Genomic DNA, 57,219 nt, shown 5'->3' on the forward strand with positions numbered 1-57,219 from the left:
GCGGGGTTTGCTCCCCCGCTCCGCGGGAGCGCTAGCTGACCGCTGCGCGGTCAGCGCACCCGGGTTGCTGCGCAACCCGGGTGACGCTCCGTCCGCTGCGCTCCCGGAGCGGAGCGGGGGCTACGCCCCCGCACGCGGTGCCCTGCGCTGCGCTCCGGTCACCGGGTGGCGCTTCGCGCCATATAGCCCAGCCCCGCTGCGCGGGGCCGGGTCAACGGGCCTGCGGCCCGAGCGGCAGCAAGGGTGGGTGGTGGCTGTCTCTCCGGCTGGCCTCTGCGGACTTCTGGGGGCTTGACGCCGGGTCAGCGTCTACGGGACCAAGTGCTCCCGATTCCCGCAACGTGCAGGGCCAGTGCGGTCAGCCCCAGGAGCATGACGTTGACTGACGAGAACGTGTGATTGGTGCTGATCTCGGCCGCGTTGATGAGGAACGCGATGAAGAACAGCACTGCCGCGACTATGCCAAGCATGACGAGCCCCTCTCATAGAACGTGAAGCCCGTATGCCCGGCCACCGCCCCCGCAGACATGGGCGGCGCCTCTGATGGGTCCTCAGGCGTGGGCGTGGCGGGTACGTGCCGCCTTGCGCGAGGCGGCGTGATGCGCGGGCCGGCCTGTCGGGGGGACCGCGAGACGCCGCAAGGACAGGTCGGCGGCGGCGAGGAGTCCGGTGAAGACGGCCAGGAGGAGGACGGACACCCACATCTGCCGACTCCCGGGCGCCTGCCAGCCGGTCCAGACGGCGGAGCCCGCCCACAACAGGACACCTGCAGCGTAGAAGGAACGGACCCGGTGCAGCTGCCGCACGGCCCGCAGGAACTGGATACGTTCGGTCTTCGGTGCCATGCGGGGCCGTGTACCCCAGGGCGCGCTGTTCAGCAGTCGGGGTTTTTCGCTTCTGCCGTACTGCTCACCCTTATTTTTGCTGCTGAGTGCGCCCTTCGAAGTCGCGGCGTACTGCTGCACCTTGGTCTTCGGTCAGCCCCGCGCTGTCAGGGAGGTCCAGGACGGCGCCGCAGTGCTTGCAGAGTTTCCCATCTTCGGCCGGCGTGCCGCAGGCCTTGCAGAACCGGTTGCCTTTGTTGTCATCAGTCTTCTGTGCCATGGCTCTCCCCGGCAGGCTGGGCTGTGATTGGACAGTGCTGAATGCGGAGTACCCGCGGCTTCCGTGTCGATTCTCCAGGACATCTGCTTCATTTTTTAGTCTGCGATAGACTCTGGAATCAGACAGCTCCAGAGGTTCTGGGAATCTGTGACCCGCTGCACGGGGGTCATCTTGTCCCGCATCGGAGGTGTGGATCCGGTGTCTCGGTGGGCAATGTGGACGAATATCCGTTGCCAACAGGCTAGTTGCTCGCGCCTTGGTGTGTGAGAGCTGTCGTCCGGCTCGCAGGAGAGAGTAGAGCGAATGGCTGTGAAGGTACTTCGTCCTCATCAGCGAGAAGCCGTGGACGCAGTGCTCCGGGCGCTCGAATTCCCTGCAAGATCTACTGTGCCTGAGCGGGGGCTCCGCACTCAGGTGATCATGGCAACCGGAACGGGCAAGACGCTCGTGGCGACCCGCAGCGCTGAGGAGCTCCGTGCGGGGCGCGTGCTGGTGCTCGTTCCCTCCCTGGATCTGCTTGCCCAGACCGAGGCCGCGTGGCGCGAGGGAGGCCGCACGGGCCCGATGGTCGGGGTGTCCTCGCTGCGGGGTCAGGAGGTGTCCTTCCCCAACACCACGGACGTGGGCGAGCTGGTCGACTGGGTGCGGCCGTTCGACAAGGTCACGGTGTTCGCCACGTACGCCTCGCTGGGGCTGGGCACGCTGGAGCGGGCCCACAAGGCCGGCCTACCGGGCTGGGACCTGATCGTGGTCGATGAGGCGCACCGGTGTTCGGGCCGGATCGGGAAGCCGTGGGCGGTCGTCCACGACAACACCCGCATCCCGTCCCTGCGCCGCCTGTACATGACGGCCACGCCCCGCCTGTGGCAGTTGGACGGGGACTCCGAGCAGGGCGCGCCGGGCGAGCTGGTGGCGAGCATGGAGGACGACCCGGACGGGCCGTTCGGCGCCAGGTGCTACACGCTGACGCTCTCGGATGCCATCGACAGGGGAATCTGTGCCCCCTACCAGGTGGTGTGCGTGGACATCACCGACACCCAGCTCCAGGCCGCCCAGCTTCTGGGGGCTGAGGGCCGGTCGGATGAGGTGCGTGGGGCGCGGCTCGCGGCGCTGCAGACGGCGCTGGTGAAGGCGTCCTCGGAGGAGAACTTCCGGCGCACGCTGGTCTTCCACCACGTCGTCAAGGAGGCCGAGGCGTTCGCGACCGGCCTTCCTCACGTCGCCGCGCAACTGCACGCGGGCGACCCGGAGCTGTACCCGAAGACGATCTGGGCCAACTGGCTGTGCGGCGAGCACAAGCCCCTCCACCGCCGCCGCGTCCTGGACGAGTTCGCCGACCAGATCGCCACCGACGGCACCGTCGTAGAGAAGAGCTACCTCGGGTCCGTGAAGGTCCTCGGAGAAGGCATTGATACGTCCCACTGTGACTCCGTGTACTTCGCGGACGTCCGCGGCTCCATGCCCGACCTCGTCCAAGCCGTCGGCCGCGCCCTACGCATCCGCCCCGGTGAGGGCAAGGTCGCTTCGCTGGTCGTCCCTGTCCTGCTCGGGCCCGGAGAGACGGCGGACAACATGCTCACCAGCAGGGCATTCGCTGGCCTGGCCAGGCTCTTGGAAGCTCTCCGCGCACACGACGCCCGCGTCGTGGAGGCACTGGCCGAGCCCCAAGCGCGCAGCCGTGTCACAGGCGTACAGAGCCGCTCATGGGGCGAGGAAGACGAGGCTGCCGAGGGTGACCGAAGCAACCGGCTGTCGGTGCCGGCCCGGGAGCTACTGAAGTTCAGCACACCTCGTGACCCCGCGCAGCTGGCGGCGTTCATCAACCTGCGGGTCCTCAACCCCGAGCACCAGCACTGGCGGCGCGGCATCGAAGCCGCCACCCTGTACCAACGGCTCCACGGAGACCTGAAGGTGCCGTTCACCTACCGCGTGCCCGCCAAGGACGACCAGGAGGCGGAAGCCGAGGGGTGGCCGGCCACGCTCGCCGCCTTCCCGCTGGGGCAATGGATCGCCGACGCTCGCCGCGTCTACGCCCGCGGCGGTCTGGACGCCGACCGCATCGCGCAGCTGGAGAAGCTGGGCATGGTCTGGTCACACTTCGACGTCGCATGGGAAGAAGGCCTGGCCGCCGCCCGCGGATGGGCCGCCGAGGCGGGCCACCTCCTGGCCCCACTGGACGCCACCTACAAGGGCTACAAAGTGGGCATCTGGCTGAAGAACGCCCGCGCCGCGGCCCGGAAGGCTGCCGAGATCGAGCAGCGGCGTGCCCAGGGGCTGCCGGTTCAGTCGGTGGTCGGCGCCTTGTCGGAGGAGCGGCGCGAACAGCTCGAGGACATCGACCCCTCATGGTGCCCCGCCTGGCCGGTGGAATGGCAGCGCGCCTTCCACCTCGTCCGGCAGCACCTGGAGGCCGGCGGCACCCTGCCCATGTCGCCGGGCGTCGTCGTGCACCAGGGCGAGGACCTGGGCCGGTGGGTGCGCTCAGTCCGGCTCGGCTGGGACAACCTCACGACCGTGCAGCAGTGGATGTGTGAGCACATCCTCGGGATCGAGCCAGCGGCCGAGGACGAGAAGCCCCGGCCGCGCCGTACGCAGGCAGACAAGTGGGCGATGAACTATGCGGCCGCCAAGCAGTTCTACCAGCGTGAGGGGCACCTGCGGGTGCCGAGGAAGCACATCGAGACGATCCTCGGCGAGGACCAGGAGGAGCGGCAGCTCCGGCTTGGTGCATGGATCGGGAACCAGCGCAGCAGAGCCGCCACGCTGTCACCGGAACGCCTAGAGCAGCTGTCCGCGATCGGAATGCGCTGGTCGTAGGCACAGGCGCGGCAGTGGGCCGGGCAGATGTCGGCCCGGCCCACTGCCGTTTGGTCTCAGCGGCGAGTCGTGTAAATGTGCAGGATGTCGCCCATGGGCTCTTCCGTACCGTCCGGGTTCTTCCGGACGCCGGGGGCCGTGTTGAAGCGCAGCGTGGGCCCTCGCTTGCTCAGCTGGACCCTGTCGAGCGCGGCGTGCCGGTCCGGGTGCCCGATGACGACCTGCTCGCAGGCATCCGCGAGGTCCTGGTTGCAACTGACCACTCGGCTGAGCTTGACCTCTTCCGCGGATGTGCCTTGGCCGGGGATGAGTACGAGCTGAGCCGTGGGGCTGACCGGGAACCTGATCTCGTGAGCACCCTCCAGGCCGAACCCTCGGTAGGCGTCACTCGGAGTTTCCGGGCGCCAGAGTACGAGGGGTGCGTCGGAGGTGAGGAAGATCGGCTTGCGGCTGGTCTCGAGTCGCCAGTGCCGAGCACGATACTGCGGGATACACGCTTGGACAGAGCTGAGCGGCACGGCGACCGCTTCGTCATGGGTGGGGTCGTTGCCGCCATTCATCGCTCGGGTGCCGTGGTAGTAGTCCCAGGCACCCTGGGCTTCGGCTGCCCGCGGCGGGTGACCGAGATGCTTACGGGTGAGGTACTCGGTCATCAGCTCCTGGTCGACCTCGCGGCCGTCCGCGTAGGCGGTGACGTCGCGCCCGAAGAGCAGCGTCGTGCGCTGCCTGGGCGTCCTGGCCATCTGCACAGCCAGGTAGAGGCAGAGCAGCTCGCGGTCGTCGGTACCGACGGCCGGCGGCATTCCCGTCTCGTCTATTCGGCGCAGGGCGGCAAGCCCCTGCCCCTCCAGACCGCTGAGCTCCTGCTCGATGGCCGTGGATGGCATGCCGTTGTCGTCCGTGATCGTGTAGAAGCCGGTCTCGGACGCGACGTTCTTGACGTTGGCGAGGTGCGTCTTCGGCGGGCACCGGCGCCTCACCCTGACCATGCCCTCTCGCCCGAATCGTGCCAGGTAGCTCTGAGGCACATAGTGGTGAAGTTTCGGTGCAGACACGTCGCCCAGCGTAAGCGGCCCGGCGGTGAGCAACGACAGAGTTTCCCCGGGCTACGTGGAAGGCATAGCCGCATGACATGGTCCTTGCCCGAGCCGATGCTCACTGTGGCCGTGGGAAGCCCTGACTTGCCCGCTGGGTGGGCCGCGGAGCCGAAGTGGGACGGCTACCGTGCCCAGCTCGCCGTGTATGCGGACGGGCGGGTGCTGCTGCGCTCCCGGCAGGGAACGGACATGACCGACTCGTTCCCTGAGATCCGGGACACGGCCCTCGCGCAGTTGCCGGCGGACACCGGGCTGGACGGCGAGCTGGTGGTGTGGGAGTCCAACCGGCTGGCGTTCGAGCGGCTCCAGCAGCGCCTCGCCCGGCGTGGGGCCGCTGCAACCGAGGCGGCGCGCCGGTGGCCGGCGCACTACGTGGCCTTCGATCTGGTGCACGCGGGCGACGACCTGACCGGCTGGCCGTATGAGCGGCGGCGTGCCGCCCTGGAAGCGCTGTTCGCGGACCGCAGTCTGAAGGCGCCGCTGACGCTGTGCCCGTCGACGACTGACCCGGAACAGGCGGAACAGTGGTTGGGGTGGTCGGCGGCCGGGCTGGAGGGGCTGTGCTTCAAGCGGCTGGACGAGCCCTACCGGCCGGTGCGGTCGTGGCGGAAGTACAAGGTGCGGGTCACCACCGAGGCCATCGTCGGCGCCGTCACCGGCTCTGTCGCGGCGCCCCGGACGGTGCTGTTGGGCCGCTACGACGCCGCGGGCCATCTGCAGTACACCGGCCGGAGCACCATGCTGTCCCAGGCCGCCGTCCGCGCGCTGGCTGGCCTGCTGACCCCTCCCTCGGGTGTCCATCCCTGGACCGGGTGGACCTTCAGTGCGGGGTGGGGAACACAGCAGACGCTCGATGTGCACCTGGTGCAGCCCAACATCGTGATGGAGGTCGCTGTCGATGTCGCCCGGGACAGCGCCGGACGGTGGCGGCACTCTGCCCGTCCACACCGCGTGCGCACGGACGTTGACGTGGCGCAGGTACCCCTGTTAGGCGAGTGACCCGGACCGGCCGACGCCGCGGTCAAGGCGAGGTCGTGCTCAGCAGCGGGCTGGGCTGGTTGCCCCTGCCCGGCCCACTAGTGTTCTAGAGCAGGTCAGGATCGGTTCGCTTGTCGCCGATCGGCGACAAGCGAACCGATCCTGGGTCACGGCGTCGGCGGGGGCTGAGGTGTCGTTACGACGGGATCGGGACCTTCTTTGGGCGTAGCGGATCCGTCGCCCACGCCGAAAAGGAAGCTCAACACGACCACGCAGGTGGCGACGACGGTAATCGCCATCGCCAAGTCCCCCCTGGTAGCTGGGTTGTCACGTGCCTTGTTGCGGCGGTAGACGACGCAGCCCACGATGACGCTGACAACAAAGATGAAGCCGTTTACTGCGGGTATTTGCAGGCTGATCACGGTGGACCCTTTGGCTCGTGGGCCCACGAGATCGCTGGAAGGATCTGCTGGGGCCCGAGATGATCAGGGAGCCCCCACGGTCGACCTTCTGTTCCGGATGTCGATTTAACTAAATCACGGGGGCTTTTTTCTTTGGGACCCGTAGGTCCCTCCCCACGCATGCAAAGGCTCCAAGCAACATACCCCCACCGTAGGTCGCTTGAACTTCCGCGTACGTGACCGCATGGGCAGGGCGCGGTACCCCACCTGAGACTGGTCGTGGTCACAGATGACGACCCCAAACCGTGGCGTGCCGGGCGCGGTGGGTCGGTCGGCTTCAGGGAGCGGCTGGCCACCTGTCACCTGACCTGCTCGAGTGTGGTTAGTAGAAGTCGGCAGTTGGTGACGGCCTCGTAACTGCTGCCTAGGGGTTGATAGCGATAGGAATGGTGGTGGGCTGACCACAGGCCCTTCCATGCGGCGTACGGCCGCATCGCGTCCGTCCACGTGCACTGCCTCAGCCAGTCCCGGGCTCGCGCTGTACTGCGAAAGTACCGGTGCAGCTCCCGCTCCAGGACGGCGCGGTCAAAGGCCGCGTTGTAGGTGAGGCAGCGGCGGCGGTGCAGGAGCTGAGCAAGGCGCGGAACGAACAGGGCGAAGGGCGGTGCGGTCGCAGCTTGCTGCGGCGTAATGCCGTGTAGCGCTGTTGCTGCGGGGGTGATGTCGGCAAGCGGGTTGAGGTGTTCGTTGAAGAGCACGTTGCCGTGGCGGTCTGTTAGGCCGACCTGTACTGCCCATGGATCGGTGAGCGTGGTGGTTTGCACGTCGAGTACGACCAGGTGGGGATCAGTGAGGATGCCGCTGGCCCACTGTCGGACGCGTTCGTGGTGTGCCCGCCAGGAGGCGGGTCGGCGCATCGCGCGGATGGCGTCGTCCAGGCGGACGCGCTGCTCTCGGAGAGACTGCACGTGCCAGTGTCGGCCGGTGTCGAACTGGGCGTGGACGGTGTCGAGGTAGCGGGTGTCTTCGTAGACCGCCCAGGTCGGCCGGTCGGTGTCGGCGGGCCGTACGAAGTGGACGGCTCTGGTGTCGACGGTGCGCGTGAAGAGATGGCCCAGGTGGGGTGGGATGTCAGGCGACGGCATGGTCAGGGGCCTCGGAGATGAAAGGGGTGAGAGGGAGGCCGTGCGCCATCCAGTTGTGGAAGGCCTCCGCGGTGTAGAGGACACCGCTGCCCGAAAGGCGGCCGGGCTGCTTCGGATGGCACCGGTTGATCCGCAGGACCAGGTGCAGGCCGCCGGCCTGGTCGGATTCCCCGAGGTCCAGGTGGACCGGGCGGCGGCAGACGTCGAGGGTCTCGCGGGGCCTGCTCCAGGCGAAGTTGACGTGCGGCCGCCCGGGGACCAAGCCCAGCCGCAGGCGTCCGCTGCGGTGGGCGTCGCAGGCGTAGAAGAGCCAGACCATCGTGCCGTAGACCCGCTCACGAAATTCGATGTTGACGCGAGACAGGGGCCCGTACTGCAACTCCACGATGTGCCCGCACGGAGTCAGAACGTCGCCTTCCAGCTCACCCCGTGGCACGAACTGCTGCTTGCTGCTCAGTCTTCTGCGCCACCCCTGGTTCCAGGGCCCCTCACCGCGAACGCGGGAGGGGCCGAGGTCTGCCCCGCACTTGGGACATCTGGTGAGCGTGGGCACTAAACCGCCTTGAGCTGGGTGTCCAGCCAGGTCACCGTGTCCTTGGTGAGACCGAGGTCCTCCGGCGCCCGGCCGGCGGCGCGCAGCACGCCGGCGATGCTCGTCTCGGTGCGGTGCGTGTTGATCAGATCCTCCAGAACGGGGTCAGCTGCCTCAGCCCGGTCGAGGAAGTCCAGCTCGTCGTTTTGGACGCGGATCTGCCGAGCCACATCTGACTGGATGTCGTAGAGGCGCCGGTGCTCGGTCTGGGCCTTCTTGCGGCGTGCGGGGATGCTGGCCCTGAAGTTGGACCAGTGGATGATGAAGAGAGTCCCCTGGTGGCCGATGCCGGTGTTCTGGTCGTCCTGTGTGGTGCGGTCGCCGCCGCAGCCTCCAGTGACCGTCACGGTCGGTCCGGTGTTTCCCGTCGTGCCGGCACCGGGTCCGGGATCACTCGTCCCCGCCCTGTCCTGGCCCTCTGCGCCGGGGGTCGTGCCGTCCCGTGCACCGGTCGTGCCCGTGTGGCCTTCGGTGGTGTCTGGTCCCGTCTCGATCACCGCGGAGCGGGCCTGGTCGTATTTCAGGTACTGCATTTCGAGGTACTTGGCAGCGGGGGCGTTCGCGACGATGACCTGTTCGGCCACCCGGAAGGCATGTGTGATGCCGTCGCGCAGGTTCATGACGATCAGCTCGCACATGGTCTTGCGGAACTCATAGGGGCTGTCGCCCGCCTTCGCGTTGGCCTCGTCACAGATGCCAGCCAGCCAGTGAGCGGTGTCGGGCGGGTAGCGGTTGAAGAAGAACGGCGCGTTGTCGCCGGGGGCGTCGTTGTTCATGCGGTCGTGCTCTCTACGAGGCGCAGGCCGCCGGGCTTGCGCGCGTTGGTGATGGTGGCAGCCCACTGGGCTACGTCGTCGGCGAGATAGGTGACGAGTCGGAGTAGGTCGTCGTCGGCGTTGGCGGCGACCTTGTCGGCGGGGTACCAGTCAGCGACGAAGGCGGTGAAGCGACCGACGGCCCGGGCGAAGTCCTGCCGCCACTCGGCCAGCAGCAGTTCGTCACTGGGCCGGTTGCCTCCGAGAACTTGCACGAGCTCGCGGAAGACGATCTCGCCGGGCTCAGCGTCCGGCGCTTCGGCACCCGGGTCGTGCAGGGCGGCTTCCTGCGCAACCGCCTGGATCAGGTCGGGGTCCTCGCGCAGCACGGCGCGGGCCAGAGCGGGTCGCTGCACGAGGTAGGAGGCGGCAACGGCGCGGGTGGCGTCTTCATCGGCCTTCACCGCGCCCACGATTGCCTCGCGTACCTCGGGCTGATGGGCTTCGAACTGGTGGACTGCGGTGACGACCGCCCTGCGCTCGGACTGGGACCCGGGACGGCGGCTGGGTGGGATCGCCTTGCGGACGGCCTTGAGGTAGTCGGTTTCGGTGACTTCGAGGATGTCGTGCTGCTCGGCGAGGGTCATCAGGCCGAGCAGGACGCCGACCTTCTCCTCAAACTGCTCCTGGTCGAAATCGCCCGGGCTGCTGCTGAGGGCGACCTGATACATCGTGGTGAACGAGACGTACACCGGGGAGTCCAGGACGGGCTGGCGCTGCTGCGGCTTCCACCGGTAGGCGAGCAGACGGCACTTGCGCAGGGTGTGGGGCGACAGCTTGAGTCGTGCGGTGAGGACGTCGAGCTGCGCTTCCGTGGCATAGCGGGATCCGGGCTTTGCCGGCGGCCCGAACTTTGCCAGGAGCCAGTCTCCGACCGCGAAGCGCGTGGCTCGGAACTCCCGGCCCGTGGTCGACCCACGAGCGACAATTCGTTCGATCTCCTCGAACTCCGAGGGTGTGCAGCCGGCTTCGTCTGCGGCTTGTGGTTCGGTCCAAAACGATGTGGACGGCGTGGTCATCCTCATGCACTCCGGGTGGGAAAGTCGCCCGCATCGAGCGACCGGGCACGGAGAGTAACTTCGCTTGCGCATTGCCTACTTTGAGTGATGATCTTCTTGGGGTGCGGTGAGAGCAGCGTCCTGCGCACGAGGCATCAACCCGACGTATGGGAAGACCACCGCATCGGGTGAACCGGGGCGTCGGTACCGCCGTCCACAGCGCGCCGCGCATAATCGCAAGCCGTCGCCCACAGCCAGCGCAGGACCAACGGATGCGAGGCCGCGGCTGCGGCCTCCGCGTTCGCCGCGGCGTAGCCCCACCGCTCTCGCCGTAGTCCCGAGCACTGCTGCTCAACGGCGCGGAGGTACCCGGTGAGTTCCCGGATGCGCTCGCGCGGCGGGCAGGGCCCACCGAGGGAGAAGGGTGGAGAGCAAGAGGTCAGGCTGGTGTATGTCCCTGTGATCAGCAGTTCGGTTGCGAAGTCCGTAGCGGATGCGGGCGAGATGAGCTGAGTGGTCATGAGGGGACCGTAGGAACGGGCAGTGACAGGGAGTCCTGCGTCTGGAGTAACCCGATTCACCCTCTGGCGTCCTTTCACCCGAACAGGCCTGCCAGCCAACGAAATCCCCCGCACGTCAGCGCTGGCAGGGTCGAGCAGCAGGCCGTCCCGCTACGGGCCGCGTCGGCCAGAAGCTGGAGCCGGTCCAGCACGAGACTCCTGCACGGCGGTTCCGGGGAGTTCAGCCGAACGGCAGCAGTTCGGCCTTCGCCGTCTGCGTCTTCCGCGGGCGCCGGAGCTGCGGCTTGAGCATCAGCAGGTCCACGAACCGCTTCGGTGGCGGGTAGCCGCCTGCCTTGGCGATGAGGAACTCGCCGAGGAGCAGGATCCGTGCGCTCACCGTGGTCGCGTCGGCGAGGACGTTCTGCTGGACGATCTCGTCGGCCAGGGCCTCAAGCTCCCGCTCGTAGCCCGCGTAGATACGGCGGGACGCTTCCTCGACAAGCTCGATGGCCCGGCTCGTGGCCCAGCGGACGACGCGCTGGTGTTCGTGAACTTCCTCGTCGTCGGCCCCGGCCGGCGGCGGGTAGGCGGAGCTAGCGATGCCGTGGTGGTGGGTTCGCTTCGTTGCCGCCCGGAACTCCGGATTGTCAGCGAGCTCGACCGCGATCCGCTCAGCCTCGGCGTCGGCCCGCTGACGGGCGTCCTGGGTGCGTTCCTGTGCGGAGAGGCGGTTCTGCGTAGTGAACTCCGTCCAGGCATCCTGCAGGTTGGCGTGCCAGGCTGCTTCCTCAGTCCAGTAGTGCGGCAGGCCCTCGGCCACGAAGCACATCCCCACGGCTGTGATCTCCCCGTCGCGCGTGCGCGCGGCGCGGCGCAGCCGTTTCAGCTCGTCTTGAGCCTCGGCGCTCAGCTGGTCCTCGACACCGGCTTCGGGCTCGAGCCCGTCGTCGTCCAAGACGCCGAACTCCTCCGCGGCGAACACGTCGCTGTCGAAGTACAGCACCCGCGCGCCGCATGCGTGGGCGAGGTCGATGAAGTCTGCCGCGTTGACCGCATCGCCCGTCAGCAGCACGTGCCGGCCCTCTCCCCCTGGTAGGGCAGTCAAGGGCTTCAGTCCCTTCGACTGAGCCCATGCGGGGATCTGATCGACAAGTTTCTGCAGATCAGCACTAATGGTGCGCTGAACCGGAACCGGCACGGGACACTCCCTCCACCTGATCGCCACCCTTCGTAGCGAACAAGTAACTGAGAGTAGAGGTCGGGTCTGACAACCGGCCGTGCGCACCCCACCCGGTGAGCATCGTGCATCCGGTGCGCAGCCCGATGCGCACCACCGTCCGCCGATGCGCATCCACTCGGTGCGGTGGTGACCGGTGCCGGGCTGGCGGTGCGGGAGTGGCGCGCACCCAGTGTGTTCGATTCGGTGACCGGGCTGGTTGAGGCGACGCGATTCTCCTTTGACCTGGGCTCGGCATTGGGTGCACTCAGCGGTCGAACTCCCAGCCGTGGTGCGGTCCGGGCTGCTGCGGGTGGTGCGCCTGCTGGTCGTCCTGTCGCACCTGGTGCGCTGGGTCGGCATCGTCCTGTTCGGCGTAGCGGTCCGCGCGGGCGCGGGAGGCGTCGGCCGCCTTGGCGAACGCGTCCTGGAGGTGGCGCAGCCGCTCGGCCGTGAGATCGAGGGCTTCCACGTCGGTGCGGGACTCCCGCAGGGCCCGCAGCGCCGTCATGTCGATCGCCTCCCGGCGGCCGGGCTCCTGCTCCTGGTCGCCGTGCTCGGGGTCGGCGGCCGGGGGCGCGAGCAGCTGCTCGGGCATCGCCGCCTGCTGGTGCGCGACGACGTCGTACGCCCGGCCCCGCGTGGCGGTGACGGTGGTGCGCAGCTTCTCGCGGACCACCGCGCCGGCGAGGACGGCCCGCTCGTACTGCAACGGGACGCGGGGTATCTTCCACTCCCCCGGCTGGGCCGCGGGCTGCCGGTCCAGGGCAGTGGTCGGCGGGCGCCGGGCAGGTTCGAGGTCGGCCAGCGACCAGCGGGCGGTGTAGAGGCGGTAGGCCGGCATCAGGCCGCGCAGCGTCTTCGGCTCGCTGATGTCCACGCAGTACGTGGCGAGCGCGGCGTCCACGATCTGTTCGTCCAGGCCCGGTTCGCGGCGGCGGCCGCGCAGGACGAGAGCGAGGTGACGGCGGGCCTCGGCGAGCAGGTGCCGGCGGTGGAACCGGCCGCCGCCGTTCATCACGAACACCGTCGCGGCGACGTCGACGGCCGCCAGGGCGACGTCGACCACGGCGGCGACCCGGGCTCGGATGGCGGCGGCTGCGGCGCGGGCGTGCTCGAGGAGGGAGTTGATGACGTCGGCGGCGACACCGGAGGTGCGGATCGCGCTCGCCTTCCACCACGCGCGCAGCTGCGCGAGCGGGCGGGCCTTCTGCTTCGGCGGGCGCGTCATCTTCGCGGCCATCAGGTTCAGCTTGGTGCGGGCGCGCTCGGAGACCACGGGCAGGAACCGCGGCTCGCCGTCGTCGTCGACGGCGGTGACGTACTCGTGTTCCAGGTCCTCAAGGCAGGCGGCGATCTGGTCGCTGCGCCGGGATGTCCAGCGGATCAGCTCGTGCGGCACCCCGGCGACGTCCATCACCGGGCGGCGCCCGGCGGTGACGGTCCGCGGCTCGGAGGCCAGCCCCAGCGCCTCGCAGGCCTCGGCCATCACGACTTCGTTGTAGAGCGCGGAGGCGGCCACCGCGTGCTCGTACAGGGCCGTGGAGTGCACCGAGCCCCAGATGCCTTCCCCGTTCCTGTCCTTGTGCGGGCGCTGGGCTTTGACGGACAGAAGGAGATGGTCGTGCAGGAGCGGCATCCCGGAGCGCGCCTCGTAGTGGCGGAACCGCGCGGCGACCAGGCCATGCACCGGGCGGACCTGATAGACCCCCTTCGCGCCGAAGCGGAGGATCGCGGCCTCGTCCTCGATCCAGGCGAGCACGGCGGCAATCGCCCGCTCGTGTGCGGCTTCGATCACCTGCCGCGTCTCCTCATCCCCGAGCGCCCACAGCAGGGTGAGGGTCGGCTGGGGGCGGAAGACCAGATCGAAGCCGGTGACCTTCACCCGCCGGCCGAGCGCCCCGGCCCGGCGCGCGGCCGCGGGCTTCTTCCCGGCGGCGAGCTGGTCGGCCTCGATCCGGTCGGCGTGTGGGTGCTGGCCCTCGCCGAAGAGGTTGCGCAGCTGCGCTTCGGTGACGACGTCGCCCGCCGCCAGGCCGAGGACGGCAAGGCCCCGTCCCATCCATCGCCCGGCCGGGACCCCGGCCTCTTCCTGGGCCTGAGCGAGTGGCGTGCGGACCGGGCGGCGGCCGTCGCCGACGACGACCTGGCGCAGGTAGTAGCGGTACATCTGCCCGGCGGTGATCAGCTGGATATCCATCATGGAGACCACGCCACACGGCCCTGACCTGCGATGAATGGCCGATCAAGCTTACGTCCCGCCAGGCGGGAGCAGCGCCGGAACTTTTTTCTCAGGTGCCCGCCAGACGGGAAGCGGCTCCGGCTAGTAAGCCAGTGTCATCGCTCTCCGGCAACACCCGGACAACCACCCGACCGACACTAACGAGCACCACACACCGGCCTATACGGACGACCATCCAGCACCGTCTTCGAAGCACCGTCTTCGCCAATCACGCTGCGTTCTCCGCCGCAGCGGCGTGTGCCGCGGTGTCCTTCGTGATCCTGACGAGCGCGTAGCCACTCCGGCCATGTGCGCCTGACCGCCCGCTTCCAGCAGAGCCGGAGCCGTCTGCGCTTACCTGCCCCGGTGACCGGGTCGGCCTCTTGCGCCGGGTGGCGGCGCAAGACTCATGAGTACGGCAGCCGCGGCTGTGCGGTGTTCCAGTGGTGATGGAGCGGTTGGGTCCGGGCGTGCGCTAGATGAGAACTCGCGTAGCTATGGCCGTGACCGTCCCCGTCCCAACACGTCCACCTCATGCCCACCGGTGAAGGGCTCAGACGGCTGCCAGCTGCCGGAATGTGTGCTCGGCGAGCGGGAAGCGGGATGAGAGAACTGCGGATTGCACGTCTCCCGTGAGGGCGGCGACGAGGAACTCGGTGCAGTTCATCGGGTAGTGCTCCCAGCGGTCGCCGCGGGCCTCGTTGACCATGACCGTCCACTCGTCTGGATCCTGGCCTGCCCGGATGAGCCAGTAGAGGCATTCACCGTTGTCGGTGGTGGCCCAGGGGATGACCCGGCTGTCGGCATCGGCGAGTTCGTCCGGCTTTTTCTCGAACTCCCAGAGCCCTTCCAGCGCTTCGGTCTGCTGGTCTTCCCACTCGATGAGGTCGTAGTTGTCGTTCGGGCAGCCCGGCTCGAGGAGGTAGAGATAGTCGTCCCAGTTGCTGCCCCCGTAGGTGCGGATCAGTTCCTTGTAGTCGCTGGGGAGGACAACGCCGAGTTGTCCCTCCGCCGAGTCCCAGTCCGTGTTCCTGGGTTCGGGCGGCGGGGGGATCAGCTGTGTCAGGCGGGCGAGCGCGGCGTTCATGGAAGCTCCCTCCGTGGTTCTGCCTGTCCTGATTTATCACGTGCGCGTGACGAGCATGGCGCGGGTCATGTTCGGCGCTTCTTGTTGGGGATGAAGGCCGAGTTCGTGGGATCGGTGTTGCCGGTGCTCTTGTGCTCGGTGAACTGGAACCCGTTGTTGCCGTAGGCCTCGACCCTCACCCCGAGCGGGATCTTGTTCGCGCCGTCGTAGACCGGTGTCACGCTGTACTGGATGATCTCTCCCTTCTCGACGGCGGCGCGCACCTGGTTCTCGATGTGCCGCATGACCGGGGAGTTCGCGTACGCGTGCATGGTGACGAAGTTGCGGGGGTCATAGTTCGAGCCGCCGAGCTGCGCCCCGAGCAGGTGTGCCCGGTTGTAGCCCTTGTCCTTCTCCCAGCCGGGCGGGTCCCCGTGTGGGTCGGTGGGGTTGGCGCCCATCATGTCCTTGCCGAGTGTGGCGTGCATGGCGCCGGGGCGGCCCCCGTCGCGGCTGTAGACGACCCGGCCGCCCCAGGTGGGATCCTCGGGTTCGTTCTTGCGGCACGACTGGGGAGCAAGCCCCCAGGGGTCGATCCACGTGAGCGGATTGGCCACGTAGGCGAACGGGTTGGGGGCCGGGGCCAGGCCGAGGGGGTCCGGGGTGACGTAGCGGGCGACTTCCGGGTCGTAGTGGCGGAAGTAGTTGTAGTGCAGCTGCGTCTCGGGGTCGAAGTACTGGCCGGGGAAGCGCAGCGGGGTGTAGGCGGTGGCCCCGCTGGCCCAGCCGGTGATCCCCCACAGCGTGCTGCGGGCTCGCCAGGCGGTGTGGCCCTCGTCGTCGACGAGTTCGGTTGGAGTACCGACGACGTCGGTGATGATCGCGAAGAAGCGCTGGTCCACGACGTGCTGCGGGGCGTCGGCGTGGAGTTTGCGCTCGGTCTGGGAGACCGGGGTCAGCCCGTCATGCTCCCAGGTCAGGCATATCGCCTCTTCGGCACCGGGTATGTGGGTGGTCTGTTCGACCAGGGTGGTGCCGTCCCAGGTGAACCGGGTCTCCTCGGCGACTGTTGTGCCGTCGGCCGCTATCCGCTGTTTGGCCAGGCGCCGGCCGAGCGGGTCGTAGAGGTAGCGCCACAGGGTGCCGTCGGGGGTGGTGACGGAGGTGAGACGGTCCTCCGCGTCCCAGGTGTAACGCCAGGTGTCGGGTTTGCGCGACAGACGGGTCTTCTGACGCAGCACGACGCGGCCCGCGTTGTCGTACTCGTAGCGGACGCCGCCGGCGTGGGTGACGCGCAGGCCTTGGTACTCGCGGCCGCCTTCTGCCTCCTGGCGGTGGCCGATGCCCTGCCAGTGGGCGGCAGTCTGGTTGCCCGCCTCGTCGTAGGCGTAGGTCTCACTCCAGGTCGCCGCCGTCAGGGAGGTGACCCGGCCGACGGCGTCGAGATCCAGGCGGAGCCGTCCGTCGCGGGCGTCATCGATCGCGGTGACGTGACCGTCGGCGCGGTAGGTGTAGGCGCGTTGCCAGAGCTGCTCGCCGCCGCTGGCGTGCAGAGACTGGGTGGCGATGCGGCCGAGGTCGTCGTAGGCGATGCCGAGGGCGAGGTGGGGGCCGATATGCCGCGCGGTCTCCCGTCCCACAGCGTCGTAGGAGGAAGTGAGGGTGCGGCCTGATGTGGAGAGGGAGCTGCGGTTGCCCGCTGCGTCGTAGGTGTACTGGCTGACGGCGCCGGTGGGCGTGGTGCGGCGGATGCGGCGGCCGAGGGCGTCGTATTCGGAGGCGAGCGTGCGGCCGTCGACCGACTCGGCGACGATGCGGCCTGCGGCGTCGCGCTGGAAGGTGACGGTGCAGTCGCCTGTGGCTGCCTGGGCGAGCTCGCCCAGGGTGTCATAGGCGTAGGTGATGCTGCGGCCGTCGACGTCCTTGCGGACGGTGCGGCCCAGGATGTCGCGTTCGTAGCGGACGACGGCGCCGGAGGGCAGGGCGCGGGCGGTGAGCTGCCCCGCGGCGTCCAGGGTGTAGGACAGGGTGTGCCCGTCGAAGTCGGTCTCGGCCGTCAGCCGCCCCGCCGCGTCGTACTGGTAGGTCCAGCTCAGCCCCTGAGGGTTGGTGACCTTACTCAGCCGCAGTTCCGCGTCGTACTCGAAGGCATAGCGCACTCCGTCCGGGCCGGTGCGGGCCGACATCACGTCGAAGTGGGTGTACTCGAAGCGGGAGGTGCCGCCGGCCGGGTCGGTGTGGCTGGTGCAGTTGCCCTCGCCGTCGTACGTCCAGGACTCCGTGCTGCCGTCCGGGTACGCGCGGCTGAGCAGCTTGCCCTCAGGGCTCCACTGCAGACGAGTGGTCTGCCCGTCGGGTCCCGCGACCGCGACGGGCCGGCCGAAGGCGTCCCGTTCGTAGTGCGTGGTGGCGCCCAGCGGGTCGGTGAGATCCACCGGGAGCCCGGCGCGGTCGCAGCGGATCGTGACCGTCTCGCCGAGGGCGTTTGTCACCGCCGTGACGCCGCCGGACTCGTCGTAGGCATAGTGCATGCCGAGGCCGGCCGGGTTGGTGACGGCTGTGCGGTTGCCCCGTTCGTCATAGGCGTACTCCAGGCGCGCCCCGCCCGGTTCGACGATGGTGACAGGCTGGTGGAGTTCGTTGTACGTGATCTGGGTGCGGCGGCCGTCGACGTGCTCGACCGTAACGAGGTTGCCGTGCTCGTCCCACTCGAAGGAGGTCGTACGGCCGAGCGGATCGGTGCGTGAGAGCAACTGATCGTGTTGATCGAAGTGTTGGAGCGTGGTGTTCCCGAGCGGGTCCGTCTCGGCGATGATCTGGCCTCGTGCGCTCAGCCGGAACTCGGTGACCGCGCCCAGGGCGTCGGTCCAGCGGGTCGTCCGATTGTCGGTGTCGTAAGAGAACGTGCTGGACTGGAAGCCGTCGGGACCGATGGTCTGCACGACGCGGCCGGCCGTGTCATAGGCGTAGCGGTACGTGGAGTCGTTGCGGTCGGTCCAGGAGGTGATGCGGCTGTCCGCGTCGTAGATGAACCTCAGGGCCGTCCCGGATGAGTTGACGACCTCGGTGAGGTCGCCTTGGCTGTCGTAGCCGAACTCGACGACGGGGAAGGCAGGAGCGGCTTCGTTGCCGTTGCGTAGGGCGTAAGCGGTGACGCGTCCGAGGTCGGGGTCGGCGGTGACCTTGACGTCGTAGCCGCCGCTGTGGCTGATGGACAGCGGCCGCCCGGTGCCGTCACGGTGGATGTCGATCTGGTTCCCGTTGCGGTCTTCTATCGTCGTGAGCCACAGCTGCCAGCCCTGTGCGCGTGGCTTGGTGAAGTAGCGTGTCCAGCCCGTCCGCGGATCGGTGGCCGCGAACTCCATGTGCTGGGCGCCCATCTCGGAGACTCGGCGCAGGGGGATGCGCGGGCCTTCCAGAGGCAGGATCTCGGGCGCCTGCGGGCTGGGCAGCCGGTCGTAGACGAGGACCGTGCCGTCCTCGCGCGCCCACATCGCCTGGTTACGGACGTCGACCTCGATGCGCTCGTCCAGGGTCGAGGCCCACGAGCGGCCGAACCACGTGCCGTAGGAGTAGTCGGACAAGTGGGTGCGCTTGAGGACGAGCGGCAGTACACCTGGAAGGTCCAGGTCCGTCTGTTGCAGCAGCATCTGGCCGCTGGCCACGTCGACTGGGTCGGTGCGGCAAACGCGCTTGTCCGGTTCGACACCGTGGTGGCGCGGGTCCTTGCGCGCGCTGTTGAGCAGGTCCGGTTTCTTTCCGTTCTGCCCGCCGTTCTTGCGGACGCCGGGTAGGTGGGGTCCGTCCGATTCACCCTTGGTGAGCGCTTTGAGCTTGTCAGAGAGGTCACTGTCGTTGCGGCGGTGGTTGCGGGACGTGGTGCGCAATCCGCCAGGCACGTTCTCCGTGAGGTGCTTGCCGACCTTTTTCAAGGCCTTCTCCGTGCCGGTGAGGGCGCCGTGCAGGACGGAGTCGAAGGCCTGGGTGAAGGGATCACGGCCTTTGGTGCGGCCGAAAGCGCCTTTGGCGCGGTCCAGGGAGCCGAGAGAGTTGGTGTTCAGGTCCTCGCCGTGGCGGGACAACTTGCTCGCGCCGTTCTCGTACTCGTCATGGTCGATGAAGAGGCGACCGCTGCCTCCACCGCCGCCTCCAGAACCCGAGGGGCCGTCGGCGGAGTCGAGATTCATGCCGCCGCTCTTGCCGCCTCCGTGGCTCCCGCCACCCCCACCCCCGGCACCGGCACCGGCACCGGCACCGGGCGGGAGTTTGATGAGGTCGTCGGCGATGTCCAGGACGGCGTCCTCAACCATTTTCTCGAGCTTGCCCGTGACCGGCTCTGTCACCCGGGCAAGGAGCTCCTGAACGATGCGGTCGGCTGCCTCGTCGATGATGCGCTTGATCAGCTGGCGCATGGCCGCGGTTTCAGCGGCGCCGACGAGTGCGGACAGGCCGCCCGTGGCGACCGCGAGGCCCATGCTGATGCCGAGGGAGGCAGCCATGACGCCGAGTTCGACCTCGGCCTTGGTCTTCATCCCCCAGATGATCTCCGCGACGACGTCGCAGGCGTCCGCGAAGAGGCGTGCGATCTCCGGCACCTTCTCCAGGTGCCCGGACTTCACCATGGCCCAGTGTTCTTGGAGGGTGTCCACCGCAGCGCCCTCGCTGGAGGCCAGGATGCGGCTGACCGCCGCGTGCGCTTCCGCGCCATGCCCTTCGAACTTGTCGGCGAACTCCCGCATGGCGTCGGCCATTTCACGGTAGTCGTCCTCGTCCACGTTCGGCCAGTTGATCCCGATGAAGTCCAGGATCTCGTCCATCCAGCCAGGCAGGACGTAGCCCATCCCCCGTGAACTCCTCCCCTACTACGGCCACTTCACGCGTACACCAGCTCGATACACGCGTCGCCATCACCCTAACGGCAGACAGCCATCCACAAGCCCACGAGGCACAGCCAACCCGTTTCCGAAGCAGGTCCAGCATCTTGTTGAACTCGTCCTGCGGCATCCTATTGATCAGGTAGTAAGCGGCGGACTCACCGTCCCCGTAGGGGAACTTCATCAAACACAGGGACAGTCAGGTTGTCGCTGCCGGTTAAGCCCGTGCCCGAGCCCGGAGGGCCGGCTTCCCAGCTTTGGGAACGCCAGGGTGAGGTACTGCTGCCCGAGGCGGATCTCCGCGACGCGGTCCCGGCCGGTCACCAGGTCCGAGCCCGGCCGCCACTGCCACAACGGCAGGATCTCCGGGCCGAAGAAGCGGCGGACCAGCAGCAGATCGCCCAGGCCCGCCGTCGTGCCCGAGTTCGGTCTCTTGGACGTGCGAGAGCCGCTTCAGGAACGGCTCCAGGCGGTACGGGGAGTCGGCGAACAGGACCTCGTTGAAGCCCTCCGCCCGCAGCGACTGGTGGGAGTGGACCATCGCCCTGTGCTGCGCGCGGACGGTGTCCTCCGGGACGGTGCGGTTGGCCGGGCGCGGTCCCTGCCGTGCGACACAGACCGACAGTTCTCTGGACGTCGCCGAACCTGAGGCGGACTCGCGACGGAGTCCCCGCAGCTCAGTGGCTATGGGTGAGCACTATATTGATCGCAACACCTGTGGCGCAAGGCATGTCATCCGTTTGCTCTCCTGGTTCGGAAGTTCCTTGTCGGGGTTCGCCAGTTGGCTGCCTCGATGGCTCAGACCTCGACATTCGGGTGTGATACTGGTGAGCTCGCGTATTCAACTGTCGCGAGTTCTCGGATGAGGCCGGGGCAGGGTCACCATACGTGGTCGTCGGGCTGGCCACGGCGGCCGCGGCCAGCCCTTCCTCCTCGCTGACGCGATGGGCACGCTCATGCCCTGAGGTGCAGGCTGCTCCGCCGGCTGTCAACGGCGGCCTGTTCAATGTCCGCCATGAATGTTCACGAGCTCGTGTCCGTGCTGGCCGATCCCGACGTCCTGCGTGCCCGTTGTCGGGCGCTGGCGCTGCTCGACGTTGTGCTCGGCGGTTCCGCTCCGAGGCACGACTACTTCCCGGGCTGGCGTGCGGGCGTGGACTTGGCCACGATGGAGAACGGCTCCGGTGATCTGTACGGGGTCGTCTTCGATCCGGCCGGGGTCTTTCTCTACGGTTTCGACCATGAATGCGATGCCACGCCGTGGCGTGAGTGGCCCAGGGCGCACTGGCCTGGGCTGCTGGAGGGTCTGCCTGCTGCGCTGGCGCACTATCCGGCCGATCCGGAGCTGCAGTTCGAGGGGTTCTTTGACGCGACGGTGTGCGTGTGGCGCGAGGCGGATGCGGCTTCGTGGCGATGCGGTCCGGTGGTGTTCGCGCCGGGGGAGTCGGATGGGGCCGGTTGGCTTTTCAGGGTGCTGACCGACGGCAGTGCCGAGACCGTCTGCAGTGACGCTGAGGACTACTACGAACGGCCGGTGAACCGGCAGGCTGTTGCCGCGATCCTGTCGGGCGCCCCACTGGACCGTCGGACGGTCAGTGTGCTCAATCCGGTGGCGGGCTTCGAGGCGGTAGCCGATCGTGCCCGCTTGCTCGGCTACGTGGTGGCGGATGCCTGAACGTGGCGAGGGGTCTCACACGGGCGGTCTACTGGTGTGCTCTCGTATTCAACTGTCGCCGGTTCACCGACGATCCCAACCTGTTGGTGACCATGTGTAGTCGCCAGCGGCGTGTCGGCTCCATGCCGACCCCGGTGCCCTTACTCAGACACCAGCCGCGAGGCAGGAAGCGGGTAGCGTGATGTCTTTTTGGTGTGGAGAGGCCCGCTGACGGAACGGGCCTGGCGGTGGAGCTTCCGGAGAGTGAGAGTCCACTCCGCCTGTCTCACGTACTGTTGCTTCGCATGACCGACTCCGAGATCGAGATCACCGCAGAGTTGGTGCACGATCTTCTCAAGGACCAGCATCCGGACCTGGCAGGGCTGCCCATCCGCGAGGTAGCGGGCGGCTGGGGCAACCAGATGTGGCGCCTTGGTGACGAGTTGGCCGTGCGCATGCCGCGCATGGAAGGTGCCGCAGATCTCCTGCGCAAGGAGTGCCGGTGGCTTCCTGTCCTGGCCCCGCGTCTTCCGCTCCCGGTTCCGACGCCTGTGCGGATCGGCGAACCGTCCGCGCGCTTTCCGAGGCCCTGGAGCGTTATGACGTGGGTTCGCGGCGAGCCACTGGACCACACCTCGATCAGTCGCGGCGACCACGCGGCCGACACTCTGGCGGGCTTCCTCGGGGCGCTCCATGTGGAGGCGCCCGCCGATGCGCCGGCCAGTTCGGACCGCGGCGCTCACCCCAAGAAGTGCACGGACGGTTTCGAGAAGTTCTTGGAAGCCATCGCCCCCGGCGGCTTTGCCGCTGGCGTCCAGGCCGTCTGGGACGTCTGGGACGACGCTGTTGCGGCCCCCGAGTGGGAGGGCCCGCCGGTATGGCTGCACGGTGACCTCCATCCCGCAAACGTCGTCGTCGCGGACGGGACGCTCTCGGGCGTGATTGATTTCGATGCCATGTTCGCTGGCGATCCGGCGTGGGACCTGGCGGCCGCGTGGGTGCTGCTTCCCGCGGGCGCGGGCTCACGGTTCTTCGAGGTGTACGCGCATGCGGACGAGGCGACGATCCGGCGCGCCCGAGTTGGCTGCCATGAAGAGCCTCTTCCTCATCCTTATGGGCCAGAACGGGGAGCAGGGCCTTCCGGGCGGCAAGCCGACCTGGGGACCCGCAGGCCGGGCAGCGCTCGATCGTGTTCTGACATCCAGTTTGGGCTGCCCCTCTCCTGCATAGGCCCCGCCCCCGTCTCCGGCCGTGATACTGGTGGGCTCGCGTCAACTGTCACCACTTCTCCGAGGGGTCCAGCCTGGTGGTGACCGCCAGTGGTCTCCGGAGGCGTATCGACTCCAGGTGCCTCCGGCCTCGGAAGCCAGCTTGGCCGTGGTAACCCGGTGATAGCTCAGAGCCTCCGCGACGACCGGGGCGGGCATCTCCAGCACGTGCTGCCGGATCGCGGCGGTGCGGCCGGCGGTGGTGGGCCCTGCGGTTCATGATCCCCCTGGGTCTGTGGCATGCGTGTGAAGGACACGTGCAAGACACGGCGTCAACGTCACATAGCCAGACGACACGATGGCCCGCCCTGTCCTGGCCAAAGACGCGTCTGTCCACCGCCGAGGCCCGGCGCGAGATCCTTGCGGCAGTAGGGCATTGCAGCGGGGCCATGCCCACTCCAGCTGGCCCGGCGTTGCTCCCACAGGGCGGTCAATGTTCGAGGCGCCACACTCGCTGGCGGAGCGACAGTCGCCAGTAGGCAATGCCCAAGCCCACCGTTCACTGGCGCCGCTCCTCCATTAGCTGCCGGGCCGGGCGATGGCCCAACCCAGCAGGGGCTGTTTACGCGACCGGTTTACCCGCGCGAGAGCCTCGCGAGCCTGCTCTGCACCGTCGCGGTTGCCATACCCGTTCCAACCGCCAACCCGGCGAGCCTTCCCGGTCGCAGCGCCAGACCGTGGCCGGCAGCGGCGTGTGGGGTGGGGTGACAGCGATTCCGCCGTCCCCCCACCCCTGACGCCGTTTAGCGCCGAGTACGCACTGTCGCCGCGTTCAGCGGCAACCGGGCACAGCCCTCTTGCCGGTCAGCGGTGGCGGTGGCCGCCCCAGGAGACGGAGTCGACGAACTGGTGGTGGCCGTTGCGCAGGGTGGCGGTGTCGGAGGTGTTGTTCCAGACGTAGGCACGACGGTCCTGGTAGACGTCATGGCGGGAGTCGCGGCCGATGCCGGTGTGGACGCGGACGGTGGAACGGCCGTCCAGGCGGTAATGGTGGAAGGTGTAGGTGTGGCCCGCCCGGTCCGACAGCGTCCAGCCGTCCAGGTTCACCGTCCGGCGGGTGTTGTTGGTGATGTCCACCCACTCCTGGTTCAGGGACCGGATCGAGCGGTCATCACGTCCCGGGGAGTCGTACTGCACTCGGCTGATCTGAACACTGGCGCGGAGCGCGCGGTGGTCGGCCGCTGAGGCCGGCACGGCAATCGCCGCGGTGGCGGCCGCAGCAATCAGCGCGGCAGCGGTCAGACGGCGAGCAGTCACGGAAACGGTCACAGGTCCCCCTGCATGGTGCGGGCACACCCCCACCGGCAGCCCATAGGCCGGGAGTCGAGGTATGCAGTGTGCGGGTGGCGGCCGGCTGGCCGCGCACCCACACACTGCCCACCACACGAGATGAATGCGGACGAGACGCGAACTGTGTTACAGATCGCCCATACCACCGTGACTCTTACCTGCAACACCCACCTGGGCGGGAGAAGCGCCATGTTGACGCCTCCTGAGGTAGACAACCGGTGCGGGGGCTGAGCTGGGACCCGATGCGCCACACCACGCCACCCCGGGAACGTCTGCGCCTTCACCCGAAAGTGAGTAACAACCACCCGGCGGCCCTGTTCGGACGCGACTCCCCAGGCCCGAGCCGTGGTGGTGCCCCGAGGCGTGGATGACGAGGAGTGCGCGGTGCCGAGGACCGGTACCAGCCCCCACCCGTCGTCATGCCACCACCGCCTGCTCCGCCTGTCCGTCCGGCTCCGAAGTGGGCGCGGAAACGGTACGTGCTGCCCGCGGTCGGCTTCGCCTTCTTCCTCGGAATCGGCGCCGGCGGACAGAACAACAACAGCGTCAAGAACGCGGCCAGTGAGCCGCGGCCGACCGCAACCGTCACCGCAACGGCCACAGCGACAGCCACCGCGAAGCCTGCAGCGGCGCCGACTGTGACCAAGACGGTCCAGGTGAAGGTGACCGTCACCGCGCAGGCAGCCACCGACAGCAACTCCGGCTCCGGCAGCAACGACAGCGGTAGCGGTGGTCAGAGTGCATCAGGCACCGCTCGATCGTCTCCAACGCGGGCAACTGCTACTCCGTCGGCGAGTTCTGCCGCAACAGCGACCACGGAGCATCCACAACAGACGCCAGCGGTACGAGCATTACCTGCGCACCCAGCGGAAGCAGGTGGCGCTGGACCTACTCCTGACCACGCCGGCGGTCGTCTGTCCGGAGGCCGTGGTGCTCGCCGAGGCCATGTGGGCCTGGGAGCAGCGTCGGCACCGCCCTTGCGTCGACTCGCGGGGCTGGCTCGAGCAGGTTGCCGAGCAACTCCAGGTGCCCGGACTCGCCCGGACGCTTGGGCCTCGGGCGAGGGCGTGCCGCTCGCCCGCTTGCCTGCCCAGCAGCCTGCTGTCGCGCGGGGGCCGCGGCCCCCGCGTGGGGCCAGTACAGGAAGTGTGCCGAGGACCGCTGGGGGTCCCCGCCGGTCACCGCCGCCCTGCCGGACCGGGCCTTATCCAGGCCAGGTCCTGCCTGGGGAACGGGAGACCCTCCGACCTCGGTGGATGTCTGGGCAGACGGTGGGACCCATAGATTTTAGGAGTCGTAGGTGATGTCGAGATCGCTGGAGTACTCGCCGCCTTCGGCGCCGGGTTCGCCATCGGTCGGAGCGATCCTGCTGATTCCGTCGAACAGGGAGTAGTTGAAGCTGAAGCCCAGGTTTGCGGTTCCGGTGCGGCCGCCTACCTTGACTCGGAAGGTGCAGTTTCCGTACAGCGTGTAGTCCTTGTTGCGCCGGTTGCCGGGTACGGCGGAGTGCCACCAGTACGTGACTGCCACGTTGGAGTGGTTGTCGTGGTACGGCAGTTGCATGTGCCCGGCCGAGCATGTCATGTTCCCGGTGGCGATGGCCTGCACGGCCGGCGAGGTGCGGAACGACCACTGCATGGGTGCCGACCTGCCGACGGTGGAAGCCATGTCCACCTGCCCCGTGAAGGTGCCATTGCCGTCAGTCTTCTTGTAGTACTCGTCAGACACCTTGAACGTGTGGCTGCCCCTGCTGACGCCTGCCTGCGCAGGTGCAGCAACCCCTAGAGCGAGGACCGCGGCGAGAGCAGCGGATCCGAAAGCAGCCCTTTTGGCCGATATGAAAGACACGGAAATCCTGTCTGAATTGCGCAAGCAGAGGAGAGACCAGCTCATCGCTACGCGTGAGTGAATACGACACCGGTCATCTTCAGAGTGCGATCAGGAATCAAAGGTGATGTCCAGGCTGGAGTTGTAGCCCGGACCGTCTTCCCTTTTCGGCCGGTGGCGTGATACGCCTTCTGGCCAGATGTGCACCGCGCGCCAGGAATACTCGTCCTGTTGAGCCTCTTCGGCCGTAAAGGTGATGTGCTGGCCGGCAGTCAGCTCACGGTAGCCTTCGGCTTCGATGGCTGAGAAGTGTGCCCACACCGGAGCTGCGAGGGCCTCAGTTACGAGGACTCCCCAGCCCGCCTCGCTGTGCCACTCACGGACATGGCCAGTCAGAACCTCTCCGGGCGCGGTATCCGACATCTCTTCGTTTCCCCCTGTCATCGTCACCAGGCTTGCACTGTGGTCAGCAGCGCTCGACCGGGTGATCGTGACATTATCAAGTCCTGAAGCCGGGTGCCATGCGCTATCTCACTGGAACCTTCACGCCCGTTTCATCGTTCGCCTGCAATTCCCAGAGACTGCGCACTCCGGCGCGGGGCCGCCCTTGAAGTAATTTCACTGCTCAACAATTCCGAAGGACCCTTGCCGCCAGGCACAGTGGGCAGGCCGCATGAATGCCGGGTCAGGCCGGGCTGCTGACGGGTGCGGCTCGCTGGCGACGGGGCGCTGAGCGGCTCGGGTCAGTCTCCTTCGCCACCGTGCGTGTAACTGTATGTGGCGGTGTACTGCTCCACGCAGGCCACACAGACGCAACTCCCCAATCCTGACCCGATCGGAGAACAACTCACCGACCAACGGACGTCGCCCTCTCCGCTCAGCTGCTCGACCAGACCAGGGGCCCGGCCAGCACCCAGACCACGCCCTGCGCGTTTCACCTGCTGAACGAAGCCTGGCCCATCACCACGGGGGGAGTGACGGGCCAGGCTCGCGTCCACGGTGCCATATCCCCCGCAGGCGCGCAGTCTCTTCAGAAAGCGGCCGGATCGACGCGCTGGATTCGGCTCGGCTCGACAGACGGCATCCCGGAGCGGGCACCGACGACCGCGGAGGCGTCCGTGCCGGTACCCGCCCCGGCGGCTCAGTTCAGGCCCAGTTTGGCCAGGGCGGTGGTCCAGTCGCTGGCGATGGCCTGCTGGGCGGCAGAGAGGGTGACCTTGCCGTCGCAGACTGCGGTGTGCAGCTTCGTCTCCACCGGATCCTTCTTGTTGTTGATGCCGCCGCCGGACTTGTGGCCAGGATCGGCGGGTTCGACCCACAGGTTGCGCTCGTCGTTGGGGTCGCCCCCGAGCTGGAGGCTGATGAGGTGGTCGTACTCGGCGTCTGCCATGCGGCCGGTGTAGCCGTAGGAGGCGGCGTTCAGCTTCTTCTCCCGGCTGGTGACCGAGACGGGCGGCCGGATTCCCTTCGTGTAGCCGCCCTTGCGGCAGATCGTCGACTTCAGCGTCGCCTGGGTGACAGCAGGAGAGATCGCACCAGGCGTGCACTTGGGATCCGGGAGGGGCTCCCCACCCTCGGTGCGGTAGTGGCAGCTGCCCGCCGGGGGCTGCTGCTGCACGGTGTACGTCGACTGCGGGCCGGCCCCGACCGGGATCGTCTGCACCGACGCGTCGCTCGCCGACGCCGCCGCCGAGGCGCCAGCCGCCGGGCTCCCGCCTCCAGACGAGCCCGAGCCACTGCCCAATGAGGCAGAAGAGCAGCCAGCCAGCAACACACAAGCGAACAGAGCAGACGGCGCGGCGTAGCGCATGGAACGCATGACGACCTCTCACGAGCAGGCGGTAGCTGAGCAGATACTCCCCTACCTGACTGCGGTCCTACCGCGCAGGGTCAGGCGCGAAGGCGCACGCCGCTGTCAGCGCTGCGCCGTCGGCGCACCAGCCGCGTACTTACACCGTGTCCTACATGGTCAGTTTGCCGAGGCGTTTGTAGCAGCAGAGGGCGGCGGCGAGTCCGAGAAAGGCTAGGTAGTTGCGGGGATGCCGCTCGTAGCGGGGTGATAGGCGGCGGTAGCCGGTCAGCCAGGACAGGGTGCGCTCGATGACCCACCGTCGGCGGCCCAACCGTTCGCTTGAGTCGATTCCCTTGCGGGCGATGCGGACGCCGATGTGCTGGCTGTGCAGCCATTGCCGCAGGTCAGGAACATCGTAGGCTTTGTCGGCATGCAGTCGCTGGGGCTTGGAATGGTCGCTGTGGGATTCGTGTCCTATGTGGAAATGGGCGACCATCGGTTTCAGCCCGAGGCTGTCATGTGTGTTCGCTGCGGAGAGGCCGACGCGTAGGGGCAGTCCGTTTGCGTCGGACAGGACGTGCATCTTGGAACCCGGCTTGCCCCGGTCCACGGGGCTCGGACCTGTGTGTTCGCCCCCTTTTTAGCCCTGACGTGGGCGGAGTCCAGTACCGCCCGGGACAGGTCGACCAGGCCCTGGCCGGCGAGCATCTCGAGCACCCTCTGGTGCAGCCGTCCCCAGACGCTCGCCCGCGACCAGATCAGGAACCGACGGTGCACCGTCGACTTCGACGCTCCGAAACACGGTGGTAGAGCCCGCCAGGCACAACCGCTGACCAGCACGTAGACGATCGCCGCGAACACCGCCTCGTCATCGATGTTGGCCACCCCGCCGCCCTGCGGACGTACTCGCGCCGGCGGCAGCAAAGGCCTGGCGATCTCCCACAACCCCTCCGGCACGATCCATCCCCACCGCCCACTCCCCATGACCCGGCCAACGACCAACTGACCATGTAGGACACGGTGTTAGTGAGCGTTTGGTTCTGGTATTGAACGGTTTATGAGGGATTTGAGGAGCCAGGTCGAGCGCTCAACGAAGCGATTCGCCGGAAAACGCCGCCTCTGCGGCAATCAGCAGAGCAGCAATGCGCCGGGTTCCTTCCAAGAGCTCCTGTCTCATTTGGAAACCTACCGGTTCGTACCGAGTGGAAAACGCACGCCCCGATGCGCCCGGCACCCCCGCACACGCCCTGCTCAGGCCGGCTGCCACCGCATACGCAGGAATCATGCAGCCCTCACGGCCCTACCCCAGCGACCTATCCGACGCTCGCTGGGAACTCATCCGCCCCACCCTCGAAGCCTGGCGCCAGGCCCGCAACGGCATCCGCAAACCCACCCACGACCTGCGCGCCCTGATGAACGCCATCCTCTACGTCGACCGCACCGGCATCCCCTGGCGCTACCTGCCCCACGACTTCCCACCCCACCAGACCGTCTACGGCTACTTCGCCCACTGGGAAGCCGACGGCATCTTCGAGCAACTCACCGGCCTGTTACGCGGCAAAGTCCGCCAGGCCGAAGGCCGCACCAGCGAGCCCAGCGCCTGCCTGATCGACAGCCAGAGCATCAAAACCTCCGCCACCGTCCCCCTGACCAGCCAAGGTGTCGACCCGGCCAAGAAAATCATCGGACGCAAGCGGCACATCATCACCGACACCCTCGGCCTGCTCCTGGCCGTCACCGTCACCGCCGCCAGCATCCACGACACCACAGCCGGCACCCAGCTCCTCGCCCACGTCGCCGCACGCCACCCCACCATCACCAAAGCCTGGGCCGACAACGGCTACAAGACCAAAGCCGTCGAACACGCAGCCCACCTCGGCATCGGCCTCGAAATCGTCCAACGCGACCCCACCACCCGCGGCTTCCACGTCCAACCCCGCCGCTGGGTCATCGAACGCACCCTCGGCTGGCTCATGCACCACCGCCGCCTGGCCCGCGACTACGAAACCCACCCACACCGATCAGCCGCCATGATCCAACTGGCCGCCATCAACCTCATGACCCGCCGCCTCACCCACGAAGCCACCACCAACTGGCGTGACAGCTAAGCCAAATGAAACAGACAACCGAGAACCAAACGCTCACTTACGCAGGATCCCCAGAGCCTCGCTTGTCCTCGACATGGACGACGCGCAGTTCGGTGCCGTCCCGATGACGCTTGGAACGTCCGCACAGCCCGACAGCCAAATCTTCGCGATCACTTGGCTCATCGGGCGCCACATATGTGAGGACGTCCTGGTGGTGACCGGTGACGACCCACCCGTCGGCATCCTTGACGTTGATCACCCCGAAGTCACCTGCCGGAGAACCTGCATGGACGGGACCGAACTTTCCGAGGATCTCGGTGGCCTGCTCGGCGAGGTCGCCATCGGGATCAGTCAGCACGACACAGGTGCCATGTTCGAACAGCACCCAGGACTTGCGAGGGTCGGTGAGCAGGCGCTGCCAGACGTCGACGAGTATCTCGGTGTTCATGGCGATCATCATGCCGCACAGCACCGACACACAGTCACGATCACCTGATGTCGTCCACGAATATGCGACAGATCAACTGCGAGCTGACCAGTCCCCAGGGCAGCCCACCAGCAGCAGGCAGAGGGTCTGGGGCGACTACACGGGCAGCGGGCTGGAGTGCGACGATTACCCCTTCGCCTCCACCAAGGAAGGATCCACCAAGGGGGACAACCGCTTCTCCGTCCGGCTGATCGATGGCAAGGACAACCGCAAAGGCGGCGAGCGCCTCAACCAGGTGTAGACCCTGAACCGCATCCTGGACGGCGACCCCTTCTACGTGAAGATCACCGACTAGGTCGTGTCTGACAAATGATCTCTGCGAAGCTTCGGTGTCCGAGGCTGAGGGAGAGGTCATGGGGATAGAGCTGGAATTGCACTCGAGGCGACCTGCGCGAAAGGGGTCGTCCCGGGACACCTTGTTGCGGGGCTCTTACGAGCACGGGGAAGCGTTGGCGAGGGTGCTGAGCACCCTCGACCGGCATGGCTCGGGCAAGCTCGGCTGGGTTGATCCGTACGGCGACACGCTGTTCAACGAACAGGAGGCTCAAGTCGCCCGTCAGGAAGTCGCTGCCCTGATACGAAGGTGTACTGACGACGAGCAGAAGGCGGCTCTGCTCGACCTTGCCGAGCTTCTTGAAGCGTGTGCGGGAGCGCCGGGCAGCTACTTGTGGTTCATGGGTGACTAGCCATACCTGATCATTGGTCATGTGGTTGGCCGGGGTGAGTTGACGGATGTGGCGTGGGAGCGGATAGGCCCGCTGCTGCCGCGTGTTGATGGTCGTGGGCGACCGTGGCGGGATCACCGCCAGGTGGTGAACGGCGTGCTCTGGCGGTTGCGCACCGGGGCACCCTGGCGTGACCTGCCCGAGCGTTATGGCCCCTGGCAGACCGTCTACGAACGCTTCGCCCGCTGGGAAACGGACGGAACCTGGGCGAAACTGCTGGAGCACGTGCAGGTCAGAGATGACGCGGTGGGCAAGGTGGAATGGACCGTGTCGGTGGACTCCACCATCAACCGTGCCCACCAGCACGCCGCCGGAGCCCGCAAAAAGGGGCACCGCCGCGGGACGAACTGGAAGATCCGCCACATCCGACGCCTGGCCAGGCGCTCGGCAGGTCCCGGGGTGGATTGACCACCAAGGTCCACCTCGCGGCCGACGGCCGCGGTCTGCCCCTGGCCATCGTCGTCACCCCGGGCAACGTCAATGACTCAACGGTGTTCGACACGGTGCTGGACGCGGTGCGAGTGCCCCGCCTATCCGCAGGCCGCCCCCGTCGCAGGCCCGAGACCGTCATCGCCGATAAGGCGTATTCGTCACGGGCCATCCGGACCGGCTTACGACGTCGCGGCATCCGCGCGGTCATCCCTGAACGATCCGACCAGATCGCCAACCGACAACGCCGAGGATCGGTCGGCGGGAGGCCGCCGGCCTTCGATGCAGAGCGGTACAAGGCCCGCAATGTGGTCGAACGATGTTTCGGCAGGCTGAAGCAGTTCCGGGCCGTGGCTACACGCTTCGACAAGTTGGCCACCCGCTACCTCGCTGGCCTCCGACTCGCATCGCTCGTCCTCTGGCTCCGTGAACCGTGATCGTTTTGTCAGACACGGCCTAGCAGGAAAGGCCCTGGCGCTCATGGCTCTTCTCGTCGAGCACAACGTCACCGCTACTCCCGGACGCCGCGTGCTGGAGGTCTACGACGCGGACGCCTACCTCGGCGGCGAAGCCGCCCTGGACGCCGCAGAGGTACAGGTGGTCGCCGGCAACGGCTACCACCTGTATCTCCTCAGCCTCCAACCCGACATCCCCGTCCAGATCACCATCCGCATCTGGGACACCCCGCCCACCCCGCCCGCCGAGGCCGAAGGCCACATCACCGTCAGTCTCGAATCCGAGACCGGCATCCTCGTCATCGGCCAACTCGACCGCGGCCCCGCCCACGAGATCACCCTGCCCCGCCCCGGCGTCTACGAAGGCCACGTCTGGTGGACCAACCGCCAAGCCACCGCCGACTATTACAACACCACCCTCGCCCAACTCCCCGACGACTCCCCCGACGGCTGGCTCACCCAAGCATGGAACAACTGCCCCGTCACCGAACGCTACGTCCTCGACCTCGCCTACATCCGTGAACCTGAACCCGTCGACGACGAAGACCTCTGACACAGAGCGGGAACATCGAGTAGCTCATTTGGACCTGAGGATGGCCGAGGAAGTGGCGTACAGAGTGGAGCCAGTCCTCTTCGGGGGATTCGCCGGATCCGGGGTGGATCACCAGGCCGGGTTTCCATCCGGGTGGTGGTCGATCCACGACAGGCCGCCCATGTCCAGACGCTGCCGGGTGCGGGTGACGGCTACGTAGGCGAGGCGGGCCTCGCTGTCATCGATCGGACCGGGGACAGGGCATCCCTTTTCATCTGTTTGATCGCTGTCCCTCGGCGGGGTGAAGTCGTCCGCGATCACCACGCAGGGCCATTCGCGCCCCTTGGCTTTGTGCGCTGTGGAGACGGTCACCTCGGCCTGCTTCTCGGGATCAAGTCGGGAAAGGCCTCGAGGATGGCGTCGGTGCCGTGCTTGTCGATGAGGTCGACCAGAGGCTGCAGGTCGCGTCCGGCCGGGTCGTGGGCAGCGTAGTCCTGCAGCTCTCCCCAGGTTGGGAAGAGAAGGAGTTCGGGGTGACTGGTGCGGCGGCCTTCCTTGAGGTCGCGGGCCGCCAGGGCAAGGGCCCGCAAGCTTTCGCCTCCGCCGGCCAAAGCGACCTGGCGTCCCGCGGAGATCAGGGCCATGACTTGGGCCATGGCGCCGACGTTGGTGCGGCACAGGACCGCGTCGGGGCGGGCGACGGGGCCGAGTTCAGTGGGCACGGTCGGCGTGCCGGAGAGGCGGATGGGGGCGCCCGCGATGCGCAGCCAGCGGTTTGCTTCCTGGGCGAGGTCGGGGCCGAATCGGAAAGACTGCGACAGGGCGAGGTGGGTGCCGTCGAAGCCGGTCATGACGTCTTTGGCGCCGCGCCAGTGGTAGATGGCCTGGGCGGAGTCGCCGACCATGACCAGTTGGGCGTGGCTGCGCTGGTCGGGGAAGATCTGTTCGACGACGGGGTTGGTGTCCTGGGCTTCGTCCAGGAGGAGGAAGTCGGCGGCGAGTTTGGGTCGGGTGAGGGCCCAGATTTTCAGGTAGTGGTCGTGGTCGAAGCGGACGCAGCCGTCGTCGGGGTTCTGAGGGTCCGCCCAGGCTTTGTGAGCGAAGGGGACGATGTGGGCGGCGAGTTCCGCATGCAGGCCCTTGTTTTCCAGGCCGCGCATTGTGGGACGTGGCGGCGGGTGATCTCTTCGTCGGCGGTGTGGCAGAAGCGGGCCACGGTGCGCAGGGTGGTAACTGCCGAATGTACTGTACTGGTTGGCAATCAAATGACGTGCACCTTCCAAGCGCTAGGTGCCGTGGGCTGCCAGGTCGGCTGCGATACAGCGTCATACCGTGGGTCGCGTCTTCACCCGGACGGCCATCTCTGGCTGCGGAAGGGCGACTGGTTTTCGTAAATCCACATCTTGGGACTGCAGATGAAGCGAGGATGCTGCTCCTCATAGGGCACATCGGTCCAGACGTCGGGGTTCGCGGCAAAGGCCCGACACAGAGCGGCCTGGGAGTCCTCGTCCAGCTCATCCGGGGCCACAATGATGAACTCGTCGCCGAGCCGGTTCATGGTGAACGCGGTGATGTAGTCCAGGTGGTCGGAAAACACTTCCAAGAGTCGTCGGGCGTCGGGCCACTTGTCGTACGGCTGAGTCGGAAGGGTGACGTACTCGATGAACCCGTGGCCTCGGGCGACGAACGCCTGGAACTTGCTCCAGTCGTTGCCCTCGAGCAGCATCGCAAGGTACGACCCGAGGTCGCCGTCGTCATCATCCAGGATGTTCGAGCTGTTGTAGAGGAGGCATGACCGGAAGTGGTCGACGACTTTCTGCAGGCGGATGATGCTGACACGTAGGAGTGCGTAAGTCTGCGGCGACAGTGCGCGGTTGTGGGCGAGGACGTTGCGAATCTCGCGGATCTCGTCGAAGTCTCTCGCGATCGCCTGCTGATCCTGCCCTGCCAAGTGGTGAACGTCGCCCGCGATCTGCGGGTCGGTCAGCATGGACAGGAGCTGGCCGATGTCGGACTGCCAGATGAGGTCACCGCTGGTCTCGGCGTCAAGGTGCAGGCGCTGGCGGCTTTTCTCAGCGAGGCGCTCGAGGTTCTTGCGCAGTTTCGGGTCCAAGTGCTGGTGCCACAGGGCTCCGTAGGCGCGCATCCAGGAAGCCAGGCAGAGTCTGCGCAGCCACCCTTCCAAGGTGTAGACGTCTCGGTAGGCTTGCTGGTTGATCCGCGGCACCAAGAACTCGCCGTCGAATTCGAGGTCCAGCTGCTGCTCGAAGTCCACCATCCCTGCTTCTCCCCCCCAGCCGCTCCCCCGGGCTGATGGCACCATTGTTCCAGGACGTCCTGGCAGCTGCCGACGCTGCTGTCGTGAAGGTGGCCGGTCGGGGTGTGACCCCAGTCATCATCCGCCGCGTTCTGTGCGCACAGAACGCGGCGTTCCGCACAGTGCGAACAACCTCACCCCACAGCCGTCAGCGTCTCGATGCTCTGGGCTCGATCGCCCCGGGCGACACTCCTGGTTGTCAAGGGCTTCGCTCTCGGGAGGATGACGTCCGCCATGGAGAGCACGGGGGAAGAAGTCGCAGCCCAGACACCCGTTCGCGCCGGCCTTCAAGACGGAGACCGTCGACCGCCGCGTACGGCGTGGCCGGTCACGCAGGACGTCGATCCAGCGAGCGGCTCGGCACCGGGCGCGCTGGCCTGCCGGGATGTGATGGAGGGTCGCGCCCCGGCGGATGGCTGTCGTCGCCGGCGGGCTGGTGCTTGCCGTAGCAATCCTGGGCGGTGTCCGGGCCTCGACGCCCTCTGGGCTCGAGTCCTGGCTGGGATCGGCGAGCGGCCGACGGATGACGGGGCGTGCTGGGGTGGGCGGCACCAGGATCGTGCCGCGCGTCTTCCAGGTCTGGGCCCTCGCTGGACTGCCCGGGCGAGGGCCGCGGGCGTCTGCCTGGTCATGCGATCCGGTCGACTACTTCCGCCGACGCCGGCTGCGCTGCTGACGCGAGGGCCTTCATGCGGCTCTCCGCCGACATCCGCCGTGCCGTCTCCACTGCAGCCGGGCCGACTCCCGTTCGCTCTCCACCCTGCGCAAGGCCGAACGCAGGAGCGTCACCTCCTCGTGCAGCAGCTGCGGGATCGGCTCCGGCTCGAAACGGACGGATCGCCGCGGCTGTGACTTGTGCGCCTTACGTCGCGTTCGGCTCGGGACCGGCAGCGGTCGGCTGTTCGCGGGGCACCGGGGTGACCTTGCGCGCACGCCATACCGGTCTGCACGACATCGTCCAGGGCTTTCGTCACTGGCGTCACAAGAAGTAGGCAAGGAGTGTCAGCACCTGGTGCCTGGTCAGGCCCCGCCTTCCTCTGACATCTCAATGACGATCAGCAACTGACAGTCACGCGCAGACCATCAGTGCGGCTGGCCAACGTGCTCTTCGACTCCTTCGAGCCGGGTACGCTGGCCGGCCATTTCCGCCAGCTCGGCAGCAGCCTCAACGCCCACGATCTGGGTGTGCATGATTCCTGCGTATGCGGTGGCAGCCGGCCTGAGCAGGGCGTGTGCGGGGGCGCCGGGCGCACCGGGGCGTGCGTTTTCCACTCGGTACGAACCAGTAGGTTTCCAAATGAGACAGGAGCTCTTGGAAGGAACCCGGCGCATTGCTGCTCTGCTGATTGCCGCAGAGGCGGCGTTTTCCGGCGAATCGCTTCGTTGAGCGCTCGACCTGGCTCCTAAAATCCGCATAAACCGTTCAATACCAGAAACAAACGCTCACTTAAGCGAGTTCATCAGGACCACCCCACTCTGCGAGAGCAGAGGAGTCTGAGCTCGGGATTCGAACCTGAGACCTACGCATTACGAGACCGTGAGCGTTCGTGCTGCGTGGTGCCCGGTCGTGCTTCTGTGGGGCGTTCTGCATGGGCCGCCTCCCGTGACTGAACCATCGTGTTGTCGCCGCTCGACCGTCACATCGTCGCCGCTCGGTCGTCGGTCGGGTCGATGATCGCAGGGGATCTCGAAGGCCACCGTCGTGGGGCCGCCGTCGGGGCTGGTGATCGCGAGAGGCCCGCCGAAGACCATGAGACGGCGCTCCACGCTCTTCAGCCCCTTGCCCTTCTTCACGTCTGCCCCGCCCGCGCCATTGTCGTGCACCACGACGCGCAGGGCACCGTCGGCGTGCCGGATGTCGACGTGCGCCTCACTCGTCCCGGAGTGCTTGGCGACGTTGGCGAGCAGTTCCGCGATGGCGAAGTACGCGGTGGACTCGACCGGTTCCGGAAGGCGTCCCCGCAGCGAGCCGGTGACCTCGATCTTCAGCGGGACGCCCAGGGCCAGGGTGCGGACGGCGTCGACCAGACCGCGGTCGGCGAGCACCGGCGGGCTTTGATGTTTGGTCGAGTTGGTCCTGGGTGGCTTTGCCGACTGCTCGGCGGGGCCTTACAGTGCGCAGCATGTCGAACCGCTTGAAGCGCACCCTGGTGTCCGCCGTCACAGGGGTCGCAATAGTCTTCGGGCTTACCGCGTTGTGGATGAGCCAGGGTGCTTCGCCGTCTGGGGTCATGCCGTGGGCGGTCGGCTTCGCTGTGATCTTTGCTGTGATCACCTGGTATACGTGGTGGTTCTACGGAGACTCTTCTAAAGCCCTCGCGCTGCAGGCGAAGGCGGAAGCGAAGAAGAGCCAGCGCCCTGATTCCGAGGACATGGTTGCCGCAGCAGCGCGGAAGGATCTACAGCTCCCCTGGTTTCTCCGGTCACTCTTGCCTCACATGAGGCTCAAGGGCTGGTTGATGCCGCTTGTGTTCGCGTTGCTCGCCCTGGGGTTCTGGGGGTACAGCATCAGCAACCAGGACCTGAAGCCGATGACGCACGCTTTCGAGGCGTTCTGCTTCGCTGTGGTCAGCGTATTCTTCGTGATCGCTAAGGGCTGGGTGGAGTGGCGGGTACGCCGCAACCCGGTGGGGAAGTAAGGGAATGTAGATCCAACGCGGAAGTCGCCGTTGGGTCGGACGGCGGGCAGCATCGACGCCGGACGGGCGTCGAGCTCGTCGTCATCAAGAGCTGTTGGGTCATGCCCACATCGGGGTAACAGCGACGGTGTACGCACATGTCCGCCTCCATCTCCAGCGGCAAGCGATCGACCTCCTGGGACACGTCCTCAGCAACCTCGCCGAGACGACGACCGAGCCCGACGATGCCGCGGTCCGCTAGCCTCGCACTTTCACCAGCCGGGGTGTCCGAGGCGTGATCGAATATGCGGGGAGTGCCTCTAGATCTGGGGCGACGGGGCCTTTCTATGGTTCTGTTCGTCGTCAGGAAAACTGCACTCCTCAGGTGACCGAGGCCATCGCTGGACGGGGCCGCACACGGCGAGCCTCTGCACCCGGTTCCCCTGCGTGACGCACATTCTGGCCGGTTGCCTCCGATTTGGCTGCGTCCCGCCTGATCGGCGGGCTGCCCGCAGCCGGTTCCCGTGCGCTGACGGCCATCTGCCAACGGGGACATGCATCCCACGACTGAGGACCCGAAAGTCGTACATGCGTGCGGCGATTAGACCCTATGATCACTCCGCCCCAGCGTCCGCTGCGGCCGCACACGCCTCCGAGACAGGCCAAAGACGATGACGAGTACCGCCCGCAAATCTCCCTGGATCCTTGCCCGCTCAGCGCAGGCGGCGATAGCGGCGGCCGCCGTGGCAGACGCGTTCCGCGCGGCGGCAGTCCGGGATCACTACCTACACGACACGGCTGCGTCCCTGCACAAGTCGGGCTTCATCTCCATGATCTTCCTCTATGTGTCGGCTCCTGCGATCGTGCTGTTCCTCGTGTGGCTCGCCCGGTCCCGGCGCAATGCCCAGGAGCTGTCCCCCCAGGCCTCGCTCCCGAGTCGGGGCTGGACGATCGGCGCGTGGTTCATACCGGTGGTCAACTTCTTCGTCCCGCGCCGGCTCGTCCTCGACATCGGGCGTGCGAGCTCCGCGTCCTGGGAGCCGAAGCGAGACACGACACTGGTAAACCTGTGGTGGATCGCCTGGATCACGCACGCGCTGGTGCTCGTAGTGGCGGGCCGGGTGGCCCCGGGGTCGACGGCCTTCCTCATAGTGGCGGAGGCGCTCATGATCGCCGCAGCCGCGCTGCTGGGGTTCGTCATCGAGCGCATCACGGCGTTGCAGAGCGCGGCGCTCGGCGCCACCGTTCCGGTCGCACCTCTCGCCCAGGCGTGAAGCAGTTCCCCCGATGTGCTCCCTACGAAGACGCGATTGGCTGCGCGCGTGACCGACAATGACCTGGCCTCGGTTCACCGCACAAGCTGTCTGAGGTTTGATCAAATAAGTGGAGAGTGCTGCTGACCTGCAACGATGGGACTTGTCGAGGATCCTGTCAAATGCAAGGAAAGAAGCACTCTCCAGGTGAAAAAGCGTAGCGGGTCGTACCCGCGTGTCAGTGTCGAGGGCGGCGGGCGAGGGGTGGTCTCGCAGGCCGGGTCGGTGCTGCTGGTCGAGACGGTCCGCAAGTCCGGCCTGGACACCGCGATATCGGCGGCACTGGCGCCGTGGCGCAAGCAGCGGGCCGTGCACGATCCGGGCAAGATCCTGCTGGACGTGGCCCTGGCCGTCGCACTCGGCGGGGACTGCCTGGCCGACGTTGGCATGCTGCGGGCCGAGCCGGACGTGTTCGGCCCGGTGGCCTCCGACCCCACGGTCTCCAGGCTGATCAGCACGCTGGCGTCGAGCGGACAGCAGGTCCTGGCCGCGCTGCGCACCGCCCGTGCTGAAGTACGCCAACGTGTATGGCGGTTGGCCGGTGAAGCAGCACCGGACGCGGACGGGCAGGTGATCGTGGACCTCGACGGCGTCCTCGTCCTGGCCCACTCCGAGAAGCAGGACGCCACCGCGACTTGGAAGAAGACGTTCGGCCACCACCCGCTGATGGGGTTCGTCGACCACGGCCGCGGCGGGACCGGTGAACCGGTCGTGGGCCTGCTGCGGCCTGGCAACGCGGGCTCCAACACCGCCGCCGACCACATCAAGGCCACCAGGTTGGCCCTGGCCCAGCTGCCGAAGCGGTTGCGGCGCGGCCAGCGGACGCTGATCCGTACCGACTCCGGCGGCGGCACTCACGAGTTCGTCGCCTGGCTCGCCCAGCGCGGCAGGTGGCTGTCGTACTCGGTCGGCATGACCATCACCGACTCGATCCACCAGGCCGTCCTGAAGGTCCCGGCCTCGGTGTGGACACCGGCCGTCGAGCCAGATGGCGACATCCGCGACGGCGCCTGGGTCGCCGAACTTGCCGGCGACTGCCTGACCGGCTGGCCCAAGGGGATGCGGCTGATCGTGCGCAAGGAACGGCCCCATCCCGGCGCCCAACTGCGCTTCACGGACGCCGACGGCATGCGATTGACCTGCTTCGCCACCAACACCGCGGACAAGGCGATCGCCGCCCTCGAACTACGACACCGCCAGCGGGCCCGCGCCGAGGACCGCATCCGCGCCGCCCGCGCCACCGGCCTGCGCAACCTCCCCCTCCACGACGTCGCACAGAACCAGATCTGGCTGGAGATCATCCAGATCGCCCTGGACCTGCTGGCCTGGATGCCCCTACTCGCGTTGACCGGCCAAGCCCGCCTGTGGGAGCCCCGCCGGCTGCGGCTTCGGCTGTTCTCCACCGCCGCCCAGCTCATCACCACCGGCCGCCGCCGCTACCTCCGCCTGGCCAAGCACTGGCCCTGGACCGACGTGATCACCGGTGCCCTGGACCGGCTCCACGCCCTCCCGAACCCCGGCTGACCAGCACTTTCCCGCCCCTGCGAGCAGCACCACCCCAACCGGAGCCGTGGAACCCGGCGCCCACCCGACGCGAGAGCCGGGCGCTCAGCCTGCCCAGACTGCGAAAACCCCAACCAAAACTCCCCGCAAAGGGACGTCAGCAAGCTGACGGACCCTCATGAACGATCGAGGCTAGCTTGTGCAGCACCCGTCCGCTGACGTTGCCGTCAGCTACTGCCGTCAGACACCCTCAGCACGCCACAGCGGCCCCACCGGGAAAAACTCCAGCGGGGCCGCTCTGCTTTCGTTTATAGCACCCAGAGATCAAACGCCGGAAGCGTGCAGAATCAATCCGTGCGACGAAAAGGACCGAATCGAGAAGGAGACATGGCATTGCCCTCGTCTTCGTGCCATTCGCAGTGCGTTGCTCTCACAAAGCCAGCAGCAGAGTTTAGCGAAAACCACTGACCCGGCATCCGCGAAAGATCTCTGAACCCGGACGGATTCCAATCGGAACGAATTTCAACTTCCAGTCGCTCGTATGCATTTTCTACATGCATAGCCTGCACATTCGAGAAGAGTACATCGACACGCCCAGGAAGCCCACCCCCGACGCTCCTGAAGAGCAGCCGCGAGTAACTCACGGAGTAGTGCCAAAGCTGAAATGACCTATCCCAAGACGCAAGCACGCTGGTCACTAGCGCCCCCCGAAAAACTCAGACTGGTCGAAGATATCGTCCGAGATATCCTGTCCATTTTCATAGAACCTCAATCGACTGCTATCCAAGTTCTCCACCCGGAACGCCCGTTCCAAGAACGCCATTTCTCGTTGCGTTGTGAACCAGCTGCCACCCTGGCCCTGGCGAACTGCATCATCCAGACGCTGTGCGGCGGTACCCTCACTCCCGTCACTCATCTCGAATCCGTCGAGCCTGACGTGAATAGTCGTCTCGGGATGCTCATTCGCCACGTCACGCACATTCCCCAACGCACCTTCGAGCGTGTCATTGAGGAAGTGGGTGTAGCCATGCTTGCTCGCAAACGACTCCAGTCCGCCTCCCTTCCTGAGACCCAATGCAACATTCGGTATGTCCTCATTGCAATTGTGGACCAAGATCGGGCTGCCGCCCGCCACGACATAGTACGTGTGGAGTTGCTGGACGGTGAGGTTCCAGCGGTTTGCCGTGCCCGGGGTGGGGTGGGTGGCGGCTACGTAGACATGGCCGTTGGTGGCGGTGTCGAGGGCGTGGCCGGGTTTGAGTTTGCCGGCGGGAGTCCAGGTGTGGGTGGTGTCGTCCCAGAACGGGTGGTTGGCGGTGGTGTGGAGGGTGGTGGTGTGACCGTTCTTGGTGCGGACGGTGAGGTCGAGGAGGTCGTGGTCGTGATTGATCCAGACGTGCTGGACGGTGCGGGCGCCCTTGTGTTTGCCCGTCGTGGGGTCTCCGGCTTCGACTTTGTCGCCGGTTTTGATTTTGCCGATGGGTTTGGTGGTGCCCTTGGCCATCAGGACGCGGGTGTCGGGGCTGAAGCTGCAGCGTTCACTGGCGCCGGAGGCTCTGGTGCCGGAGGTTCCGGTGGTTGGTTTGCTGGGGGCCGCGGCGCTTGCTGCGGTCGCCTCGCCGGTCGCGCCGGCGTCGTCCGCGGACCTTCCCTTGCTTGCTGCCTTCGCTGCGCTGCCGGCGCTGGTGGATGTGGCGGCTGAGCCGCTGCTCGGGATTTCCTCGCTGCTTGAGGCGGTGCCTCCGCTCGATTTCGCCGCTGGGGGCTCGCCGGCCACGGATGCGCCGGTGCTTCCCGTGGTGGTCGGTTCGTCGGCGACGGGGTCGGCCCCGGCTCCTGCGCAGCCCATCTCGATGCAGCTGGCGCCGCCCGCCAGGCCGGCCATCTCGCCCATGGCGGTGCCGGCCGCCATGATGCAGGCGGGTGCGACCACCACTGTTTCGGCGCAGGCTGCGACGGCCGCTACCACCGTGACTACGACCACCACCACCACCACGACGGTGACGACGTCGGTGACGACGCTGCCCAGGCAGCTCCAGAAGCCGTGGCAGCCGCCGTCGTCGCTGGAGCTGGTGGTGGTTGTGGTGGTCGTCGTGACGGTTGTCGTGGTCGTCGGTGGGTTGTCCGGGGTGGCGCTGGGGCCGCAGGTGCCCTGGCACTGGCAGGTGCAGACACCGTTGGAAGCAGTGCCTCCACCGCTGCCGCAGCTGCTGTCGCAGGGGTCGGAGGGGATCATCAGACCGGAGGGGTCCGAGGCGGTGCTGGGGTGGTCGGCGGCGTAGGTGTAGCCGCCCATCTGGTTCGGGTCTCCGGCCTCGAAGACCGGGTCCGGGCTGGTGAAACGGCCCTGTGTCGGGTCGTAGGTGCGGGCGCCGAGCAGGTCGAGTCCGCTGTTGGTGTCGGTGGGTTTGCCGACGAAGCCGTGGTTCTCGTCCGCGGCAACCCAACTCGACGGGGTGGCGCCGCGGGGCTTTCCGTAGGGGTCGAAGTAGCGGCGGGTGACGTTCAGGGTGCTGGCGTCGATCGCTGTCTCGGCGGTGCCCTGCCCGTTGGCGGCCTGGTAGATCAGGCTGCCGCTGCTCGACCGGGTGAGGGTGGTGCGGTCCGGGCCCGAGTAGTAGCGCAGCGCGGTCCAGGACTTGCTGGACACGGTCTGGGTGATCTGTTCGGCTCCGCCGAACAGATACAGAATCCGGGTCTGGGCCGCTCCGTTGAGGCTGGTGGTCTGCTCCAGCAGGTTGCCGCTCGCATCGTAGAGGTAGCTGCTGGACTGGGTGCCGGTGCTGCCGGCGTCGGTGACGGTGCTGGTGCGCCCCTCCGCGTCGTAGGTGAACGTCTGCGGGGAAGCGAGGCCCTGGGAGGCGCCCGGAGTGGTCCAGGTCTGGCCGCTGGGGCCGCAGGTCCAGATGATCAGCTGGGTGCCGTTGGTCGCGCTGGACCCGGGGTCGGCCAGACAGAGCGGACTCGTCGTGGGTGTACCGAGGTTGACCAGGGTGCCCGAGGGAGTGGGCTTCCAGGTCTGGGTGGGTTTGGTGTGGTCACAGGTGTCGATGACGACCTTGGTGCCGTTCGCGGTCGCGTCGGCGGCCGTGTCCAGGCATACGCCCTTGCCGGTCAGCTGCACGGTGCCGTCAGCGGCCAGGGTCCACTTCTGCGAGCTGGTGGAGTTGCAGGTGTAGACCTGGACCTTGTTCTCCGCCGTGGTCGACCCGGAGGCGTCGTCCACGCACAGTTTCCCGCCGGTGGACAGCGTGAAGTTGGTGACCAGCGGGCCGCTTGTCGTGCGGGCCGTGGTGTCGCCCGCGTTCGTGTTGCCATGGGCGGGGTCGGTGTAGTCCGGGGTGGTGCTGGTGGTGCCCAGGCCGGGCGTGTTGCTGGTGACGCTGGTGGCCTGGTTCGGGTGGGTGGCAGCGGTGGTGCCGTCGCTTCCCGGGTACGCGATGGTCTGTGTGGTGTCGTTGGCCGCGTTGCCGGTGGTGTCGTGGTTGACCATGCTGGTGCGGTCACCGAGCAGGTCGTAGGTGTACGACTGCCAGTACGGTGCCGGGCCGCCCACCGAGGTGGTCTTGATCGGCGCGGTGGTGCTGGTCTGCGGGCTGGTGTTGGTGCAGCCGCCGATGTCACCGACCGTCGGATCGGTGGTGCCGGAGTTGTCCAGGCCCGCCGTGTCCGTCCACGCCTGGGTCAACCGGTCGAACGAGTTGTAGCTGAAGCACTGGGTGTCGTGGGTGGTGTTGTCCTGCAGGTCGTCGATCGCGGTCAGCCTGCCGGCCTGGTTGTAGCGGTAGTTGACCACGTCGAGTGCCGGGGTCAGCGTCTGGAGACTGGCACTGGTCTGCGTCAGCGCCCCGGTGGTGTTGTCGTACTGGGCGGTGGTCGCGAACTGCGATTACTTCCGTATAGGGACCGCGTCGCACGGTGATAGGGCGCAGGCTACAACAGCGCCGGGACACCGTCGTGGTCCAGCGGCACGTACCAGAAGGCCAGTGAGGCGGACGCGACCACCAGTTACACCTACACCCCGGCCGGACAGGTCGAGTCGGTGAAGGACTCGGCCAAGAACGCCTGGACCTACCAGTACAACCTGCTCGGGCAGAAGACGCAGGAGACCGACCCCGACACGGGAACGTCGTCGTTCGGTCCGTATGACCTGCTGGGGAACCTGGAGCAGACCACCGACGCGCGCGGCCAGACGCTGTCCTACCAGTACGACTGGGACAGCCGCAGCCAGACAGTGCCTAACCTGGACCTCCCTGTGTGGCTCGACCCCACCCCCGCGCAGGTAGGCCGCGGGTGGGGTCGAACTGCCGGAGGTGTCAACTTGCCCTGCTGGCGGCCTGATCAGAAACCTGGCGGATGACTTCTTCGAGGGCCTCAGGGTCACGCTCCAGGGCCAGCTTGGCGAGCAGCTCAAGCAGTTCGAAGAAAGCTGCATCCTCCATCTTCCGTGCGAGATGCATCGCAATGAATGTTGGATTGTCGTACGGCAGCTTCGGCGCCTGCCTCTGTTCTTCGTTCGGCTCGCCTTCGTCTGCTCCGTCGTCGCTGTCTCGCGGTTCCGGCACCGTTTGGGCAGCCCTGCCGTGGCCGTCCGGCTCACCTGCTGGAGCGCCGGTGACGGCCAGACCCTTATCTGAAGCGCCTGCGATTACGGCGTAATCACCGCTGTTGCTGTCGGTCTCCTGGGAGGGCGGAGCCGTGGTCGTGAGCGGAGCGGCCTTCTGGGTCGGTGGTTGAACCTTGTCTGCCTGCTTCTCCGCTTCTTTGCGGGCTCGCTCTGTCTTCAGCTCTTCCAGGGCGGCTTCTTGCTCTTCATGTGGCCTGTTGCCGACTGCGCGCAGGAGGTCGATGGGCTCCTCACCGATGCGGGCCTGGAGTTCGGGTGTGAGGTTGAGCAGGGCGAGTCGTTGCGACACCCAGCCTTGGGAGCGGTGGAGCCGCTTGGCCAGCGCCCTTTGGCTGCCGTAGATGGCCAGGAGGCGTTGGAGCGCACGGGCCTCGTCGAGCTCTTCAAGGTCTTGGCGGTGGATGTTGGCTACGAGAGCGGATTCGAGTAGTTCCTCGGAGGTGGATCCCTGGTCGTCGCTGACCATCACCTTGACGGTGGTGAGGCCGGCTTCGCGTGCCGCGGCGAGTCGGCTGCTGCCGTCGATGACCACGTGTGTGGTGTCCGGCTCGAGGTCGGCTTCGCGTTCGGGGTTGGCCTTGATGTAGGCGTCGCGGTTCATGACCGTGATCGCCTGCTTTTGGCCGTGGGTCTTGAGGCTGCCCGCGAGGTCGGTCAGGTCGCCGAGGCTGGAGCGTGGGTTGTCCGGGTTGAGGCTGATGCGTTCGGTCGGCAGCTCTGTCGGCGGGGCGACGCCTTCGGTGGGGACGCCGGTGGCGGCGGCGACGGCCTGGCGGCGGGCGCTGACGGTGCGCACTCCCCCGCCGAAGCGGCCGGCGCCCAGCTGGTCGGCCTTGCTCACAGCACCTCCCGGGCGAGTGCGCGCATGCCGATCGCCTGCTGTGATTTGGGCGCGTAGGACAGCAGGGGCTTCTTCACTCGGACGGCTTCCTTCTGTTCCTTGAGGTCTCCGATGAGTCCGACGACCCGTGGATCCTTTATGTCGACCCAGCCCTGCAGGGAGGACGTTGCGATGTAACCGCGGCGGGAGTCGTAGAGGTTGACGACGATGCCGAGGTAGTCGATGTCGACCTGGAGGTCGCCGCGCAGGTCGTCGATCTGCGTGGTGAGCAGTTCGTAGGCGTCTGCGGAGCTGTCTTCGGCTTGGACGACGATCAGGGCGCCGGACTGTCCGGGCTTTTCACCGTCGCGGCGTCGGCCGTAGTAGGCGGCGGCGTCCATGCTGAGTCCGAGGCTGGGCGGGCAGTCGACGATGATTACGTCGTAATCAGCTTCGAGTGGCGCGAGTGCCCTTTCGAGGGCGGCTTCCCGGGCGCGTACTGCGGAGAGGCGTACGTCGAGTAGGAAGGCGTCGTTGCAGGCGGGGAGGAGGTGGAGGCGGCCTTCGAAGGTGTCGTCGTCGATGGAGACGATGAGGTCGCGGAGGTCGCCTTTGGGGTCGCCCGCCATGTGGTTGGTGAGGCTGTCGCCGTTCATCGGCAGGGGTGTGGCGCCGAGTTGGTTGGTGAGGTGGCACTGGGGGTCGAAGTCGACGAGGAGCACGTGCAGACCTGGGCCGGGCAGGTTCTCGATATCGAGCGGGTTGTCTTCCGGCTCTGCTTCGTCTGCATGGGTTTCGCTGTCCCGTAGGGCCTTGGCGAGGGCTTTGGCGACGCGTACGGGGTGGAGGTTGTTGGAGTCTTCGGCGAGTGCTTCGCCGAGGCCGGCGGTGATGGCGGTTTTGCCGACGCCGCCCTTCTGGTTGCAGACGATGATGCGTCGGGTGATCTCGGGGTGTTGAACGTCCGGGGCGGGGTTGGCGTCGAGCCACAGCTGGATGGACTGGGCAAGGCCCTGGATGAGGGAGACGCGTCGGTCGGCGGTGATCTGCCGGAACTCTTCCCACTGGCCGGGCGGCAGGAAGGTGGAGAAGGAGTCGGCGCCGGCGGTGTCGATGGTTGCTGTGGCGGAGGCCAGGCTGCACCAGTCTCTGATGCCTTGTTCCACCGCAGCTTGGATTTCGATGCCGTGCTGGGCGGCTCTGATTTTGAGGTTCTGCCGGAGCCATCCCGGCAGTTTGGAGACGACCTTCTCGCGGTCGCTGGAGGTGGCTGGCGAACTCATGGAGGACACCATACTAACGTTCGTGATCGTTTGGAGCATCGACACGTTAGCTACGGGTACTTCTTGTCGTGCCAGTCACCACTCCCCTGCCAGAGATGATTACGCCGTAATCACCCGGCGCGAGTGTGCCGGCCAACGGGCAGTCGTTGGCGTGTCACCAGACCGTCACCTCCAGCCCACGTCTTACGGCGTAATCACCGCCGCGCACGGACCCGTTCGGCTCGCTCATCACTATCCTCCCGGCAGCCCGTTGACGACGTCTCTGCCACAAGCAGTTGAGCCGCATCCGACGAAGAGACGCACATGGAGGCGGGTGCCACCTCCACCTACCACTCCCTCGTCTGCGCGCCAGAGCACGTCGCGCCACCCATGCCTAGCCTCGGAGTGATCCCCGCCAGGCGTGCGCCATGAGGCTGCAGGCCAACACAGAGGGTGAGACAGCCTAAGCAGCCAACGAGGTGAGCAACCATTCATAGATGGATAGGTCCCTTGGATCGCGCCGCGCCTGACAGGCCCCGACTCCGAGGCGACCAAGGCCCTGGTCGCCGAGTGCGAGGCCAAGGCCGGCCACTGGCGAAAAGCGGCGGCGGGCAACGAGCGCCGCCGACCGCGCCGCGGATGACACGTGGCAGGCCATCCGGGACTGTCTCCACCGGGAGATGTGCCGCAACCCGAGCGCGTGGCCGCCCACTGGCCACCCAGCGTCGAAGACAAGCTCGCCGCGATGCGGCCCGCCTTCTCACCGTTGCCCGACGCATCAAACGACCACTACGCCGACCCCCCAGCCGACTTCGTGACCAGGAAGCCGAGTTCCGGCCGTACGCTGCCACCTTCCGGGCAGACGCAGGGGGACTGCGTGCAGAGAAGGACGTGCGGGCGCGGCTGTTGATGTGTGCCGCCGAAGTTCGAACAGAGGGGGCGATCGTCGGGCACCAACTCATCCAGGCCGGGCAGCCGCTTCTCTCTCTTGCTTCTCTTGCCAATACAGCACGAGGAAGAGTGCGAGGAGGAGATCGTCGGGCAGCGATTCATCCTCGCCGGTCAGGTGCACTCGATTAGGACGGCTCCCAAGTCGGTCGTAATGGATCTCGAGAGGGCCGATGGCGCGTACTCGGCCACCGAGGTGGTCGTATCTCAGTTCATGAGGACCGATGCGCAGCAGGCGGGAGGCAAGCTTGCTGTGTGCGCAGCTCCACTGGCCGACGGTGCGAGGCAGGCCGGCCCATCGGCTGTAGGTGATCTCTGCAGCGCCCACGGCATATAGACGCGTGCCGAGTTGGTCGTATTCGAGCGTCCACGAGCCGAGGGTGCGGGGTCGGCTGCCCATCTGGTCGTAGGTGATCGTCGCACCGCCGATTCCGCGCAAACGGGTTCCGACCATGTCATAGGTCAACTCGATGTCCATGCGTCGCCTCACCTCCGGAAAGGGACGCCTCGCTGGCCGGGGCTGGTGGTGCGGGGCGTACCCGGCGAGTACGCCCGGACCGCCTCCACGGCTATACCTGTGCGCAGCTCAAGGGGCAAGGTGCGGGTCTCACGAGAGCGTCGCGGACGACGGCAAGCCCGGCCCGTTTCGCCCTGTCCTCGCCTGGGGTGAGGACGGGTCCGCCTGGTCCTCGGTAGGGTCGGCATGATCCGTACCTGGTCAGCAGCTTCTACGTGAAGGACCGATCCAGCTTTGCACTTTGCCCGAACTCCCGCATGATCGCTCGCTCGGCGTGGGGGTCCGGACTTTGTGGACCGTTCTACGCGCGGCCACGCGAAACGACCGCCATCTGCTTCGTACGCGCCTTGACGCGCCTGGAAGGACGGGCGTCGCAGCCGTGCGTCGGCATTGCATCGGTGATCCACGACGCGTGGGGTTGTGAGGCGGTAGTCGCTTGAGGCAGGTGGACGATCTTGTCGCGCGCACACGGCAGGCAGGCGGCCCGCTCGGGCTCGCCCCAGCGGGCGGTAATCCGATGCCGAAACGCGGCTGCCTCACAGCAGTGCGGCAGCTTGGCGAAACGTCCCCTGACCGGCAGGGCTAATCAGTTCCTCTGGCGGCGCGCTCACCAGCCGCGCGTGCTCGGCGAATACGGCCCTGCGCCGTTCATGCTCAGGATGATCGCTGTCGCTTCCGAACCACAGGACCGCGGACTCGTCGTCGGCATCGACCGGCTCGGAGAATGCAGCGGCCAGGAGGAGAAGGCCAAGTAGCTCAGACCGCACCGGAACCAGCGGGTCGCCCACGAGGCGAAGCAGGAACGGCAGGACGGCCGGCATTGCTGCATTCATAGGGCCCGAATGTCGAAGGTGGTGGGGAGCCCAGCCGAGTGCACCCTCGCCCGGTGGGGGCTCTGATGGGCCGTGTCCGAAATTCTGGGCAGCACGGATGGCCCGGGGTTCGCGGGAGGCCTCCGTCCCGCCCAGTGATTACGGCGTAATCACCCAGGGCCCGGCAGGCTGTCCGCCTCAAGTGATTACGGCGTAATCGCTCGGGTCTTGAGGCATCTGGAGGAGCTGATGCGAGCAGACCACAGTTGAGGTGACCACTGCGAACACTCCGGCCACCACCGGTGCGGCATCCGTTGGGGTGGGCGCCCCTCACAGTCGCGAGCCTGAACTCGAGGGGGTCCTCGCGTCACCTTCGCCAGAGCAGTTGGTGCGTCACGCCGCTCGGGCTGGGCACGACCTCCGGGTGGAACTGGTCGAGCGGCTCATCAGGGGACTCCCAAAGGCGTAGTCCGGACCCGAGCTTTACCGGCGAGGCCGCCACATGCATGGTGCCGACGAGTAAGAGCGCTAGCCGCATTGCACGTCGCGGGCTTCTTCATTTGGTTCCCGCGGTTCGCAGGAAGGCTCAAGCGGTCGGCGCGATGGAGGACCACACCCCGAACCACTGCTCGGCGCCGTACTCCTCGAACCGCTCCACCTCCGTGAACCCCAGCTTCGCCGCGAGGCGCATCGAGCGGTCGTTGGCGATCTGGGTACAGAGCACCACGGGCTCGCCGGGAAGCACGTCGACGAACCAGTCGAGTACCGCTGCGCACGCCTCGCCGGCGTATCCGCGTCCCCACGCCTCCGGGAGGAACATGTAGCCGAGTTCGGCCTCCTCGGCATCCGGACGGACGTGACCTGGACGCTCTGCGTCGCGCCGATCGAGCGTGATCATGCCGATCATCTCTCCGTCGAGATCGATCACGAAAAAGCCAGGGCGTCGGCCGGGCACCGCAGGCGCCGTGCGCTCGAGCTCATCACGCGGTCGAGGGCCACCGATGTAGGTGCCCACCTCTGCCGAGGCGAACAGCTCGATGAACGCGGGACGGTCCCGGGCCTCGGACTCTCGGAGCACGAGCCGCTCGGTCCTGATCGGAGCAGGTGGCCAGGCGACGGGTCCAAGCTCAGTCATGGCGGGCAACCTATCGCACGCCTGTGAGAGTGATCCGAAAGAGAAGGTGGCTTCGGCAGCGTGAGTTGGCGCCGCTGGCCAGTGGGTTTCGGCCCCACTCGGCGATCGTTCGGGCATGATCTGTCGGTGTGTTTTGGCGCCACCTCGCGTCGGGGTGTGTGGTTTAGGGGACGGCGTGGCCGGTGGGGTTATCCATCTACGGGGAGATGTCTGTGATCGTCTGGGTGAACGGTGCGTTCGGCAGCGGGAAGAGCACGCTGGTGGATGAACTACGTCCGCGCTGGCCCGAGGCACTGGTCTATGACCCTGAGATGGTCGGCTATGTGCTGCGGGAGATCGTGGAGGTCCCGACCGGCGATTTTCAGGACCTGCGGCTGTGGAGGCGGCAGGTCGCCGACCTGGCCGTGGGACTCGTCGAGGAGTATCAGCGGCCCGTCCTGGTGCCCATGACGCTGGTCAACCCCGGCTATGTCCAGGAGATCTTCGGTGCGCTGAAGGACGCGGGGATCGCTACTCACCACTTCTTCCTCAAGGTCTCCGAGGATGTGCTGGTGAAGCGGATCGACGGGCGGAGCTTCACGCCTGACGATCCCCGCCAGGATGAGCGGGTGCGCAGGTGGTGCAAGTCCAAGATCGAGTCGTGCATGGCTGCAGTGGACACGCTGCCCAGTGGCACCGTGTTCCTGGACGGCGAGCTGAGCCCGCGGGAGTTGGCCGACGACGTGCTGGCGCGCGTCGGCGCGGTCCCGGGCCGGTAATCCGGGTTCTCGTGCGTGCGGTCAGCCGCCGCCCTACCGGTCGTTGGTGTAGGCGAGGCGATAGGAGTCGGTACCGGTCGCGACGATTCAGGGCTTTTTGACATATCCAAGAGCAACGAGTCCGATGCTGACGACGAGTAGCGGGGGAGAACGAAAGTCCCAGCTCGCCAGCATGAGCAGGGCTCCAGCTCCCCAGAGTCTGGGTCGCCGTACTCGTTGCTGAAGCCGACGGCCGGGCATACGGCCCAGAAGCAGGGCATGCGCCCCGATGACGGCCCAGATGATGGCCATGGTGACAAGCACCAGAGCAAGGATCCCGAACGTCAGCATGCCCATCCCCCTGGTCGGCCCGCGCCTCGGCCACGCGGCTATCCAACCCGACCGGCCTGGAGCCTTCAGGATCAGGGTGTGCTTGTGTACCTGTTCCCTGTTCTGCGTCAGGCCTTGGTGCCGCGAGGGCACGCTCCGGCACCGTGCCGATTCCGCGATTGACCTACCGATACGGACTTTCGATCACCGGTGACTGGCTGCGAGACCGGCGCGGCTCGGTGCGCTGACAGAGCGGCTCGATTGAGTGAGACAGGACATCCGGGGCCGGCTTCGCGGGCACAGAGGGCTCCGTGGCGCCGAAGTGATTACGGCGTAATCACCCAAGGCCCGGCAGGCTGTCCGCCCTCAAGTGATTACGGCGTAATCACTTGGGTCTTGAGGCATCTGGGGGAGGGCTGCGGGGACACTCCCGGCTCTCAACGAAGCCAGCCGACGGAGTGCTCCCGCCCTGGTTGGCGATCTCATGCCAGAAGGTGGGGCGGGACAGCCACTGCTTCATCCGGTCGACCTTTTACGACTCGGTACGCGATAGCCAGGGATCTCCGAGGATGCGATGGGTCCTGGCGATCCTGCGAGACCGACATGACTGACATGATCGTGGTCACTGACTACGACCCCCGGTGGCCCGAGGGGTTCGAGCATCTGCGGCAGCGACTGGCAACTCACGTCGCTGATCTGGCTGTGTCCATCGAGCATGTCGGTAGTACGGCCGTGCCCGAGTGTGCCGCCAAGCCGATCATCGACCTCGACATCGTGGTGTCCGAGGAGGCTGTCATGCCCGAGTTGATCTCCCGGCTCGCCGGGCAGGGCTACCGGCACGAAGGCGATCTGGGGATTCGGGGGCGGGAGGCATTCCAGGCCCCTCCTGTGGTTCCAGAACATCATCTGTACGCCGTGGTCGCTGGCTCGAAGCCCCACCTTGATCACGTCCTACTCCGTGATTATCTGTGTCAGCGGCCCGATGAGGTCCAGCGCTACAGCGCCTTGAAGGTCGCCCTGGCACAGCGGTTCCCTGCCGACAGCGAGGGCAGGGCGGCCTACTCGGCGGCGAAGAGCGCTCTGGTGGAGGAACTGGTCGCGAAGTCCTACGCCGTTCGGGCCGCCGGCGCATCGTGACGTGAGGCGGACCGCACGGGTTGGTGATGTTGTGACGCATTACCGAGCTCGTGCGGCCTTGATCGTGCACATCTCGGCGGTTTGATCGAGGAGTTGGCCGGTCCGTGGACGGCCCGGTGCGAGTCCGCACTGCGCGAGCGCAGAGGCGGAGAACGCAAGCGGGTGGCCGGCGCAGGGCCGGACCACAGACTGGTCTTCACCGACCGGGTCCTGGTCACCGTGGTCTACCTGCGCCTGCATCTGCCGCACGCGGCGCTCGCCGAGCTTTACGGCGTGACCCGCGCCACCGTCACTCGCGCCATCCACGAGATCCGGCCGCGGCTTCGCCGTCCCCAGCCGACCCGGCATCCGCCTGCGTACCCTGGCCGACGTCTTCGGCTATGCCGAAGCCGAAGGCGTCGAGCTGCGGATCGACGGCACCGAGACCCAGGTCCGCCGCCCAAGGTCGGGCGCCCAGGCCGCAAGGCGTTCGTGTCCGGCAAGAAGGAGCAGAACACCGCCAAGACCACGGCCATCGGCGACGGCTCGGGACGTTTGCTGTGGTCCGGAGCCGACCGGCCCGGCCGGATGCAGGACCAGACCGCCATGCGCACCGAGGGCATCGCCGAGCAGCTCCGGCTGCATCCACAGGTGAAGGCGAAGGTCGACTCGGGCTACCGGGGACTGGCCAATGACTTCCCCCAACAGGTGCAAGCACCGCCGCGCAGGCCGAACGACGAGGCTCCACTGGGCGAGCGGTATACCTGGCGTGAGGCGCGCCGGCGGCAGTCCTCGGCACGGATCTGTGTGGAACACACCATCGGCGAGGAAAAGAAGGGGCGGCCGCTCCAGCGGTACCTCGGCCGCCGGGAGTCCTACGCCGAAACACACGCCGCCATCGCCGGACTGGTCTCCGACCGTAGCGCGGGTAGGGCCTCCCGGCCGCCTACGAGCACCGAACTCGTGCTCGTCCGCCGGACCACCTGCTGATCACGACCAGCCGACCGGCCAGGCCAGCACGCCCCGACTTGAATCGCGTACTGAGTCGTTAGGGGTGTCCAGCGGATCATGCCGGGCGCCCCCGTCGTCGCCGAATCGCTGTAGGGACCTGCCGGACAAGGAGCTGGGTGGAGCAGGGCGGGTCCGTCGATAATTGCCTCGACATGGGTCGCGGTGATCGGGGACGCTTCGCGCGATGACCAGAATCGATGACACGCCGCCCGCGTGGGACGAGCGCACCCAGCTCACCACGTTCCTCGACTACGCACGTGACACCGCCCGCGCCAAGTGCGATGGCGTCTCTGCGGAAAACGCGCGCAAGGCGCTCTTGCCGGGCTCACCGCTGATGACCATGAGCGGAGTGATCAACCACCTCCGCTGGGTCGAGTACTACTGGTTCCAAGTGGTCTTCCTCGGCGAGGATGACCGGGGCCCCTGGACCGAGGACGACCCCGACCGCGAGATGCGTATCGCCGTCGACTTCCCGCTCACGCAGTTGCTCGACGAATACGCCGAACAGAGCGCCGGCTACCGCGAGCTGGTCGCTGGGAACGGCCTGGACAAGCAGGCCCAGCGAGCCGTCCGCGACGGACTCCACGTCGACCTGCGCTGGATCCTCCTGCACCTCATCGAGGAGACGGCCCGCCACAACGGTCACCTGGACATCCTGCGCGAGTTGCTCGACGGCACGACCGGCGACTAGATCCGGCGGAGATCATGGGCGGAGCCAGAGTCGGATCGAGGCGACGGTGACGGTGCCGTGGAGGATGTAGCCGCGCTTGTCGAATCTCGTGGCCATGGCCCGGGAGTTCTTCAGCGCGTTGATCGTCCGCGCGACTTCGTTCCTTCGCTTGTAGATCGTCTTGTCGAAGCCGACAGGTCGGCCGCCCTTGCTGCCGCGGGCTTGGCGGTTGGTCCACTGGTTCTTCGGTTCGGGGATGGTGTGCTTGATCTGGCGTCGGCGCAGATAGCGGTGGTTGCGACGGGAGGAGTGTCTTGTCGCCGCCGAGGCGGTCGGGCCGCGTGCGAGGGCGTCCGCCACCGGGGCGGCCAACACGGTTGCGTTCTATGACTGGAATGAGCTGCGGAGCGTCGCCCCATTGGTCCGGAGTGATCAACAGGGCCAGGGGGGCGGCGTCCATCCTCACCGGGGAGGTGGATCTTGCAGGTCAGTCCGCCCCGGGAGCGTCCGAGTCCCTCGTCGGGGCGGTGCTGGCGCTCGGAATAGTCCGCTTCGGAGATCCCAGGGAGGGCCCTGTCCAACGTTCCTGCGGGGCTTGTGGATTGGAGCCCACACCGCTTCGTCGTCCACGAGACGGCTGAGGTCCGTCATCTGCACCCGCTCCATCCAGTCCGACAGGACCAGGGACTCATCCGGGGTGAGCTTGATAGTGATCTGCTCGTTGTCTACAGCCAGGACGTAGTGCTAGCCATGCCGCTCTGGCACTGGAAGTCCCATGGCTCTCGACTGTCGAATCAGCCAAGGTGCAGGAGTGAGCACTCAGCAGCACGCGGACGACTAACTTCGATGAGACAGGACATCCATGCGACGAGCGTTGTGGGGCGGTCGGGACCGAGCAGCCGAACCTCTGTCCGTCTCAGACCGCTTCAGCGGATCCACCAGATTCATGCAAGACGGGGTGGGTTGCCAGGACGGCCTGTCTGCCGCATGTGGTGGGTGCTGATGAGAGTCGTACAAGGCGTTGATAGGGGAGAGGCACCGCAAGGGCACCAGGACGCTACGTGTCGCGGCCTCGCCCGGAGACCATTTCCGCCGCGGCCGCGTACGCGGACCTCGCCCCGTCGGTCGTCGCCACTGGCCGTGCCGTCGTCCGCTCGATCTTCCTGAGTTCGCGGATCACAGCCTCGGCATAGATACCGAGGCTGACGATTTGCGTAGGGGTGTGGCAGTCGGGAAGCGTCTCTGCGATCTGATCTAGCCAGAAGGTGACGTCCTCGTTGTCATCCAGACCGTTGCGATGGTCGATCAGGCGTTGCAGGACCGGTACGAGAAGTTGATGTCGGCGCGCGGCCTCTTCTTGTGCACGGCGCTCCGCAGCGACTCGGGCTGCCGCCTTCCGCTCGGCTTCGAGGACGGCTTCGGGTGTGCGGCGTACGGGGCGGTCTCCGTCGTCGGGGTTGGTGAGAGCGGCGGCACGCAGCCGCGTTGCCTTGTTGTAGGCGGCGCTGGCGGTGTTCACGGCCAGGGCCGGAGCTAGGTCGGCCCACTCTACGTTCGCAGCCCGGGCGTGCGCGATGGCCTTGGCCTGGTGGACGTCGACCCGTTCACGCAGGTACTCCCACAGCTTCACACGCGTGATCGCGGATGTGCGCTGGGCCTCCTTGCTCTTCAAGGCGCCTGCGTGGGCCTCGAGATAGAGCAGGGCCCCGAACAGCTCCTCGTCGGCTGGCATCCGGTCGATGTCTACGTCCTCGGCCTTTTCGTGGAGGTGGCGCAAGTCACCGATCAGGGCTGCGGTGTCGAGCTGGCCGATTCGGACGGGTGGCTTGAGCAGCGGTTTTGTCGGTGCAGCCGACTTCCGGGTGGGACGCCTCATGACATTGAGTTTGCCCGACTGGGGCGATTCACATTCTGTGAATCGAGCAGCCCCCGGCCATTCCCACTCAAGTTCGGCCCAGTCGTCCTGCTCTGCTGACGGGATGCTCCGTTGTCCAGCGGTGGTTGCAAGGTCCGGACGTGGAGGGTGTCTTACTGACTTCGGCTTGTCAGGGTGACGAGGCTCGTCGAGGAGGACGGCCGTGATGGGGCAGCCCCGGACGTCAGCGCACATCGGTGCGCTCGGTTCGCACGGCTGGCCTCGCCTGAGCGCAGGAGGTCTGCGGAGGGTGGATCTGCTTCGAGGACGAAGCCGGCTTCACCCGCGGGTCGCCCAGGGGACGCACCTGGGGCCGACGCGGCATCACCCCGCAGGTGACCACCTGACCGCCCAAGCGCGCCCCCTTGTAGGCGGCTTCATCCCCGTAGGTGGCATGAAGCGGTCCCAGCCAGGTCAGGGTTGCCGGCTGGGGCAGCGACGCGGGGGCGTGCGGGGTGGCCGCGGTGTTGCCCGCCGTCACAGCCCCCTTCCGGCAAGCACGGGTCCCAGGCAGACGCACTTGGGGCCTCAGAGCCGTGTGCCCACGGCGATCGTGTCGCAGCCCGCCAGCCGGGCCAGCGACCGCAGAACAATCGCCAACCGCCGTGCGTCGAGTTCCTCGACCCAGGTGAGCGACGTCTGCCGGCCACCGACCATGCCCGCGACGAAACTGAGGAACGCGCGCTCGCCATCGGTGAGGGACAGCGTGTACAGGCGCCCCGCGAAGTGCCTCCACTGGCACGTCATCGTGCCGTTCTCCTTGGTCACCAGGGCCGAGCGCACGTTGGGGCGGTCGAGGAGCTGCTCCTCGTCGACGAGGGCCTGCACGGCGGCCCGCTCGCGAGGGTTCCGGGCCGACCGGAGGAGCAGCTCGCCGAGCGGCGGGGTGTTGTCCTCGTCGGAGGCTGCGCGGCTGGTCTGGGCGGTCGTTGTCATGTAGATGCCTCCGTGGGGCGTCGGTACCCGCCGGGGCCGAGTGCGGCGCCGAGCAGGATGGGATCGGTGAGCTGGCCTGAGCCGTCCGGCCGCTCCAGCCAGACCCGCTCGTTCACCGGGTAAAGGACGGGCGGGCACTTCAGGACCCAGCTGGGCGGGTGCACGGTGACGTGGCGCAGGTCGTCGAGCAGGTCACCGGCATCGGTCGGCAGCAGCCACCACGCCCGCTCTGTGGCGACGTCGGCCAGGACGGGGCCGA

Annotated in this window: 45 protein-coding genes and 8 pseudogenes (1 of these 53 only partly in view); 19 read left to right on the forward strand and 34 right to left on the reverse strand. The window is 67.1% G+C overall.

Features of this window, described 5'->3' with window-relative positions:
- Positions 1-302 precede the first annotated feature (302 nt).
- The 3 genes from ACZ7L1_RS30750 to ACZ7L1_RS30760 form a co-directional block, all read right to left on the reverse strand.
- Entirely contained in the window at positions 303-470 is a 168-nt protein-coding gene (locus ACZ7L1_RS30750; protein ID WP_165939570.1) for a hypothetical protein, read from the reverse strand.
- Between the two features lie 81 nt (positions 471-551).
- Entirely contained in the window at positions 552-845 is a 294-nt protein-coding gene (locus ACZ7L1_RS30755) for a hypothetical protein (RefSeq protein ID WP_471441713.1), read from the reverse strand.
- Positions 846-915: 70 nt separating this feature from the next.
- Positions 916-1,104 (reverse strand): hypothetical protein, encoded by a 189-nt coding sequence (locus tag ACZ7L1_RS30760; RefSeq protein WP_471441715.1) that lies wholly within the window; start codon positions 1,102-1,104, stop codon positions 916-918.
- A gap of 303 nt (positions 1,105-1,407) precedes the next feature.
- On the opposite strand from ACZ7L1_RS30760, the gene ACZ7L1_RS30765 reads away from it, so the two are divergent.
- Positions 1,408-3,921, forward strand: a complete 2,514-nt coding sequence (locus ACZ7L1_RS30765; RefSeq protein ID WP_471441717.1) for a helicase associated domain-containing protein — start codon at positions 1,408-1,410, stop codon at positions 3,919-3,921.
- 56 nt (positions 3,922-3,977) lie between these two features.
- On the opposite strand, the gene ACZ7L1_RS30770 is transcribed toward ACZ7L1_RS30765, so the two are convergent.
- Complete coding sequence (locus ACZ7L1_RS30770; protein ID WP_471441719.1) at positions 3,978-4,976, reverse strand: DUF4238 domain-containing protein; 999 nt, start codon at positions 4,974-4,976, stop codon at positions 3,978-3,980.
- 126 nt (positions 4,977-5,102) lie between these two features.
- Here ACZ7L1_RS30770 and ACZ7L1_RS30775 point away from each other — a divergent pair, with 126 nt between their 5' ends.
- Positions 5,103-6,017 (forward strand): ATP-dependent DNA ligase, encoded by a 915-nt coding sequence (locus ACZ7L1_RS30775; protein ID WP_471441721.1) that lies wholly within the window; start codon positions 5,103-5,105, stop codon positions 6,015-6,017.
- Between the two features lie 146 nt (positions 6,018-6,163).
- Here the strand turns inward: ACZ7L1_RS30775 and ACZ7L1_RS30780 are convergent, their stop codons facing one another.
- From ACZ7L1_RS30780 to ACZ7L1_RS30825, 10 genes and pseudogenes are all read right to left on the reverse strand, one after another.
- Positions 6,164-6,418, reverse strand: coding sequence for a hypothetical protein (locus ACZ7L1_RS30780; protein WP_471441723.1), 255 nt, complete (start codon positions 6,416-6,418; stop codon positions 6,164-6,166).
- Between the two features lie 338 nt (positions 6,419-6,756).
- Entirely contained in the window at positions 6,757-7,542 is a 786-nt protein-coding gene (locus ACZ7L1_RS30785) for a 3'-5' exonuclease (RefSeq protein ID WP_471441725.1), read from the reverse strand.
- Positions 7,529-7,978, reverse strand: coding sequence for a hypothetical protein (locus tag ACZ7L1_RS30790; protein WP_471441727.1), 450 nt, complete (start codon positions 7,976-7,978; stop codon positions 7,529-7,531). Before ACZ7L1_RS30790 ends, ACZ7L1_RS30785 begins: the two co-directional genes overlap by 14 nt.
- 116 nt (positions 7,979-8,094) lie before the next feature.
- The gene (locus ACZ7L1_RS30795) at positions 8,095-8,910 is read right to left on the reverse strand and encodes a hypothetical protein (protein WP_471441729.1); all 816 of its coding nucleotides are present in this window, start codon (positions 8,908-8,910) and stop codon (positions 8,095-8,097) included.
- Positions 8,907-9,968, reverse strand: a complete 1,062-nt coding sequence (locus ACZ7L1_RS30800) for a hypothetical protein (protein ID WP_471441731.1) — start codon at positions 9,966-9,968, stop codon at positions 8,907-8,909. Before ACZ7L1_RS30800 ends, ACZ7L1_RS30795 begins: the two co-directional genes overlap by 4 nt.
- Positions 9,969-10,688: 720 nt before the next feature.
- Complete coding sequence (locus ACZ7L1_RS30805; RefSeq protein WP_471441733.1) at positions 10,689-11,555, reverse strand: hypothetical protein; 867 nt, start codon at positions 11,553-11,555, stop codon at positions 10,689-10,691.
- A 379-nt stretch (positions 11,556-11,934) separates the two neighbouring features.
- A complete protein-coding gene (gene mobF, locus ACZ7L1_RS30810; RefSeq protein ID WP_471441735.1) occupies positions 11,935-13,869 on the reverse strand; it encodes a MobF family relaxase in 1,935 nt (644 codons plus the stop codon).
- Positions 13,870-14,440: 571 nt separating this feature from the next.
- Positions 14,441-14,974, reverse strand: coding sequence for an SMI1/KNR4 family protein (locus ACZ7L1_RS30815; RefSeq protein WP_471441737.1), 534 nt, complete (start codon positions 14,972-14,974; stop codon positions 14,441-14,443).
- 65 nt (positions 14,975-15,039) lie between these two features.
- Positions 15,040-19,794, reverse strand: coding sequence for a DUF6531 domain-containing protein (locus ACZ7L1_RS30820; RefSeq protein ID WP_471441739.1), 4,755 nt, complete (start codon positions 19,792-19,794; stop codon positions 15,040-15,042).
- 294 nt (positions 19,795-20,088) lie between these two features.
- Positions 20,089-20,452, reverse strand: a pseudogene (locus ACZ7L1_RS30825) (ATP-binding protein); the annotation flags it as partial.
- A gap of 390 nt (positions 20,453-20,842) precedes the next feature.
- Between ACZ7L1_RS30825 and ACZ7L1_RS30830 the strand changes: the two are divergent.
- Entirely contained in the window at positions 20,843-21,502 is a 660-nt protein-coding gene (locus tag ACZ7L1_RS30830; RefSeq protein ID WP_471441741.1) for a hypothetical protein, read from the forward strand.
- 284 nt (positions 21,503-21,786) lie between these two features.
- Positions 21,787-22,711 (forward strand): annotated as a pseudogene (locus ACZ7L1_RS30835) (aminoglycoside phosphotransferase family protein).
- Positions 22,712-23,553: 842 nt separating this feature from the next.
- On the opposite strand, the gene ACZ7L1_RS30840 reads toward ACZ7L1_RS30835, so the two are convergent.
- The gene (locus ACZ7L1_RS30840) at positions 23,554-24,006 is read right to left on the reverse strand and encodes a lamin tail domain-containing protein (protein ID WP_471441743.1); all 453 of its coding nucleotides are present in this window, start codon (positions 24,004-24,006) and stop codon (positions 23,554-23,556) included.
- A gap of 452 nt (positions 24,007-24,458) precedes the next feature.
- Here ACZ7L1_RS30840 and ACZ7L1_RS30845 point away from each other — a divergent pair.
- Positions 24,459-24,937: pseudogene (locus ACZ7L1_RS30845) on the forward strand (hypothetical protein).
- 389 nt (positions 24,938-25,326) lie between these two features.
- Here ACZ7L1_RS30845 and ACZ7L1_RS30850 read toward each other — a convergent pair.
- The 4 genes from ACZ7L1_RS30850 to ACZ7L1_RS30865 all read right to left on the reverse strand — a co-directional run bounded on the left by ACZ7L1_RS30850 (position 25,327) and on the right by ACZ7L1_RS30865 (position 28,642).
- Entirely contained in the window at positions 25,327-25,767 is a 441-nt protein-coding gene (locus ACZ7L1_RS30850; protein WP_471441745.1) for a hypothetical protein, read from the reverse strand.
- A 210-nt stretch (positions 25,768-25,977) separates the two neighbouring features.
- On the reverse strand, positions 25,978-26,289 hold the full coding sequence (locus tag ACZ7L1_RS30855) for a cold shock domain-containing protein (protein WP_471441747.1): 312 nt from the start codon (positions 26,287-26,289) through the stop codon (positions 25,978-25,980).
- A 718-nt stretch (positions 26,290-27,007) separates the two neighbouring features.
- The gene (locus ACZ7L1_RS30860) at positions 27,008-27,685 is read right to left on the reverse strand and encodes a hypothetical protein (protein ID WP_471441750.1); all 678 of its coding nucleotides are present in this window, start codon (positions 27,683-27,685) and stop codon (positions 27,008-27,010) included.
- Positions 27,686-27,827: 142 nt separating this feature from the next.
- A protein-coding gene (locus ACZ7L1_RS30865; RefSeq protein WP_471441826.1) for an IS5 family transposase occupies positions 27,828-28,642 on the reverse strand; the annotation gives its coding sequence in 2 pieces (ribosomal slippage) (positions 27,828-28,300 and positions 28,300-28,642; 816 coding nt in all).
- Between the two features lie 299 nt (positions 28,643-28,941).
- Here ACZ7L1_RS30865 and ACZ7L1_RS30870 point away from each other — a divergent pair.
- Positions 28,942-29,766 (forward strand): IS5 family transposase, encoded by an 825-nt coding sequence (locus ACZ7L1_RS30870; RefSeq protein ID WP_471441752.1) that lies wholly within the window; start codon positions 28,942-28,944, stop codon positions 29,764-29,766.
- Positions 29,767-29,803: 37 nt separating this feature from the next.
- On the opposite strand, the gene ACZ7L1_RS30875 is transcribed toward ACZ7L1_RS30870, so the two are convergent.
- Positions 29,804-30,193, reverse strand: coding sequence for a hypothetical protein (locus tag ACZ7L1_RS30875; protein ID WP_471441754.1), 390 nt, complete (start codon positions 30,191-30,193; stop codon positions 29,804-29,806).
- On the opposite strand from ACZ7L1_RS30875, the gene ACZ7L1_RS30880 reads away from it, so the two are divergent.
- The 4 genes from ACZ7L1_RS30880 to ACZ7L1_RS30895 all read left to right on the forward strand — a co-directional run bounded on the left by ACZ7L1_RS30880 (position 30,192) and on the right by ACZ7L1_RS30895 (position 32,394).
- Positions 30,192-30,473 (forward strand): NucA/NucB deoxyribonuclease domain-containing protein, encoded by a 282-nt coding sequence (locus tag ACZ7L1_RS30880; RefSeq protein ID WP_471441756.1) that lies wholly within the window; start codon positions 30,192-30,194, stop codon positions 30,471-30,473. The two genes, ACZ7L1_RS30875 and ACZ7L1_RS30880, sit on opposite strands and share 2 nt — an antisense overlap.
- A gap of 217 nt (positions 30,474-30,690) precedes the next feature.
- A complete protein-coding gene (locus ACZ7L1_RS30885) occupies positions 30,691-30,918 on the forward strand; it encodes a hypothetical protein (RefSeq protein ID WP_471441758.1) in 228 nt (75 codons plus the stop codon).
- A gap of 21 nt (positions 30,919-30,939) precedes the next feature.
- A protein-coding gene (locus tag ACZ7L1_RS30890; protein ID WP_471441760.1) for an IS5 family transposase occupies positions 30,940-31,823 on the forward strand; the annotation gives its coding sequence in 2 pieces (ribosomal slippage) (positions 30,940-31,288 and positions 31,288-31,823; 885 coding nt in all).
- 43 nt (positions 31,824-31,866) lie between these two features.
- On the forward strand, positions 31,867-32,394 hold the full coding sequence (locus ACZ7L1_RS30895; protein ID WP_471441762.1) for a hypothetical protein: 528 nt from the start codon (positions 31,867-31,869) through the stop codon (positions 32,392-32,394).
- A 108-nt stretch (positions 32,395-32,502) separates the two neighbouring features.
- Here ACZ7L1_RS30895 and ACZ7L1_RS30900 read toward each other — a convergent pair.
- The 3 genes and pseudogenes from ACZ7L1_RS30900 to ACZ7L1_RS30910 form a co-directional block, all read right to left on the reverse strand.
- Positions 32,503-33,601: pseudogene (locus ACZ7L1_RS30900) on the reverse strand (UvrD-helicase domain-containing protein); the annotation flags it as partial.
- A gap of 117 nt (positions 33,602-33,718) precedes the next feature.
- A complete protein-coding gene (locus ACZ7L1_RS30905; protein ID WP_471441764.1) occupies positions 33,719-34,651 on the reverse strand; it encodes a hypothetical protein in 933 nt (310 codons plus the stop codon).
- Positions 34,652-36,217: 1,566 nt separating this feature from the next.
- Complete coding sequence (locus ACZ7L1_RS30910) at positions 36,218-36,736, reverse strand: sensor histidine kinase (RefSeq protein WP_471441766.1); 519 nt, start codon at positions 36,734-36,736, stop codon at positions 36,218-36,220.
- 77 nt (positions 36,737-36,813) lie between these two features.
- Here ACZ7L1_RS30910 and ACZ7L1_RS30915 point away from each other — a divergent pair, with 77 nt between their 5' ends.
- From ACZ7L1_RS30915 to ACZ7L1_RS30930, 4 genes and pseudogenes are all read left to right on the forward strand, one after another.
- The gene (locus tag ACZ7L1_RS30915) at positions 36,814-37,329 is read left to right on the forward strand and encodes a hypothetical protein (protein ID WP_471441769.1); all 516 of its coding nucleotides are present in this window, start codon (positions 36,814-36,816) and stop codon (positions 37,327-37,329) included.
- 65 nt (positions 37,330-37,394) lie between these two features.
- Positions 37,395-37,570, forward strand: a pseudogene (locus tag ACZ7L1_RS30920) (site-specific integrase); the annotation flags it as partial.
- 409 nt (positions 37,571-37,979) lie between these two features.
- Positions 37,980-38,582 carry a DUF4328 domain-containing protein gene (locus ACZ7L1_RS30925; protein WP_471441770.1) on the forward strand — a complete coding sequence of 201 codons (603 nt, stop codon included), beginning with the start codon at positions 37,980-37,982 and terminating at the stop codon, positions 38,580-38,582.
- Positions 38,583-38,768: 186 nt separating this feature from the next.
- Positions 38,769-40,145 carry an IS1380 family transposase gene (locus ACZ7L1_RS30930; protein WP_471441772.1) on the forward strand — a complete coding sequence of 459 codons (1,377 nt, stop codon included), beginning with the start codon at positions 38,769-38,771 and terminating at the stop codon, positions 40,143-40,145.
- A gap of 676 nt (positions 40,146-40,821) precedes the next feature.
- Here ACZ7L1_RS30930 and ACZ7L1_RS30935 read toward each other — a convergent pair.
- Entirely contained in the window at positions 40,822-43,920 is a 3,099-nt protein-coding gene (locus ACZ7L1_RS30935) for a ricin-type beta-trefoil lectin domain protein (RefSeq protein ID WP_471441774.1), read from the reverse strand.
- Between the two features lie 246 nt (positions 43,921-44,166).
- On the opposite strand from ACZ7L1_RS30935, the gene ACZ7L1_RS30940 reads away from it, so the two are divergent.
- Positions 44,167-44,484: an RHS repeat domain-containing protein gene (locus tag ACZ7L1_RS30940; RefSeq protein WP_471441776.1), complete on the forward strand. Its 318-nt coding sequence runs from the start codon at positions 44,167-44,169 to the stop codon at positions 44,482-44,484.
- Here ACZ7L1_RS30940 and ACZ7L1_RS30945 read toward each other — a convergent pair.
- The 6 genes and pseudogenes from ACZ7L1_RS30945 to ACZ7L1_RS30970 form a co-directional block, all read right to left on the reverse strand.
- A complete protein-coding gene (locus ACZ7L1_RS30945; RefSeq protein ID WP_471441778.1) occupies positions 44,441-45,592 on the reverse strand; it encodes a ParB/RepB/Spo0J family partition protein in 1,152 nt (383 codons plus the stop codon). The two genes, ACZ7L1_RS30940 and ACZ7L1_RS30945, sit on opposite strands and share 44 nt — an antisense overlap.
- Positions 45,589-46,854: a ParA family protein gene (locus tag ACZ7L1_RS30950; RefSeq protein ID WP_263235338.1), complete on the reverse strand. Its 1,266-nt coding sequence runs from the start codon at positions 46,852-46,854 to the stop codon at positions 45,589-45,591. Before ACZ7L1_RS30950 ends, ACZ7L1_RS30945 begins: the two co-directional genes overlap by 4 nt.
- Before the next feature lie 937 nt (positions 46,855-47,791).
- Positions 47,792-48,259, reverse strand: a complete 468-nt coding sequence (locus ACZ7L1_RS30955) for a hypothetical protein (protein WP_471441781.1) — start codon at positions 48,257-48,259, stop codon at positions 47,792-47,794.
- Between the two features lie 575 nt (positions 48,260-48,834).
- Entirely contained in the window at positions 48,835-49,119 is a 285-nt protein-coding gene (locus ACZ7L1_RS30960; RefSeq protein ID WP_471441783.1) for a hypothetical protein, read from the reverse strand.
- Positions 49,120-49,477: 358 nt separating this feature from the next.
- Positions 49,478-49,630, reverse strand: a pseudogene (locus ACZ7L1_RS30965) (dihydrofolate reductase family protein); the annotation flags it as partial.
- A gap of 66 nt (positions 49,631-49,696) precedes the next feature.
- Positions 49,697-50,245 carry a GNAT family N-acetyltransferase gene (locus ACZ7L1_RS30970; protein WP_471441785.1) on the reverse strand — a complete coding sequence of 183 codons (549 nt, stop codon included), beginning with the start codon at positions 50,243-50,245 and terminating at the stop codon, positions 49,697-49,699.
- Positions 50,246-50,457: 212 nt separating this feature from the next.
- On the opposite strand from ACZ7L1_RS30970, the gene ACZ7L1_RS30975 reads away from it, so the two are divergent.
- From ACZ7L1_RS30975 to ACZ7L1_RS30990, 4 genes and pseudogenes are all read left to right on the forward strand, one after another.
- Complete coding sequence (locus tag ACZ7L1_RS30975; protein WP_471441828.1) at positions 50,458-51,003, forward strand: AAA family ATPase; 546 nt, start codon at positions 50,458-50,460, stop codon at positions 51,001-51,003.
- Between the two features lie 912 nt (positions 51,004-51,915).
- Positions 51,916-52,449: a GrpB family protein gene (locus ACZ7L1_RS30980; protein ID WP_471441787.1), complete on the forward strand. Its 534-nt coding sequence runs from the start codon at positions 51,916-51,918 to the stop codon at positions 52,447-52,449.
- A gap of 81 nt (positions 52,450-52,530) precedes the next feature.
- Positions 52,531-53,418: pseudogene (locus tag ACZ7L1_RS30985) on the forward strand (transposase family protein).
- Between the two features lie 205 nt (positions 53,419-53,623).
- Positions 53,624-54,130 carry a DinB family protein gene (locus ACZ7L1_RS30990; protein WP_471441789.1) on the forward strand — a complete coding sequence of 169 codons (507 nt, stop codon included), beginning with the start codon at positions 53,624-53,626 and terminating at the stop codon, positions 54,128-54,130.
- Between the two features lie 12 nt (positions 54,131-54,142).
- Here the strand turns inward: ACZ7L1_RS30990 and ACZ7L1_RS30995 are convergent.
- The 4 genes and pseudogenes from ACZ7L1_RS30995 to ACZ7L1_RS31010 form a co-directional block, all read right to left on the reverse strand.
- Positions 54,143-54,645 (reverse strand): annotated as a pseudogene (locus ACZ7L1_RS30995) (transposase family protein); the annotation flags it as partial.
- A gap of 521 nt (positions 54,646-55,166) precedes the next feature.
- On the reverse strand, positions 55,167-55,985 hold the full coding sequence (locus tag ACZ7L1_RS31000) for a hypothetical protein (protein WP_471441790.1): 819 nt from the start codon (positions 55,983-55,985) through the stop codon (positions 55,167-55,169).
- A 567-nt stretch (positions 55,986-56,552) separates the two neighbouring features.
- Positions 56,553-56,960 (reverse strand): hypothetical protein, encoded by a 408-nt coding sequence (locus tag ACZ7L1_RS31005; RefSeq protein WP_471441792.1) that lies wholly within the window; start codon positions 56,958-56,960, stop codon positions 56,553-56,555.
- Positions 56,957-57,219, reverse strand: partial view of a hypothetical protein gene (locus tag ACZ7L1_RS31010; RefSeq protein ID WP_471441794.1) — the 3' portion only. Its footprint extends 199 nt past the window's final position; only the last 263 of its 462 coding nucleotides appear in the window; the start codon falls outside the window, past its right edge; it ends in the stop codon at positions 56,957-56,959. Before ACZ7L1_RS31010 ends, ACZ7L1_RS31005 begins: the two co-directional genes overlap by 4 nt.

This window comes from Streptomyces sp. NPDC107546 (genome assembly GCF_055639175.1).

Coding starts and splice junctions, on each gene's coding strand:
- ACZ7L1_RS30750 (WP_165939570.1), bottom strand. CDS start 470: ATGCTTGGCATAGTCGCGGCAGTGCTGTTCTTCATCGCGTTCCTCATC.
- ACZ7L1_RS30755 (WP_471441713.1), bottom strand. CDS start 845: ATGGCACCGAAGACCGAACGTATCCAGTTCCTGCGGGCCGTGCGGCAG.
- ACZ7L1_RS30760 (WP_471441715.1), bottom strand. CDS start 1,104: ATGGCACAGAAGACTGATGACAACAAAGGCAACCGGTTCTGCAAGGCC.
- ACZ7L1_RS30765 (WP_471441717.1), top strand. CDS start 1,408: ATGGCTGTGAAGGTACTTCGTCCTCATCAGCGAGAAGCCGTGGACGCA.
- ACZ7L1_RS30785 (WP_471441725.1), bottom strand. CDS start 7,542: ATGCCGTCGCCTGACATCCCACCCCACCTGGGCCATCTCTTCACGCGC.
- ACZ7L1_RS30795 (WP_471441729.1), bottom strand. CDS start 8,910: ATGAACAACGACGCCCCCGGCGACAACGCGCCGTTCTTCTTCAACCGC.
- ACZ7L1_RS30800 (WP_471441731.1), bottom strand. CDS start 9,968: ATGACCACGCCGTCCACATCGTTTTGGACCGAACCACAAGCCGCAGAC.
- mobF (WP_471441735.1), bottom strand. CDS start 13,869: ATGATGGATATCCAGCTGATCACCGCCGGGCAGATGTACCGCTACTAC.
- ACZ7L1_RS30815 (WP_471441737.1), bottom strand. CDS start 14,974: ATGAACGCCGCGCTCGCCCGCCTGACACAGCTGATCCCCCCGCCGCCC.
- ACZ7L1_RS30820 (WP_471441739.1), bottom strand. CDS start 19,794: ATGGGCTACGTCCTGCCTGGCTGGATGGACGAGATCCTGGACTTCATC.
- ACZ7L1_RS30830 (WP_471441741.1), top strand. CDS start 20,843: ATGAATGTTCACGAGCTCGTGTCCGTGCTGGCCGATCCCGACGTCCTG.
- ACZ7L1_RS30855 (WP_471441747.1), bottom strand. CDS start 26,289: ATGTCGGATACCGCGCCCGGAGAGGTTCTGACTGGCCATGTCCGTGAG.
- ACZ7L1_RS30860 (WP_471441750.1), bottom strand. CDS start 27,685: ATGCGTTCCATGCGCTACGCCGCGCCGTCTGCTCTGTTCGCTTGTGTG.
- ACZ7L1_RS30870 (WP_471441752.1), top strand. CDS start 28,942: ATGCAGCCCTCACGGCCCTACCCCAGCGACCTATCCGACGCTCGCTGG.
- ACZ7L1_RS30880 (WP_471441756.1), top strand. CDS start 30,192: ATGGCGATCATCATGCCGCACAGCACCGACACACAGTCACGATCACCT.
- ACZ7L1_RS30875 (WP_471441754.1), bottom strand. CDS start 30,193: ATGAACACCGAGATACTCGTCGACGTCTGGCAGCGCCTGCTCACCGAC.
- ACZ7L1_RS30895 (WP_471441762.1), top strand. CDS start 31,867: ATGGCTCTTCTCGTCGAGCACAACGTCACCGCTACTCCCGGACGCCGC.
- ACZ7L1_RS30905 (WP_471441764.1), bottom strand. CDS start 34,651: ATGGTGGACTTCGAGCAGCAGCTGGACCTCGAATTCGACGGCGAGTTC.
- ACZ7L1_RS30915 (WP_471441769.1), top strand. CDS start 36,814: ATGTCGAACCGCTTGAAGCGCACCCTGGTGTCCGCCGTCACAGGGGTC.
- ACZ7L1_RS30925 (WP_471441770.1), top strand. CDS start 37,980: ATGACGAGTACCGCCCGCAAATCTCCCTGGATCCTTGCCCGCTCAGCG.
- ACZ7L1_RS30950 (WP_263235338.1), bottom strand. CDS start 46,854: ATGAGTTCGCCAGCCACCTCCAGCGACCGCGAGAAGGTCGTCTCCAAA.
- ACZ7L1_RS30955 (WP_471441781.1), bottom strand. CDS start 48,259: ATGGACATCGAGTTGACCTATGACATGGTCGGAACCCGTTTGCGCGGA.
- ACZ7L1_RS30960 (WP_471441783.1), bottom strand. CDS start 49,119: ATGCCGGCCGTCCTGCCGTTCCTGCTTCGCCTCGTGGGCGACCCGCTG.
- ACZ7L1_RS30970 (WP_471441785.1), bottom strand. CDS start 50,245: ATGACTGAGCTTGGACCCGTCGCCTGGCCACCTGCTCCGATCAGGACC.
- ACZ7L1_RS30980 (WP_471441787.1), top strand. CDS start 51,916: ATGACTGACATGATCGTGGTCACTGACTACGACCCCCGGTGGCCCGAG.
- ACZ7L1_RS30990 (WP_471441789.1), top strand. CDS start 53,624: ATGACCAGAATCGATGACACGCCGCCCGCGTGGGACGAGCGCACCCAG.
- ACZ7L1_RS31000 (WP_471441790.1), bottom strand. CDS start 55,985: ATGAGGCGTCCCACCCGGAAGTCGGCTGCACCGACAAAACCGCTGCTC.
- ACZ7L1_RS31005 (WP_471441792.1), bottom strand. CDS start 56,960: ATGACAACGACCGCCCAGACCAGCCGCGCAGCCTCCGACGAGGACAAC.